Source organism: Burkholderia mycopellens, assembly GCF_964265025.1.
In the GTDB taxonomy this organism is placed as follows: domain Bacteria; phylum Pseudomonadota; class Gammaproteobacteria; order Burkholderiales; family Burkholderiaceae; genus Burkholderia.
On sequence record NZ_OZ183802.1, the window covers coordinates 3126224 to 3183406 of the forward strand.

At 66.5% G+C, this 57183-nt stretch carries 53 protein-coding genes (2 of these 53 only partly in view); 24 read left to right on the forward strand and 29 right to left on the reverse strand.

The genetic code is table 11. The annotated features are described in order from the left end of the window. The 8 genes from ACPTTC_RS14555 to ACPTTC_RS14590 form a co-directional block, all read right to left on the reverse strand. Positions 1–337, reverse strand: partial view of an ABC transporter ATP-binding protein gene (locus ACPTTC_RS14555; RefSeq protein ID WP_175971225.1) — the 5' portion only. It extends 380 nt beyond the left edge of the window; the window shows 337 of its 717 coding nt (coding positions 1–337); the start codon lies at positions 335–337; the stop codon falls past the left edge of the window. After that, positions 337–1113 carry an ABC transporter ATP-binding protein gene (locus ACPTTC_RS14560; protein WP_011352945.1) on the reverse strand — a complete coding sequence of 259 codons (777 nt, stop codon included), beginning with the start codon at positions 1111–1113 and terminating at the stop codon, positions 337–339. Before ACPTTC_RS14560 ends, ACPTTC_RS14555 begins: the two co-directional genes overlap by 1 nt. A gap of 24 nt (positions 1114–1137) precedes the next feature. Beyond that, the gene (locus ACPTTC_RS14565) at positions 1138–2307 is read right to left on the reverse strand and encodes an ABC transporter permease subunit (protein ID WP_226198719.1); all 1170 of its coding nucleotides are present in this window, start codon (positions 2305–2307) and stop codon (positions 1138–1140) included. Positions 2308–2325: 18 nt separating this feature from the next. Continuing rightward, on the reverse strand, positions 2326–3276 hold the full coding sequence (locus ACPTTC_RS14570) for a branched-chain amino acid ABC transporter permease (protein ID WP_011352947.1): 951 nt from the start codon (positions 3274–3276) through the stop codon (positions 2326–2328). Positions 3277–3487: 211 nt separating this feature from the next. Beyond that, entirely contained in the window at positions 3488–4231 is a 744-nt protein-coding gene (locus tag ACPTTC_RS14575) for an amino acid-binding protein (protein ID WP_423392882.1), read from the reverse strand. 203 nt (positions 4232–4434) lie between these two features. Continuing rightward, on the reverse strand, positions 4435–5415 hold the full coding sequence (gene ispH, locus ACPTTC_RS14580; protein ID WP_011352949.1) for a 4-hydroxy-3-methylbut-2-enyl diphosphate reductase: 981 nt from the start codon (positions 5413–5415) through the stop codon (positions 4435–4437). 2 nt (positions 5416–5417) lie between these two features. After that, complete coding sequence (locus ACPTTC_RS14585) at positions 5418–5873, reverse strand: FKBP-type peptidyl-prolyl cis-trans isomerase (RefSeq protein WP_423392883.1); 456 nt, start codon at positions 5871–5873, stop codon at positions 5418–5420. Positions 5874–5884: 11 nt separating this feature from the next. Continuing rightward, positions 5885–6010 carry a hypothetical protein gene (locus tag ACPTTC_RS14590; protein ID WP_256093565.1) on the reverse strand — a complete coding sequence of 42 codons (126 nt, stop codon included), beginning with the start codon at positions 6008–6010 and terminating at the stop codon, positions 5885–5887. Between ACPTTC_RS14590 and radC the strand changes: the two genes are divergently transcribed. The 4 genes from radC (at position 6009) to nadB (ending at position 9183) form a co-directional block, all read left to right on the forward strand. After that, positions 6009–6782, forward strand: a complete 774-nt coding sequence (gene radC / locus ACPTTC_RS14595) for a RadC family protein (RefSeq protein WP_226198716.1) — start codon at positions 6009–6011, stop codon at positions 6780–6782. The genes ACPTTC_RS14590 and radC overlap by 2 nt on opposite strands. Positions 6783–7019: 237 nt before the next feature. Further along, positions 7020–7253: a 50S ribosomal protein L28 gene (gene rpmB / locus ACPTTC_RS14600; protein WP_004186391.1), complete on the forward strand. Its 234-nt coding sequence runs from the start codon at positions 7020–7022 to the stop codon at positions 7251–7253. Positions 7254–7270: 17 nt separating this feature from the next. Beyond that, positions 7271–7438 carry a 50S ribosomal protein L33 gene (rpmG, locus tag ACPTTC_RS14605; RefSeq protein ID WP_006478046.1) on the forward strand — a complete coding sequence of 56 codons (168 nt, stop codon included), beginning with the start codon at positions 7271–7273 and terminating at the stop codon, positions 7436–7438. Between the two features lie 158 nt (positions 7439–7596). After that, positions 7597–9183, forward strand: coding sequence for an L-aspartate oxidase (gene nadB / locus ACPTTC_RS14610; protein WP_175971220.1), 1587 nt, complete (start codon positions 7597–7599; stop codon positions 9181–9183). Positions 9184–9271: 88 nt separating this feature from the next. Here nadB and nadC read toward each other — a convergent pair whose 3' ends face one another. The 6 genes from nadC to purN all read right to left on the reverse strand — a co-directional run bounded on the left by nadC (position 9272) and on the right by purN (position 16267). Continuing rightward, positions 9272–10156 carry a carboxylating nicotinate-nucleotide diphosphorylase gene (gene nadC / locus ACPTTC_RS14615; protein ID WP_423392884.1) on the reverse strand — a complete coding sequence of 295 codons (885 nt, stop codon included), beginning with the start codon at positions 10154–10156 and terminating at the stop codon, positions 9272–9274. After that, positions 10153–11289 carry a quinolinate synthase NadA gene (gene nadA / locus ACPTTC_RS14620; RefSeq protein ID WP_423392885.1) on the reverse strand — a complete coding sequence of 379 codons (1137 nt, stop codon included), beginning with the start codon at positions 11287–11289 and terminating at the stop codon, positions 10153–10155. Before nadA ends, nadC begins: the two co-directional genes overlap by 4 nt. Positions 11290–11544: 255 nt before the next feature. Next, the gene (locus ACPTTC_RS14625; protein ID WP_175950961.1) at positions 11545–12738 is read right to left on the reverse strand and encodes a DesA family fatty acid desaturase; all 1194 of its coding nucleotides are present in this window, start codon (positions 12736–12738) and stop codon (positions 11545–11547) included. 221 nt (positions 12739–12959) lie between these two features. After that, complete coding sequence (locus ACPTTC_RS14630) at positions 12960–14324, reverse strand: mechanosensitive ion channel family protein (RefSeq protein ID WP_423392886.1); 1365 nt, start codon at positions 14322–14324, stop codon at positions 12960–12962. A gap of 18 nt (positions 14325–14342) precedes the next feature. Next, positions 14343–15608: an RsmB/NOP family class I SAM-dependent RNA methyltransferase gene (locus ACPTTC_RS14635; RefSeq protein WP_423392887.1), complete on the reverse strand. Its 1266-nt coding sequence runs from the start codon at positions 15606–15608 to the stop codon at positions 14343–14345. Beyond that, entirely contained in the window at positions 15605–16267 is a 663-nt protein-coding gene (gene purN, locus ACPTTC_RS14640) for a phosphoribosylglycinamide formyltransferase (RefSeq protein ID WP_423392888.1), read from the reverse strand. Before purN ends, ACPTTC_RS14635 begins: the two co-directional genes overlap by 4 nt. Before the next feature lie 122 nt (positions 16268–16389). On the opposite strand from purN, the gene ACPTTC_RS14645 reads away from it, so the two are divergent. From ACPTTC_RS14645 to dut, 5 genes are all read left to right on the forward strand, one after another. Further along, a complete protein-coding gene (locus tag ACPTTC_RS14645) occupies positions 16390–17382 on the forward strand; it encodes a bifunctional riboflavin kinase/FAD synthetase (protein ID WP_175950958.1) in 993 nt (330 codons plus the stop codon). Between the two features lie 105 nt (positions 17383–17487). Then, positions 17488–20325, forward strand: coding sequence for an isoleucine--tRNA ligase (ileS, locus tag ACPTTC_RS14650; protein ID WP_423392889.1), 2838 nt, complete (start codon positions 17488–17490; stop codon positions 20323–20325). Positions 20326–20327: 2 nt separating this feature from the next. Further along, the gene (gene lspA, locus ACPTTC_RS14655) at positions 20328–20828 is read left to right on the forward strand and encodes a signal peptidase II (RefSeq protein ID WP_175950956.1); all 501 of its coding nucleotides are present in this window, start codon (positions 20328–20330) and stop codon (positions 20826–20828) included. A gap of 67 nt (positions 20829–20895) precedes the next feature. Continuing rightward, positions 20896–22107 carry a bifunctional phosphopantothenoylcysteine decarboxylase/phosphopantothenate--cysteine ligase CoaBC gene (gene coaBC / locus ACPTTC_RS14660; protein WP_423392890.1) on the forward strand — a complete coding sequence of 404 codons (1212 nt, stop codon included), beginning with the start codon at positions 20896–20898 and terminating at the stop codon, positions 22105–22107. Between the two features lie 54 nt (positions 22108–22161). Beyond that, positions 22162–22608, forward strand: a complete 447-nt coding sequence (dut, locus tag ACPTTC_RS14665; RefSeq protein ID WP_175950954.1) for a dUTP diphosphatase — start codon at positions 22162–22164, stop codon at positions 22606–22608. A 46-nt stretch (positions 22609–22654) separates the two neighbouring features. Here dut and ACPTTC_RS14670 read toward each other — a convergent pair whose 3' ends face one another. From ACPTTC_RS14670 to clpS, 4 genes are all read right to left on the reverse strand, one after another. After that, entirely contained in the window at positions 22655–23425 is a 771-nt protein-coding gene (locus tag ACPTTC_RS14670; RefSeq protein ID WP_423392891.1) for a hypothetical protein, read from the reverse strand. A 139-nt stretch (positions 23426–23564) separates the two neighbouring features. Then, positions 23565–24944, reverse strand: coding sequence for an amino acid permease (locus ACPTTC_RS14675; protein ID WP_423392892.1), 1380 nt, complete (start codon positions 24942–24944; stop codon positions 23565–23567). A gap of 104 nt (positions 24945–25048) precedes the next feature. After that, positions 25049–27349: an ATP-dependent Clp protease ATP-binding subunit ClpA gene (gene clpA / locus ACPTTC_RS14680; RefSeq protein ID WP_226198710.1), complete on the reverse strand. Its 2301-nt coding sequence runs from the start codon at positions 27347–27349 to the stop codon at positions 25049–25051. Beyond that, complete coding sequence (gene clpS / locus ACPTTC_RS14685; protein WP_006398529.1) at positions 27346–27660, reverse strand: ATP-dependent Clp protease adapter ClpS; 315 nt, start codon at positions 27658–27660, stop codon at positions 27346–27348. The genes clpA and clpS overlap by 4 nt, the downstream gene beginning before the upstream one ends. Before the next feature lie 545 nt (positions 27661–28205). On the opposite strand from clpS, the gene ACPTTC_RS14690 reads away from it, so the two are divergent. After that, positions 28206–28409, forward strand: a complete 204-nt coding sequence (locus ACPTTC_RS14690; protein ID WP_006488945.1) for a cold-shock protein — start codon at positions 28206–28208, stop codon at positions 28407–28409. A gap of 182 nt (positions 28410–28591) precedes the next feature. On the opposite strand, the gene ACPTTC_RS14695 is transcribed toward ACPTTC_RS14690, so the two are convergent. Next, entirely contained in the window at positions 28592–30199 is a 1608-nt protein-coding gene (locus ACPTTC_RS14695; RefSeq protein ID WP_423392893.1) for a multicopper oxidase family protein, read from the reverse strand. 672 nt (positions 30200–30871) lie between these two features. Between ACPTTC_RS14695 and ACPTTC_RS14700 the strand changes: the two genes are divergently transcribed. Further along, complete coding sequence (locus ACPTTC_RS14700; RefSeq protein WP_006490888.1) at positions 30872–31096, forward strand: hypothetical protein; 225 nt, start codon at positions 30872–30874, stop codon at positions 31094–31096. Positions 31097–31219: 123 nt separating this feature from the next. On the opposite strand, the gene ACPTTC_RS14705 is transcribed toward ACPTTC_RS14700, so the two are convergent. Then, positions 31220–33448, reverse strand: coding sequence for an NADP-dependent isocitrate dehydrogenase (locus ACPTTC_RS14705; protein ID WP_423392894.1), 2229 nt, complete (start codon positions 33446–33448; stop codon positions 31220–31222). A gap of 280 nt (positions 33449–33728) precedes the next feature. Further along, entirely contained in the window at positions 33729–34985 is a 1257-nt protein-coding gene (gene icd / locus ACPTTC_RS14710) for an NADP-dependent isocitrate dehydrogenase (protein WP_006754594.1), read from the reverse strand. A 277-nt stretch (positions 34986–35262) separates the two neighbouring features. Here icd and ACPTTC_RS14715 point away from each other — a divergent pair, with 277 nt between their 5' ends. The 5 genes from ACPTTC_RS14715 to ACPTTC_RS14735 all read left to right on the forward strand — a co-directional run bounded on the left by ACPTTC_RS14715 (position 35263) and on the right by ACPTTC_RS14735 (position 40500). Further along, complete coding sequence (locus ACPTTC_RS14715; protein WP_423392895.1) at positions 35263–35841, forward strand: pseudouridine synthase; 579 nt, start codon at positions 35263–35265, stop codon at positions 35839–35841. A gap of 280 nt (positions 35842–36121) precedes the next feature. Continuing rightward, positions 36122–36337: a hypothetical protein gene (locus ACPTTC_RS14720; RefSeq protein WP_011352970.1), complete on the forward strand. Its 216-nt coding sequence runs from the start codon at positions 36122–36124 to the stop codon at positions 36335–36337. A gap of 159 nt (positions 36338–36496) precedes the next feature. Next, the gene (locus ACPTTC_RS14725) at positions 36497–36997 is read left to right on the forward strand and encodes a DUF192 domain-containing protein (RefSeq protein ID WP_175950946.1); all 501 of its coding nucleotides are present in this window, start codon (positions 36497–36499) and stop codon (positions 36995–36997) included. 217 nt (positions 36998–37214) lie between these two features. After that, positions 37215–39326, forward strand: coding sequence for an elongation factor G (gene fusA, locus ACPTTC_RS14730; protein ID WP_175950945.1), 2112 nt, complete (start codon positions 37215–37217; stop codon positions 39324–39326). A gap of 163 nt (positions 39327–39489) precedes the next feature. Continuing rightward, positions 39490–40500 (forward strand): HoxN/HupN/NixA family nickel/cobalt transporter, encoded by a 1011-nt coding sequence (locus ACPTTC_RS14735; protein WP_423392896.1) that lies wholly within the window; start codon positions 39490–39492, stop codon positions 40498–40500. A gap of 644 nt (positions 40501–41144) precedes the next feature. On the opposite strand, the gene ACPTTC_RS14740 is transcribed toward ACPTTC_RS14735, so the two are convergent. Further along, positions 41145–41990 carry an aldo/keto reductase gene (locus ACPTTC_RS14740; protein WP_423392897.1) on the reverse strand — a complete coding sequence of 282 codons (846 nt, stop codon included), beginning with the start codon at positions 41988–41990 and terminating at the stop codon, positions 41145–41147. 166 nt (positions 41991–42156) lie between these two features. Here ACPTTC_RS14740 and ACPTTC_RS14745 point away from each other — a divergent pair, with 166 nt between their 5' ends. Further along, entirely contained in the window at positions 42157–42903 is a 747-nt protein-coding gene (locus tag ACPTTC_RS14745) for a GntR family transcriptional regulator (protein WP_011352976.1), read from the forward strand. Positions 42904–42924: 21 nt separating this feature from the next. Here the strand turns inward: ACPTTC_RS14745 and ACPTTC_RS14750 are convergent, their stop codons facing one another. Both ACPTTC_RS14750 and ACPTTC_RS14755 read right to left on the reverse strand, forming a co-directional pair. Beyond that, on the reverse strand, positions 42925–44316 hold the full coding sequence (locus ACPTTC_RS14750; protein WP_423392898.1) for a CoA transferase: 1392 nt from the start codon (positions 44314–44316) through the stop codon (positions 42925–42927). 441 nt (positions 44317–44757) lie between these two features. Continuing rightward, positions 44758–45081 carry a DUF2917 domain-containing protein gene (locus ACPTTC_RS14755; RefSeq protein WP_423392899.1) on the reverse strand — a complete coding sequence of 108 codons (324 nt, stop codon included), beginning with the start codon at positions 45079–45081 and terminating at the stop codon, positions 44758–44760. Between the two features lie 207 nt (positions 45082–45288). Here ACPTTC_RS14755 and mdtD point away from each other — a divergent pair, with 207 nt between their 5' ends. Next, positions 45289–46725 (forward strand): multidrug transporter subunit MdtD, encoded by a 1437-nt coding sequence (gene mdtD / locus ACPTTC_RS14760; protein WP_423392900.1) that lies wholly within the window; start codon positions 45289–45291, stop codon positions 46723–46725. A 190-nt stretch (positions 46726–46915) separates the two neighbouring features. After that, positions 46916–48190, forward strand: coding sequence for an EAL domain-containing protein (locus ACPTTC_RS14765; RefSeq protein WP_423392901.1), 1275 nt, complete (start codon positions 46916–46918; stop codon positions 48188–48190). 22 nt (positions 48191–48212) lie between these two features. Here the strand turns inward: ACPTTC_RS14765 and ACPTTC_RS14770 are convergent, their stop codons facing one another. The 3 genes from ACPTTC_RS14770 to ACPTTC_RS14780 all read right to left on the reverse strand — a co-directional run bounded on the left by ACPTTC_RS14770 (position 48213) and on the right by ACPTTC_RS14780 (position 50473). Further along, positions 48213–48815 carry a class I SAM-dependent methyltransferase gene (locus ACPTTC_RS14770; protein ID WP_423392902.1) on the reverse strand — a complete coding sequence of 201 codons (603 nt, stop codon included), beginning with the start codon at positions 48813–48815 and terminating at the stop codon, positions 48213–48215. Positions 48816–48909: 94 nt separating this feature from the next. Further along, entirely contained in the window at positions 48910–49956 is a 1047-nt protein-coding gene (locus ACPTTC_RS14775; RefSeq protein WP_423392903.1) for a 2-dehydropantoate 2-reductase, read from the reverse strand. Next, positions 49949–50473: a DUF962 domain-containing protein gene (locus tag ACPTTC_RS14780; protein ID WP_423392904.1), complete on the reverse strand. Its 525-nt coding sequence runs from the start codon at positions 50471–50473 to the stop codon at positions 49949–49951. Before ACPTTC_RS14780 ends, ACPTTC_RS14775 begins: the two co-directional genes overlap by 8 nt. Positions 50474–50554: 81 nt before the next feature. On the opposite strand from ACPTTC_RS14780, the gene ACPTTC_RS14785 reads away from it, so the two are divergent. Beyond that, complete coding sequence (locus tag ACPTTC_RS14785; protein WP_027789289.1) at positions 50555–51262, forward strand: Crp/Fnr family transcriptional regulator; 708 nt, start codon at positions 50555–50557, stop codon at positions 51260–51262. Between the two features lie 85 nt (positions 51263–51347). Then, a complete protein-coding gene (gene chrA / locus ACPTTC_RS14790; RefSeq protein WP_423392905.1) occupies positions 51348–52559 on the forward strand; it encodes a chromate efflux transporter in 1212 nt (403 codons plus the stop codon). Positions 52560–52666: 107 nt separating this feature from the next. Here chrA and sodB read toward each other — a convergent pair whose 3' ends face one another. Together sodB and xseA are read right to left on the reverse strand one after the other, a co-directional pair. Next, positions 52667–53245, reverse strand: coding sequence for a superoxide dismutase [Fe] (sodB, locus tag ACPTTC_RS14795; RefSeq protein WP_011352986.1), 579 nt, complete (start codon positions 53243–53245; stop codon positions 52667–52669). A 223-nt stretch (positions 53246–53468) separates the two neighbouring features. Further along, a complete protein-coding gene (xseA, locus tag ACPTTC_RS14800; RefSeq protein ID WP_423392906.1) occupies positions 53469–54851 on the reverse strand; it encodes an exodeoxyribonuclease VII large subunit in 1383 nt (460 codons plus the stop codon). Positions 54852–55301: 450 nt separating this feature from the next. Here xseA and lpxK point away from each other — a divergent pair, with 450 nt between their 5' ends. The 3 genes from lpxK to kdsB form a co-directional block, all read left to right on the forward strand. Beyond that, positions 55302–56330, forward strand: coding sequence for a tetraacyldisaccharide 4'-kinase (gene lpxK, locus ACPTTC_RS14805; RefSeq protein WP_423392907.1), 1029 nt, complete (start codon positions 55302–55304; stop codon positions 56328–56330). Then, complete coding sequence (locus tag ACPTTC_RS14810) at positions 56311–56505, forward strand: Trm112 family protein (RefSeq protein WP_010090898.1); 195 nt, start codon at positions 56311–56313, stop codon at positions 56503–56505. Before lpxK ends, ACPTTC_RS14810 begins: the two co-directional genes overlap by 20 nt. 111 nt (positions 56506–56616) lie before the next feature. Further along, on the forward strand, positions 56617–57183 hold the 5' portion of the coding sequence (gene kdsB / locus ACPTTC_RS14815) for a 3-deoxy-manno-octulosonate cytidylyltransferase (RefSeq protein WP_423392908.1). The gene runs 219 nt beyond the window's last position; only the first 567 of its 786 coding nucleotides appear in the window; it begins with the start codon at positions 56617–56619; its stop codon lies off the right edge, out of view.

Below are 57183 nucleotides of genomic sequence, written 5' to 3' on the forward strand. Positions count from 1 at the left end.
GCTCGGTGTCGTTGCGCAGGTACGCGCCCATCTGCATATTCTCGATGATCGACATCCGCGCGAAGATCCCGCGACCTTCCGGCACCATCGCGAGGCCTCGCTTGAGCAGCTCGTGCGTCGGAATGCCCCTGATCGACTTGCCGTCGTACTCGATGTCGCCTGCCGAATACGCCTTGAGACCCGTGATCGCCTTCATCGTCGTGGTCTTGCCTGCGCCGTTCGCGCCGATCAGCGTCACGAGCTCGCCCTGACGAACTTCCATGTCAACGCCCTTGACGGCCTGGATGCCGCCGTAGTTGACCTGCAAGCCCTTGATTTTCAACATTGCCGCTGCCATCAGTGCACCCCTGCGCCGAGATATGCCTCAATCACCTTCGGATTCTTCTGCACGTCCTGCGGCAGACCCTCGGCGATCACCTTGCCGTAATCGAGCACCGTCATCCGGTTGCACAGCCCCATCACGAGCTTCACGTCGTGCTCGATCAGGAGAATCGTGCGGCCGTCCGAGCGGATCTTGTCGAGCAGGCGCGTGAGTTCGACCTTCTCGGTCGCGTTCATCCCGGCCGCCGGCTCGTCGAGCGCGAGCAGCTTCGGATCGGTCGCCAGCGCGCGCGCGATCTCGAGACGGCGCTGGTGGCCATACGACAGGTTGCGCGACGTGTAGTCCGCGTACTGCAGCACGCCGACGTATTCGAGCAGTTCGATCGCGCGTTCCTTGATCTCGCGCTCTTCCTGACGTTCGGCCGGCGTCTGGAACACCGCGCCGAGCAGCCCGTGCTTGGTGCGCACGTGGCGGCCCACCATCACGTTCTCGAGGGCCGTCATCCCGCCGAACAGGCGGATGTTCTGGAACGTGCGCGCGATACCCGTCTTCGCGACCTGATGCACCGCGGTCGGCTTGTATTCCGTGCCGTCGAGCTTGAACTCGCCGGAGTCCGGCGTGTAGAGGCCCGTGATCACGTTGAAGAACGTCGTCTTGCCGGCGCCGTTCGGGCCGATCAGCCCGTAGATCTCGCCTTCCTTGATCTCGAGGCCGACGTCGGACAGCGCCTGCAGGCCACCGAAGCGCTTGTTCACGCCTTTGACGGACAGTCGGATTTGTTTGTCGCTCATGTGTGTGTCCCCAGTGTCCGTAGGTTAAGCGCGCACCGGCTTCTTGCTGTTGCGCTTCGCCAGTTTCGCGATCCTGTCCTCATGCTTCGGCGCGGGCCACAGGCCTTCCGAGCGGTACAGCATGATGACCACCATCGCGAGGCCGTACAGCGCCTGACGGATCACTTCCGTATCGACGACGTCGTGGCCGAACAGCGCATGCTGCAGCGGGCTCATCGTCGAGCGCAGGAATTCCGGGAAGATCGCGAGCAGCACCGCACCCAGGATCACGCCCGGGATGTGGCCCATGCCGCCGAGCACCACGCAGGCCAGCACGACGATCGATTCCCAGAACGTGAACGATTCCGGCGACACGAAGCCCTGGAACGAACCGAACATCGCACCCGACAGGCCGCCGAACGACGCGCCCATCGCGAATGCGAGCAGCTTCACGTTGCGGGTGTTGATGCCCATCGCTTTCGCCGCGATCTCGTCTTCGCGGATCGCCGCCCATGCGCGGCCGATACGCGAGTGCTGCAGGCGCGTACACACCCAGATCACCAGCAGCGAGCACAGCACGAACAGGTAGTAATACATGTAGACCGACGGCAACTGGATCCCGAACAGCGAGTGCGTCTGCGCGAGGCTGAAGTCGCCGATGTGCACCGGATCGATGCCCGTGATCCCCTTCGGGCCGTTGGTGATGTTCACCGGACGGTCGAGGTTGTTCATGAAGATCCGGACGATTTCACCGAAGCCGAGCGTCACGATCGCCAGGTAGTCGCCGCGCAGGCGCAGGGTCGGCGCGCCGAGCAGGATCCCGAAGGTCGCCGCCAGCGCCATCGCGATCGGCACGATGATCAGGAACGGGATGTGCAGGCCGTTCGGCGCGAGCGCCGCGATCCATTCGAATTGCGAGGTCAGGTGCGGCGAACTCAGCAGTGCCGCCGTGTAAGCGCCCACCGCGTAGAACGCGATGTAGCCGAGGTCGAGCAGGCCGGCGAAGCCGACCACCACGTTCAGGCCCAGCGCGAGCATCACGTACAGCATCGCGAAATCAAGCACGCGGACCCAGTAGTTGCCGCCGGCCGAGCCGATGACGATCGGCGCCGCGATCACGAGGACCGCGGTCAGGAGGCCGATGATGACGGTCTTGGCGGTGTTGCGCTCTTCGACGAGCGACGTCGAGGATTCGATCGGTTGAATGGATGTCATGTTGTTTGCTCCCTTCCGTTACGCGCGATCCGCGACACGTTCGCCCAGCAGGCCGGACGGACGGAACACCAGCACGATGATCAGCACGATGAAGGCGAACACGTCCTGGTAGTTACTGCCGAATACGCCACCCGTGAGGTTGCCGATGTAGCCCGCCCCGAGCTGCTCGATCAGGCCGAGCAGCACGCCGCCGACCATCGCGCCGCCGAGGTTGCCGATCCCGCCCAGCACCGCGGCCGTGAATGCCTTCATGCCGGGGATGAAGCCCATGTAGAAGTGCACGTTGCCGTATTCGGACGCGATCATCACGCCGGCCAGCGCGGCGAGCGCGGAGCCGATCATGAACGTCGCGGAGATCACGAAGTTCGGGTTCACGCCCATCAGGCTCGCGGTGTTCGGGCTTTCGGCGATCGCGCGCATCGCACGGCCGAGCTTGGTCTTGTGCACGAGCAGCAGCAGGCCGGCCATCACGATGAACGCCACCGCGATGATCACGATTTCAGTCACCGAGATCACGGCGCCGGGCGTCGTGTCGGTCGCCTTGATCACGTTGATCGGATCGGTCGGCAGCAATTGCGGGAACGGCAGCGGGTTGCGCGACCAGATGATCATCGCGGCGGTCTGCAGCAGGATCGACACGCCGATCGCGGTGATCAGCGGGGCGAGGCGCGGTGCGCGACGCAGCGGCCGGTATGCGACCCGTTCGATCGTGAAGCCGACGAATGCACAGACGACTGCGGCGATGCCCAGGCCGATCGTCAGCGTCGCGACGTTGCCGAGTCCGGGGAAATGGTTCTGCAGCACGGTGATGGCAGACAGGGCGACCATCGCGCCGATCATCAGCACGTCGCCATGCGCGAAGTTGATGATGCCGAGAATGCCGTACACCATCGTATAGCCCAACGCGATGATGGCGTAGACACTGCCGAGCACCAGCCCGTTGAGAACCTGCTGGACGAAAATATCCATTTAAAGCTCCTTGGCCCGTGCTGCCGGAGGACGTTGCGCCCCGCGGGTAAGCGAGGAATCGCGCCTTCTCGGCGACACTGCGGGTACTAGTCGATACCGGTAAGGGTGGATCGTCCCGGCGCGCGCCGCCCGGCCTGTACGGCCGGACCTGCCGCCGGAGCGGATACAAAAACGGCACCGCACTGTTCCGGTGCCGTCATGAGTCCCGTCGCTAAATCGTCACGACGTCGAGGACGGTGTTCGTGGCCTCCTTGAAGTCGTAGGGCAGCATGCCGAGACGGCCATCGTCCGGTTGCCCGGCATCCGTGCCTTTTCCCGTCCGGTGCGAGGCAAGCCCCGCACGCGGGCAGATCGGATTCCGTGCCGCGCCACCTTGCAAGGCAGCGTGAACGCCGCGCCCGACATTCGTCAGGACTGCGTCGGAATCCATCGTACGAACCAGACCGCACGCCGCGACATCACTGCTCGCGGCAACGCGCTGTTTCGTCGAATCGAAATGAAAGGGGGCCGGCGACATCGGCACGCGGCCCGCAGCGCCGGGCGCCATGGCCGGCCTGCGTCGAGCGGCGCGGACGGTCGCTGTCACGCGACGACCGGCGGCCTGCGGTGCTGCAACCTGCGTGCCCGCAACCTGGCCGTTCGCCAGGCCAAGCGCGTTGATTTCCTCGATCGCCAAACGTGCCCCGTTTTCCTTATCCTTGCCCAATTGCGCGATGCAGCACGCGAACGGTGCCGCACGACCGGTTCCGGCGGCGCGCACGCCGCGGGTCGGCGGTGCCGCGAATATCGCAGCCTCCCTCCCCGCCCCGTCGTCGCTCTTTTCGCTGCAGCCGGCAAGCATTGCAACCGGTGCGGCGACGGACACGGCGTAAGCCGACTTCACATGCATTGAGTGGTCTCCCGCGCCTTGCCAAAACCCGATTTCAAAGCCATTCAGGCCTGAAAACGGGCGCATTGTAACTCCATTTATAGGACGCCAATAATCCTGATTCGATGGGGTTTTCCTGCATTGCAACCAATTTTGAGAGACGCTTGAAAGCGCGCAGAGCAACCTGGTTGCACCATTAATCCGAATAATGGTTGCGATTGGCATTTCGACAGGCAAAAAAAAGCGCGCCGTAAGGCGCGCTCCGGTGTTCCGCAGGTGCGATGCGTCAATCAGGCAGCGGGCGGCAGGTTCAACCCGCGCGGCAGCGGAAACGACACGTTTTCCTCGATGCCGTCGAGCGCGCGCACATTGCGCACACCGAGCTCGCGCAGCCGCGCGATCACGGCCTGGGCGAGCACTTCGGGGGCCGACGCGCCGGCCGTCACGCCGATACGGCGCTTGCCCGCGACCCATGCCGGATCGATCTGGTCAGGCGCATCGACCATGTACGCGTCCACGCCGCGCTTCTCGGCCACTTCGCGCAGGCGGCTCGAATTCGAGCTGTTCGGGCTGCCGACGACGATCACGACATCGCACTGCGGCGCCATGAACTTCACGGCGTCCTGGCGGTTCTGCGTCGCATAGCAGATGTCCTGCTTCTTCGGCTCGCGGATCTTCGGATACTTGGCCTTCAACGCCCCGATGATCTCGGCTGCGTCGTCGACGGACAGCGTCGTCTGCGTGACGAGCGCGATGCGCTCGGGATCGGCGAGCTCGAGTTTCTGCACGTCCTCGACGCTCTCGACGAGATGCATGCCGCGCTCGACCTGCCCCATCGTGCCCTCGACTTCCGGATGGCCCTTGTGCCCGATCATGACGATGTCGACGCCGTCCTGGCGCATCTTCGCCACTTCGACGTGCACCTTCGTGACGAGCGGGCAGGTTGCGTCGTAAATGCGCAACCCGCGCACGTCGGCCTCGTCGCGCACGGCTTTCGACACGCCGTGCGCGCTGAAGATCACGGTATTGCCGGCCGGCACTTCCTCGAGTTCCTCGACGAAGATCGCGCCTTTCTTCTTCAGATCCTCGACCACGTACTTGTTGTGGACGATCTCGTGACGAACGTAGATCGGCGCACCGTGCATCGCGATGGCGCGCTCGACGATCTCGATCGCACGATCGACGCCCGCGCAGAAACCGCGCGGCTGGGCCAGCAGGATTTCGGCATCGGCGGCGACGGTCTGCCCGGACAGCGTATCGGTGGTGCTCATGATTACAGGATTCCGATGATTTTCACTTCGAACGTGAGCGCTTGGCCCGCGAGCGGATGATTGAAGTCGAACAGTGCCGAGGTTTCGCCGACTTCCTTCAGCACCCCCGCGTATCGGCCGCCGTCCGGCGCGTTGAACTCGATCAGTTCGCCCGGCGTGAAATCGTCGCCGACCATCCCGTTCTCGCGCAGCGTCGACAGCGTGACGCGCTGGAGCATGTCGGGATTGCGGGGGCCGAACCCCTGTTCGGGCGTTAGCTGAAAAGTCGAATGGTCGCCGATCCTGAGGCCGATCAGAATCTGTTCCAGCGACGGCGCCAGTTGCCCCGCGCCCAGCAGCAGCGTGGCCGGCTTGTCGGTAAAGGTGTTGACGATATCGGCGCCGTCGGCCAATGCCAGCCGGTAATGCAACGTGACGTGGGAACCGGGCTTCACTTCGGATAGATCGATGAGGCTCATGAATTACTCGTTCAGTCGGCGCCCGATACGGCCGAAAGGCCCGGCGCAAAGCCAATATTGTAAGTCACCTGAGCGCGCAAGGCGGAAAGTGCGACGACGTCGCGCACACTGCCCGCCGCCAACGGAGTTTCGAGCATGCTGTCACCCTGCCTAGCCTTGCCGCCCGTCGAATGCCGCGACAGCACCGACCTGCCGGCCGATCCGCCCGGCCGCGTCCTCCCGATCCACCGCCGCAAGCGCCGCCCGCGCGGCTGGCGGCCCGAGCTGCCGCGCGAGCGATTGCTGGAGCGCGGGCCGGCCGCGCTGACCGACGACGAACTGATCGCACTACTGCTCGGCACGGGCAAGCCCGGACACGATGTGTTCGTCACTGCCCGCGCACTGGTCACGCAGTTCAAGTCGTTGCACGGGCTGCTCGAGGCGACCACCGACGATTTCGAGGCACACCCCGGCATCGGCCCCGCGCGCTCCGCGCGGCTGGTTGCGGTCACCGAGATCGCGCGTCGCATGCTGAGGGAGAAAGCGCACGAGAAGAGGCAGATCGATTCGCCGGGCGCGCTCGAGGACTACCTGCGGCTGAAGATCGGCACGCGCCCGTACGAAGTGTTCGCCGCGGTATACCTCGACGCGCGCCACGGCCTGATCGACATGGAGGAAATCACGCGCGGCTCGCTGACGCGCATGGCCGTCTACCCGCGCGAGATCGTGCGCCGCGCGATGGTGCACAATGCCGCGGCGCTGATCGTCGCGCACAACCATCCGTCGGGCGCGGTGCAGCCGAGCGCGGAAGATCGCCGCCTGACCCGCGTGCTGCACGACGCGCTCGCGCTCGTCGATGTCAGGCTGCTCGATCACGTCGTGATCGGCACCAGTGATACTTTTTCGTTCGCACGGGCCGGTTGGCTGTAGACTGTGTGGTTGCGGCCCACCCAAGGGCGCCGCAACGGCGATGCGAAATTAGGTTTGATTTTTCTGAACTTTTTCTGCTAGAATCGCCGTCTGTCTTTTTTCCAACCAGTTCTAGCCATCGAAGGGCCTTGTCTGTATGGGCTTCGGCGTTCTGAGTGCAGCCATGGATCACGTGGCGGTACGATGGAACCTTCATCGGCGATCGAACCCCGAATTTAGCGTATTAGGAGTGCTCTCATGGCACGCGTATGCCAAGTAACTGGGAAAGCGCCGATGAGCGGCAACAACGTTTCCCACGCAAACAACAAGACGAAGCGCCGCTTCCTGCCGAACCTGCAAAACCGCCGGTTCTGGGTAGAGAGCGAAAACCGCTGGGTGCGCCTGCGCGTATCGAACGCCGGCCTGCGCCTGATCGACAAGAACGGCATCGATTCCGTGCTCGCTGACCTGCGCGCACGCGGCGAAGCCTAAGCCCAAGGAGCACAATCATGGCAAAAGGCGCACGCGACAAGATCAAGCTCGAGTCGACCGCTGGTACGGGTCACTTCTACACGACCACGAAGAACAAGCGCAACATGCCGGAAAAGATGGCGATCAAGAAGTTCGATCCCGTCGTCCGCAAGCATGTGGAATACAAAGAAACCAAGATCAAGTAATCTCCGGTTTCTGCCAGCCTGACGGCGACCGAAAAGCCCCGCACATGCGGGGCTTTTTGTTTTGCGCGCACGCTCGGGCCCGACGCGGTATGCTCTCCCCTTTCCGCGGCCACGGCCGCCGGAACGCACAATTAAAAGCGCAACGATGGAGATGCAGCATGAAATTCGACGTGGCGATCGTCGGCAGCGGCCTGGCAGGGCTGTCGGTCGCACTCAATCTGGCCAGCACGCGACGTGTCGCGCTGATCGCGAAACGGTCGATGATGGAGGGCGCGAGCGATAACGCGCAAGGCGGCATCGCGGCTGTCCTCGATTCGGCAGACAGTATCGAGAACCACGTCGACGACACGCTGGTCGCCGGTGGCGGCCTGTGCGACGAAGGCGCGACGCGCTATATCGTCGAGCACGGACGCGAAGCGATCGAATGGCTGATCTCGCAGGGCGTGCCGTTCACGAAGGACGACGCGGCCGAGCTCGGCTTCCACCTCACACGCGAAGGCGGCCACAGCCACCGCCGGATCATTCACGCGGCCGACGCGACCGGCCATGCGGTGCTCGCAACGCTGTCGGCGCGTGCGCGCCAGCATCCGAACATCACGTTCTTCGAAAACCACCACGCGATCGACCTGATCACGTCGGACCGACTCGGCCTGCCCGGCCGCCGCTGTCACGGCCTGTACGTGCTCGACGTCGACAACGACCGCACGATCACGATCGAGGCGCCGCATACGGTGCTCGCGACGGGCGGCGCCGGCAAGGTTTACCTGTACACGACGAACCCCGACACCGCGACCGGCGATGGCATCGCGATGGCGTGGCGCGCGGGCTGCCGCGTGTCGAACATGGAGTTCATCCAGTTCCATCCGACCTGCCTGTTCCATCCGTACGCGAAATCATTCCTGATTTCGGAAGCCGTACGCGGCGAAGGCGGCCTGTTGAAGCTGCCCGACGGCACGCGCTTCATGCCCGCGCACGATCCGCGCGCCGAACTCGCGCCGCGCGACATCGTCGCGCGCGCGATCGACTTCGAGATCAAGAAGCGCGGGATCGACTGCGTGTATCTCGACATCAGCCACCAGCCGGAAGCGTTCCTGCGCGAACACTTCCCGACGATCCACGCGCGCTGCCTCGAATTCGGCATCGACATCGCGAAAGAGCCGATTCCCGTTGTGCCGGCCGCGCACTACACGTGCGGCGGCGTGGTCACCGACCTCGCCGGGCGCACCGATCTCGCGGGCCTGTATGCGGTCGGAGAAACGTCGTACACGGGGCTCCACGGCGCGAATCGGCTCGCCAGCAACTCGCTGCTCGAATGCCTCGTGATCGGCCGCGCAGCGGCCGAGGCGATCGAGGCAGCCGGCTTCGATACCGAAACGCCGGCCACGCTGCCCGCTTGGGACGAAAGCCGCGTGTCGGATGCGGATGAGGAAGTCGTCGTTGCGCACAACTGGGACGAGTTGCGCCGCCTGATGTGGAACTACGTCGGCATCGTGCGCACCGACAAGCGCCTCGAGCGCGCAAAGCACCGGCTGTCGCTGCTGCGCGACGAGATCCAGGAGTACTACGCGAACTTCCGCGTGACGCGCGACCTGCTCGAACTGCGCAACCTCGTCGACGTGGCGACGCTGATCGTGAAAAGCGCGCACTCGCGCCGCGAAAGCCGCGGGCTGCACTACAGCCGAGACTGGCCCAACTCGCTGCCGAAGGCGCTGCCGAGCGTGCTCACGCCGCGCGCGCGTCGCTGAGCGGTACGCTCTCCCCGGCTGTGGCCGCACAAAAAAAGCCGTTGGCGTTTGCGCGCCAACGGCTTTTTGTCTGATCGACTACGTTCGATCAGTCGACGATCCGCATCGAATAATCCGTCGCGCGCACGTCCTTCGTCAGCGCGCCGATCGAGATACGGTCGACACCCGTCTCCGCGAACGCACGCACCGTATCCAAATTGACGCCGCCCGACACTTCGAGCACGGCCTTGCCGTTCGCCACGCGCACCGCTTCACGCATCATGTCGAGCGTGAAGTTGTCGAGCAGCACCGACTGCGCGCGATGCGCGAGCGCCGTATCGAGTTGCGCAAGCGTCTCGACTTCGACCTGCACGGGCACGCCCGATTCCAGCGCGAACGCCGCGTCGAGCGCCTCGCCGACCCCGCCTGCCGCCGCGATGTGGTTCTCCTTGATCAGGATGCCGTCATACAGCGCGAGACGCTGGTTCTCGCCGCCGCCGACGCGCACCGCATACTTCTGCGCAAGCCGCAGGCCCGGCAGCGTCTTGCGTGTATCGAGGATCTTCGTGCACGTGCCTTCGACACGATCGACGTAACGACGCGTGGCGGTCGCAACGCCCGACAGCAATTGCAGGAAGTTCAGCCCGTTACGCTCGGCCGTCAGCAGCGCGCGCGCCGGCCCGTCGAGTTCGCAGACGGTCGAATCGGGCGCCATCCGGTCGCCTTCGCGATAGCGCCATTGCACGGCGATCGCCGGATCGATCCGGGCGATCACGGCCTCGAACCACGGCACGCCGCACAGCACGGCTTCCTCGCGCACGATGATGCGAGCATGGCGACGCTCGCCGGCCGGTACGAGCCGCCCGGTCTGGTCGCCGGTGCCGACGTCTTCCGCGATCGCATCGGCCACGTTGCGCGCGATCGCGTCGTCGAATGCCGCGCCGTATTGCTCGCGGACGATGTTGAACAGCGGGGATACGGCCGAACTCGTCATGCAGCCCCCACGTTCGCAAACAGTTGCTGATCGCGTTGCAGATCGCCGCTCGCCTGCACGCGCTTCTTGTGCGCGGCTGCGAAATCGAGCATCCGGTCGATCGGCAGGCGTGCGCGCTCGCCGATCGTCGGATCGACGAAAATCTCGTTGTGACCGCGCTCAAGCACGTCGGCAAGGTTCGCGAGGCCGTTCATCGCCATCCACGGGCAGTGCGCGCAGCTCTTGCAGGTGGCGCTGTTGCCGGCCGTCGGCGCGGCGATGAAGGTCTTGCCGGGCGCCGCAAGCTGCATCTTGTGCAGGATGCCGAGATCGGTCGCGACGATGAAATGCGTGGCGTCGAACTTGACCGCCGCGTCGATCAGCTGCGTGGTCGAGCCGACCACATCGGCCTGCGCGACGACGTTTTCCGGCGATTCGGGGTGGACGAGCACCTTCGCGTCCGGATACTCGGCGCGCAGCAGGTCGAGCTCGATGCCCTTGAACTCGTCGTGCACCAGGCAAGAGCCTTGCCACAGCAGCATGTCCGCGCCGGTTTTCTTCTGGATGTAGCTACCGAGATGGCGATCCGGTGCCCAGATGATCTTCTCGCCGCGCGCGTGCAGGTCGGCCACGATCTCGAGGCCGATCGACGACGTGACCATCCAGTCCGCGCGCGCCTTCACGGCGGCACTCGTATTCGCGTAGACGACGACGGTGCGGTCCGGATGCGCATCGCAGAACGCCGAGAATTCGTCGACCGGGCAGCCGAGGTCGAGCGAGCAGGTCGCGTCGAGATCGGGCATCAGGATTCGTTTGTTGGGGCTCAGGATCTTCGCGGTTTCGCCCATGAAGCGCACGCCGGCGACGATCAGCGTCTGCGCGTCGTGGTCACGGCCGAAGCGGGCCATTTCAAGCGAATCGGCGACACAACCGCCGGTTTCGTCGGCGAGCTCCTGCAACTCTGCGTCGACGTAGTAATGCGCGACCAGCACGGCCTTTTCACGCACGAGCAATGCCTTGATGCGCTCCTTCAGCGCAGCCCGCTCTTCGGCGGACGGTGCATCGGGCACCTTGGCCCATGCCTGCCCCACGCCGCACACGGTCCCTGCTGCAACGGGCCGGTCATACTCGACGGGTTTGATCGTCGATTGCATCTCCATATCTCCTGTCGATCAGAGTTAGCGCTTTAGCGCTTACTCTGATCCCATGCTTCGCGGTCGATCCGAGTCAGCGCTTTAGCGCCAACGCCGACCCCATCCCCTGATCTCGCCCCGGAACAACACTTCCACGCTGCCCCAAGCCTCATACCAATCCGGCCCTGCCGATCACCCTTCAAAAACCGGCGGACCAAATAAAAAACCCCGCCAACGCGGGGTTTTTGACGTCCTTAGATTCTAATCGATTTCGAATCAGGCGTAGCGGCGCAGGCGCGTCGCAAATTCCTGCAGCGCCTTGATGCCGCTTTGTTCTGCGCGATGGCACCAATCCTGCAATTGCGCGAGAAGCTGTTCGCGCGATGCGGTCGAACGATCCCAGATCGCGGCGAGATCCTGGCGCAGCTGGAAGTACGTGTGCAGCTTCTGGCTGTTCGCGAAGATTTCCGGCAGCAGCTTCTTCTGCGGCTCGTCGAGGCCGTCGGCGTCCTTGTGGAACCACTTGCGCGCGCCACGCATCATCTGGTACTTCTCGCCGCCGATTTCCTTCAGGTGGGCGAGCTCCTGACGGTACGCACGCTTCACGGCCTTGCCGTAGCGCGCCATCACTTCGTAGCGGTTCGACAGCACGGCCTGCAGCGTTTCCTGGTCGAGCACCGTCTTCGGCTTGTTCAGGCGCGGCGTCGGCGCGACCTTCTTCACCTTTGCAAGACCGAACGCCGACATGATGCGGATGTACATCCAGCCGATGTCGAACTCGTACCACTTGTTCGACAGCTTCGCCGAGGTCGCGAACGTGTGGTGGTTGTTGTGCAGCTCTTCGCCGCCAATCACGATGCCCCACGGGAACAGGTTCGTGCTCGCGTCGGCCGAGTTGAAGTTGCGATAGCCCCAGAAGTGACCGAAGCCGTTGACGACGCCAGCCGCCCAGAACGGAATCCAGACCATCTGCACGGCCCACACGGTGAGGCCGAGCACGCCGAACAGCGCGACGTCGATCACCATCATCAGGCTCACGCCGAGGATCGGGTACTTCGAGTAGATATTGCGCTCGATCCAGTCGTTCGGCGTGCCGTGGCTGAACTTGCGCATCGTCTCTTCGTTCTTCGCTTCCGCGCGATACAACTCCGCGCCTTCGAGGAACACCTTCCAGATGCCGCGCGTCTGCGGGCTGTGCGGATCTTCCTCGGTCTCGCACTTCGCGTGGTGCTTGCGGTGAATCGCGGCCCACTGGCCGGTCAGCATGCCGGTCGTCATCCACAGCCAGAGCCGGAAAAAGTGGCTCGCGATCGGATGCAGTTCAAGCGCGCGGTGCGCCTGGCAGCGGTGCAGGTAGACCGTCACGCCGATGATCGTGACGTGCGTGACGGCAAGCGCGAACAGCGCGACCTGCCACCACGAAAAATGCAGGAGCCCGTGGGAAAGAAAATCGAGCAGGGAATTCAACAAGGCAGTTACCTGTGATGAGAGCGACGCCGGCCCGCGCCAGACGTCAGAAAAATGAAAGCATACCGCGTGTAGACCAGAATTTTACTTCAACCGTTCCAAGTCTTTGTAAAAAATGAACATTTTCTTGCCCTGACGCAACAAACCCAGTCCATGGGCGGACTTGGAAAGGCCCGCGATCCGGTTCCGGCCGCGGGGTCGATACGATTGGCGACCGGCGCCCGTCATGCAGCCGGCGCGTGCCCGTCCACGGCGCCGTTGCCGACCACCGCGCCCGCGGCGGACAAGCCGTCGGGCAACCCGACGACGCGCACTTCGCGCTGCGGGAACGGAATCGAAATCCCGTGCTCGCTGAACAGGCGCCAAATGTTGCGGTTCACGGTCGAACGCACGCCGGACGTGCCTTTCGCCGAATCCTCGATCCAGAAACCGAGCTCCAGGTCGATCCCGTCCGCACCGAAACCCACCAGATACGGGGTCGGAGCGGGCTCCGCCAGCACGCGCGGCACGCCCTTGGCTGCATCGGCGAGCAGCGTGAGCGCGTGCTCGACATCGCTCGTGTACGCGACCTGCACCGCGACCTTCGCGTAGCCGCGCGTCAGGTACGACGACTGGTTCTGCACGACGTCGGTGATCAGCTTTTCGTTCGGGATCAGCGTCTCGTTGCCATCGAGGCCGCGCACGACCGTATAGCGCGTGCGGATCTGCGTGACGACGCCCTGCAGCCCGCCGACGCTGATCGCGTCGCCGAGCCGCAGCGAGCGGTCGAGCAGGATGATGAAGCCCGACACGTAGTTGCTGGCGATCTTCTGCAGCCCGAAACCGAGGCCGACACCCACCGCGCCGCCGAACACGCCGAGCACCGTCACGTCGATGCCGACCAGCGACAGCCCGATCAGGATCGCCGCGAACACGAGCAGCGCGCGGCCGACCCGCGACAGCACGACCTTCAGGTTCGCGTCGAGCGTGGTCGCCCGCGTAAGACGATCCTCGAGCACCGAGCCGAGCCACATCGCGACCATCAGCGTCACGCACACCCACAGCGCGCCGGAAATCACCGACAGCAGCGTGAGGTGCGCATTGGCGACCCGGAACTGCACGCTGTCGAGCCAGCCGAGCACGTCGCGCTGGATCCCGAGAACGGTCAGCACCATTGCGGCCCACACGACGGTCGACACGATCTTCTCGACGATCGACAGCCACGCATGCGTGTGGCCATCACGCGCGAACACGCGCCGCGCAAAGAAGAACAGCACGTAGATCAGCCCGATGCCGAACAGCGGCACAAGCGCGAGCGACAGCAGCGACGTCGACATGAACGGGTCGAACGCGAGCTGCGCGCCGCCCACGAACAGGCTGCCGAACAACGGGAACAACGCGCGCTTCAGGCTTTGCGCGCCCGCCCCGGGCGCACGTCCGGCCGCCCGGCGGCGCGCGTCGATCCGGCCGTGCACGAAGCGCGCGGCCACCCATGCGAAACACAGCGCGCCGATGAGGATCGCCGCCTGCCAGATCATCACCGGCTGGTGGAAATCGCGGATGACCGATGCCAGCCGGTGCGACAGCAGGCGGCTCTGCAGATTCTCCATCGTCCGTCCGGCCTGCCGTTATTGCGCCGCGCGCCGTTCGAGCACCGCGGCGAAGAAACCGTCGGTCGCGTGACGGTGCGGCCACAGCGACAGGTAGTCACCCGTCTCCAGCTCGATGCGCTGGTCTTCCAGCACCTTCTGCGCCGGCACCAGCACGAACTCGGGATGGTCGGCCAGGAACTGTTCGACGATGCGTTCGTTCTCCGCGTCGAGCACGCTGCAGGTCGCGTAGACGAGCCGGCCGCCCTTCTTCACCAGGCGCGCGGCGCTCGCGAGGATCGACGCCTGCTTCGGCGTCAGCTCGTCGATTGCCGTGCGCGTCTGGCGCCACTTCAGATCCGGGTTGCGGCGCAGCGTGCCAAGGCCGCTGCACGGCGCATCGACCAGCACGCGGTCGATCTTGCCGGCGAGCCGCTTGATCTTCGCGTCATGCTCGCTGTCGATCAGCACGGGGTTCACGTTCGACAAGCCGCTGCGCGCGAGGCGCGGCTTCAGCTTCGCCAGGCGCTTTTCCGATACGTCGAACGCATAGAGGCGCCCGGTCGAGCGCATCATCGCGCCCAGCGCGAGCGTCTTGCCGCCCGCACCGGCGCAGAAATCGACGACCATCTCGCCGCGGCGCGGCGCGACCAGCGAGCACAGCAGCTGGCTGCCTTCGTCCTGCACCTCGATCGCGCCTTCCTCGAACAGCTTCAGGCGCGTCAGCGCCGGCTTGCCGACCACGCGCACGCCGAACGGCGCGAACGGCGTCGCGCCCGCATCGATGCCGCTCACGCGCAGCGCTTCGATCACCTGGTCGCGCGTCGCCTTCTGCGCGTTTGCGCGCAGGTCGAGCGGCGCCGGGTAGTTCAGCGCGGCGGCAAGCTGCGCGAGCTCCTCGCCGTCGAAACGGGCCAACAGCGCCTGGTAAATCCAGTCGGGCAGGTTCGTGCGAATGCGCACGGGCAGGCTCGCCGGATCGATTTTCGACACGTGTTCGAGCCACGCGGACTCGGTGTCCGACAGGAACGGCTTCAGCGCATTGCGGCCGGCCGTCTGCATCAGGCCGAGCAGCGTGAGGCGCCGCGCGGGCGTGCCGGTACCGCTCTCGGCGAGGTGCGAAAACTCCATCTTCCGGCGCAGCACCGCGAACACGGCCTCGGCGATCACGCCGCGCTCGGCGTGCCCGAGCTTCGGATGCGCGCGGAAGAACCGGCTCGTCGTCGCATCGGCGGGGCCGGCGAACTTCAGCACCTCGGCCAGCAAAGTCTCGGTCTGGCCGATCAGGAATCCGTGCAGTTTCATACGCCCTCACTCGTTTCGGTATGCGGTTGATCCGCGAAAATCCAGCGCGCCTCCTCCGGCGCGACCACTGCACGGCCGTTCTCGAGGCGCAGACGGCCTTCGATGAACCAGCGCACCGCGCGCGGATACAGCACATGCTCGACCGTCAGCACGCGCTGCGCGAGCGCGGCTGCGTCGTCGCCCGCCCGCACCGGCACCGCGCCCTGCGCGACGATCGCGCCGCTGTCGAGCTCGGGAATCACGAAGTGCACGCTCGCGCCATGCAGCGCGACACCCGCATCCAGCGCCTGCTGGTGCGTGTGGATGCCCTTGAAGCTCGGCAGCAGTGACGGGTGGATGTTCAGCAGCCGGCCTTCGTATCGTCTGACGAATGCGGGCGTGAGGATGCGCATGAAGCCGGCGAGAACCACGAGATCGGGCGAGAATCGGTCGATCTCGGCGGCGAGCGCCGCGTCGAAGCTGTCGCGGCTATCGAACGACCGGTGGTCGACCACCGCGGTCGCCACCCCGTGCGACGCGGCAAATGCCAGGCCGGCCGCGTCGGGCCGGTTGGCGATCACGGCAGCAATCTCGGCCGGCCAGCGTTCCTGCGCGCACGCGCGGACGATGGCCTCCATGTTGCTGCCGCGACCGGAAATCAGGATCACGAGTTTTTTCATCCGCGAATTTTACCATTCGCCCCCGCGTTTCCCGCCTTCTCGGCCGCCGGCCCGCCCGAACGTTTATAATCTTCTGCTTTGCGGCACCCCACCGCCCATTCCCCGACGCTGCATCCGCTATCGTGAAAGTCTTCCGCGGCCTGCCCAACGCCGAGAGCCGCGCCCCGTGCGCGCTGACGATCGGCAACTTCGACGGTGTCCATCGCGGCCACCAGGCCCTGCTCGCGCGCGTGCGCGCGGCAGCGGACGCGCGCGGCCTGCCCGTGTGCGTGATGACGTTCGAGCCGCACCCGCGCGAATTCTTCAACCCGGCCGGTGCGCCGCCGCGCATCGCGATGCTGCGCGACAAGCTCGAGGCGCTGCGCGATCACGGCGTCGACCGCGTGGTCGTCGAGCACTTCAACCACACGTTCGCGAGCCAGTCGCCGCAGGCGTTCGTCGAACGCACGCTGGTGAACGGATTGCACACGCGCTGGATGATGGTCGGCGACGATTTCTGCTACGGCGCGAAGCGCGCGGGCACCTTCGACACGCTGAAGGCGGCCGGCGAGCAATACGGCTTCGAGGTCGAGCAGATGGGCACGGTGGCCGGCAGCGACGGCACGCGCATCTCGAGCTCGGGCGTGCGCGCCGCGCTCGCGGCCGGCGATCTCGATGCGGCCGCGCAGGCGCTCGGCCACGGCTACGCGATCAGCGGCCACGTCGCGCACGGGCTGAAGCTCGGCCGCGACCTCGGCTTCCCGACGCTGAACCTGCCGATCGCACACAAGCGGCCGGCGCTCGCGGGCATCTTCGTCGTGCAGGTGCACGGCCTCGGCCCCGCCCCGCTGCCGGGCGTCGCGAGCCTCGGCCTGCGCCCGACCGTCGACGATTCGGGCCGCGTGCTGCTCGAAGTCCACCTGCTCGACTGGCACGGCGACGCGTACGGCAAGCTCATCCGCGTCGAATTCCTGAAGAAGCTGCGCGACGAGGCGAAATTCGACGATCTCGAGGCGCTGTCGCGCGCGATCGCACTGGACGTCGCGAATGCGCGCGCGTATTTCATCGAGCGCGACCGTGCGCCGGGCAGCCGCGCCACGGGCTTCTCGACGTCGGCCACCGACCGAATTAGCTGATCCGGATGGCGGCGCCTTCGCGCCGCACCCTCGCGCCGCTCACTCGCGCGCATACCCGATTCACGACGCTCGCGCGTCCCCCGAGATTTAGATAGCGATCCCATCATGAGCAACAAGAAAGCCGATTCGAAACCGCAGGCCAAGTATCCGGTCAACCTGCTCGACACGCCGTTCCCGATGCGCGGCGACCTGCCCAAGCGCGAGCCGCAGTGGGTCAAGGAATGGGAAGAGCGCGGCATCTACGAGAAGATCCGCGCGGCCAGCGCCGGCCGTCCGAAGTTCATCCTGCATGACGGCCCGCCGTATGCGAACGGTGACATCCACCTCGGCCACGCCGTCAACAAGATCCTGAAGGACATCGTCGTCAAGTCGCGCAACATGGCCGGCTTCGACGCACCGTACGTGCCGGGCTGGGATTGCCACGGGATGCCGATCGAGATCCAGATCGAGAAGCAGTTCGGCAAGTCGCTGCCGGCCGCCGAAGTGATGAGCAAGGCGCGCGCGTACGCGACCGAGCAGATCGAGAAGCAGAAGGTTGGCTTCAAGCGTCTGGGCGTACTCGGCGACTGGGCCAACCCGTACAAGACGATGGACTTCGTCAACGAGGCGGAAGAGATTCGCGCGCTCGGCAAGATCATCGAGAAGGGCTACGTGTATCGCGGGCTGAAGCCGGTGAACTGGTGCTTCGACTGCGGCTCGGCGCTCGCGGAGGCGGAAGTCGAGTACAAGGACCGCACCGACCCGACGATCGACGTGATGTTCGCGTTCGCGGAACCGGAAAAGACCGCGCAGGCGTTCGGCCTGCCGGCCCTGCCCCGCGCCGAGGGCGGCATCGTGATCTGGACCACCACGCCGTGGACGATTCCCGCCAACCAGGCGCTGAACCTCCATCCGGAAATCGTCTACGCGCTGGTCGACACCGAGCGCGGGCTGCTGATCATCGCGCAAGAGCGCGTCGAAGCATGCATGACCGACTTCAAGCTGACCGGCCGCGTCGTCGCGACCACGCCGGGCGTGAAGCTCGCGAACCTGCGCTTCCACCACCCGCTCGCATCGGCCCACCCCGGCTACAAGCGCACCGCGCCCGTCTACCTCGGCGACTACGTGACGACCGACACCGGCACCGGCGTCGTGCACTCGTCGCCCGCATACGGCATCGAGGACTTCATGTCCTGCAAGGCGCACGGGATGACCGACTCGGACTTCATCAACCCGGTGATGGGCGACGGCCGCTATATCGAATCGCTGCCGTTGTTCGGCGGCCTGTCGATCTGGGACGCGAACCCGAAGATCGTCGAGGCGCTGAACGCGGCCGGCTCGCTGCTGCGCAGCGAGAAGTACACGCACAGCTACATGCACTGCTGGCGCCACAAGACGCCGATCATCTACCGTGCGACGTCGCAGTGGTTTGCGGGCATGGACGTGACGCCGCGCGACGGCGGCAAGACACTGCGCGAAACGGCGCTCGAAGGCGTCGACGCGACCGCGTTCTACCCGTCGTGGGGCAAGCAGCGCCTGTTCAGCATGATCGCGAACCGTCCCGACTGGACGCTGTCGCGCCAACGCCAGTGGGGCGTGCCGATGGCGTTCTTCGTGCACAAGGAAACCGGCGAGCTGCATCCGCGCACGCTCGAGCTGCTCGAGGAAGTCGCGAAGCGCGTCGAGCAGTCGGGCATCGAGGCGTGGCAGACGCTCGACCCGCGCGAGCTGATCGGCGACGACGCGAACCTGTACGAAAAGAACCGCGACACGCTCGACGTGTGGTTCGATTCGGGCACGACGCACTGGCACGTGCTGCGCGGCTCGCACAAGGATCAGCTGCAGTTCCCGGCCGACCTCTACCTCGAAGGCTCGGACCAGCACCGCGGCTGGTTTCACTCGTCGCTGCTCACGGCATCGATGATCGACGGCCGCGCGCCGTACAAGGGCCTGCTCACGCACGGCTTCACGGTCGACGGCGAAGGCCGCAAGATGAGCAAGTCGCTCGGCAACGGCATCGACCCGCATGAAGTCGCGAACCGCCTCGGCGCGGAAATCATCCGCCTGTGGATCGCCTCGACCGACTATTCGGGCGAGCTCGCGATCTCCGAGGAAATCCTGAAGCGCGTGACCGAAGGCTATCGCCGCATCCGCAACACGCTGCGCTTCCTGCTCGCGAACCTGTCGGACTTCGACTTCGCGCAGCACGCGGTGCCGGTTGAGGAATGGCTCGAGATCGACCGCTATGCGGTCGCGTTCTCGCAGCAACTGCAGACGGAACTGCTCGGCCACTACGAGAAGTACGAATTCCACCCGGTCGTCGCGAAACTGCAGACGTACTGCTCGGAAGATCTCGGCGGCTTCTACCTCGACGTGCTGAAGGATCGCCTGTACACGAGCGCGGCCGATTCGCGCGCACGCCGCTCCGCGCAGACGGCGCTGTACCACCTGACGCACGGCCTGCTGCGCGTGCTCGCGCCGTTCCTGTCGTTCACGGCAGAGGAAGCGTGGAAGGTGTTCCAGCCGGCCAGCGACACGATCTTCACGGAAACCTACTACGCGTATCCGGAAGTCGACGGCTCGGCCGCGCTGATCGAGAAGTGGGCGCTGCTGCGTGATGTGCGCGGCAACGTGACGAAGGCGCTCGAGGAAGCGCGCACCGCGAACCGCATCGGTTCGTCGCTGCAGGCCGAAGTCGCCGTGCATGCGAGCGGCGCACGCTACGACGCGCTCACGAGCCTCGGCGAGGATCTCAAGTTCGTGCTGATCACGTCGGCGGCGACGGTCGTCAAGGTCGACGACGAAGCGCAGGAAAGCGTCGACGTGGCCGCGTCGACGTACCAGAAGTGTGAGCGCTGCTGGCACTACCGTGAAGATGTCGGCGCGCACGCCGATCATCCGACGCTGTGCGGCCGCTGCTTCTCCAACCTGTTCGAAAACGGCGAAATCCGGAGCGCTGCTTAAATATGGCGAAAACCCTGTCGAAACCGGCCAGCGGCGCGCTTGCGCCCTGGCTCGGCATTTCGCTGATCGTGATCCTGTTCGACCAGTTGTCGAAGATCGCGATCCTGAAAACGTTCGTGTACGGCGCGCAGCACGAGCTGACGTCGTTCTTCAACCTCGTGCTGGTGTACAACCGCGGTGCTGCGTTCGGCTTCCTGTCGACCGCAGGCGGCTGGCAACGCTGGGCGTTCACCGCGCTCGGCATCGGCGCGACGCTCGTGATCTGCTTCCTGCTGAAGCGTCACGGCCAGCAGCGGCTGTTCAGCCTGTCGCTGGCAATGATCCTCGGCGGCGCCCTCGGCAACGTGATCGACCGGCTCGTCTACGGCCACGTGATCGACTTCCTCGATTTCCATCTCGGCGCCTGGCATTTCCCGGCGTTCAACCTCGCCGATTCCGCGATCACGGTTGGCGCAGTGCTGCTGATCTACGACGAACTGCGTCGCGTGCGCGGCTCGCGCTAAGCGCGCATACTCGGCGTCGACGGCCGGCCTCGCGCCGGCCGTTCCGTTCGACCCTTGGAGGCCTGAGTTGGCACACGCAGAACTCGCAGGAAAACACCTCGTTCTCGGCCTGACGGGCGGCATCGCCTGCTACAAGATCGCCGAGCTCACCCGGCTGCTCACGAAAGCCGGCGCGACCGTACAGGTCGCGATGACCGAAGCCGCCACCCAGTTCATCACGCCCGTCACGATGCAGGCGCTGTCGGGCCGGCCCGTCTACACGAGCCAGTGGGACGCGCGCGTCGACAACAACATGGCGCACATCGACCTGTCGCGCGAAGCCGATGCGATCGTGATCGCGCCCGCGTCGACGGACTTCCTCGCAAAGCTCGCGCATGGATTCGCGGACGACCTGCTGTCGACGCTGTGCGTCGCGCGCGATTGCCCGCTGCTCGTCGTCCCCGCAATGAACCGCCAGATGTGGCAGAACCCGGCCACGCAGCGCAACGTCGCGCAACTGCGCGCGGACGGCGTGTCGGTGCTCGGCCCGGATTCGGGCGCGCAAGCGTGCGGTGAAGTCGGTGACGGCCGCATGCTCGAACCCGAGGCGATCTATGAAGCGATCGTCGCGCACTTCGCGCCGAAGGTGCTCGCGCACCGGCGCGTGCTGATCACGGCCGGCCCGACGTTCGAACCGCTCGACCCGGTGCGCGGCCTCACGAACCGCTCGAGCGGCAAGATGGGCTTCGCGCTCGCGCGGGCCGCACAGCAGGCCGGCGCCGACGTGCATCTCGTCGCGGGGCCGGTGGCGCTGGACACGCCGTGGGGCGTCTACCGCCAGGACGTGCAGACGGCCCAGCAGATGCATGACGCGGTCATGCATGCCGTCGCCGATGCCGACATCTTCATCGCGGTGGCCGCCGTGGCCGACTGGCGCGTCGCCCAGCCGGCCGAGCACAAGATGAAGAAGACGGCCGACCACAAGGTGCCCGCACTCGCGTTCGTCGAGAATCCCGACATCCTCGCGTCGGTCGCGGCACTGCCCGATCCGCCGTTCTGCGTCGGGTTCGCGGCCGAAAGCGGCGATCTCGACGTGCACGGCGACGAGAAGCGCAAACGCAAGAACGTGCCGCTACTCGTCGGCAACCTCGGCCCGCTGACGTTCGGTCGCGACGACAACGAAGTCGTGCTGTTCGAGGCCGCCGGCCTCACGCGCCTGCCGCGTGCACCGAAGGACGAACTCGCGCACACGCTCGTCGCGGAAATCGCGAAGCGCCTGCCCGACAACCGCTTGATCTGATCTCGCGCGCGGCAGCGTTGCTGCCGCGCCCTTCCCGCCCCATCCGACGACCGCATGAAACTCGACCTGAAGATTCTCGACGCGCGCATGCGCGACTACCTGCCCGCCTACGCGACTACCGGCAGCGCGGGCCTCGACCTGCGTGCGTGCCTCGATGCGCCGCTGACGCTGAAGCCGGGCGAAACGACGCTCGTGCCGACTGGCCTCGCGATCCACCTCGCCGATCCCGGCTACGCAGCGCTGATCCTGCCGCGCTCGGGCCTCGGCCACAAGCACGGCATCGTGCTCGGCAACCTCGTCGGCCTGATCGATTCCGACTACCAGGGCCAGCTGATGATCTCGACTTGGAATCGCGGCCAGACCGAGTTCGTGCTGAATCCGTTCGAGCGGCTCGCCCAGCTCGTGATCGTGCCGGTCGTGCAGGCGCAGTTCAACATCGTCGACGATTTCGCGGAAAGCGATCGTGGCGAGGGTGGGTTCGGCAGCACTGGCCGCCACTGAACGACACAACGAAAAAAGGGCCTCGCGGCCCTTTTTTCTTCGCCCATCATTCCTCGACGGGTTGCGCGATCCGTGCGGGCGTCAGGTCGCGCTGCCGCGATTGAGTCGCGATCGCGTAGATCACCATCGCGACCAGCACGCCGAGCAGCACGGACGACGAACCGATCGTGCCGAGCGCGAGGCCGCCCTTCGCGACCGGCTTCGTCAGCAGATCGCCGACCGTCGCGCCGAACGGGCGCGTCAGCACGAACGCGGCCCAGAACAGCAGCACGCCCGAGATCCGCGTGAAATAGTGCGCCAGCACGATCACCGCGAGCAGCCCGCCGATCAACAGCGCGCCGCCGCCAAAGCCGAGCCCGGAGCTGTCTGCCAGGAAGTCGCCGAGCGCGGTGCCGAGCGTGTTCGAGAACAGGATCGCGATCCAGTACAGCAACTCAACCTTGCGCGTGCGGATCAGGTCGACCGACAGCGATTCGCCGCTGAGGCGCCACACCGCGAAGATGGCCAGCAGGATCGCGACCAGGATCGACGAGCCGGCCGCATAGCCGAGGCCCAACGTGCGGTCCATGAAGTCGGACATCGTCGTGCCGGCGGTGCTCGTCGCGACGATCACCGCCCAGTAGATTGCCGGACGATAGCGTGTCGTCCTGAGCTGCGCGCCCAGCGTCACGAGAAAGAAACCAAACAGCAGGATGGAGCTCACCGCGTAGCCGACGTTCAGCGTCATCGACAGCAGGTCGCCGCCGGTTTCGCCGAGCGTCGTCGCGCAGATCTTCATGATCCAGAACGCGAGCGTGATTTCGGGAAGTTTGTTCATTCGAACCCCTTTTTGCAGGAAAGCGACAGGCCGGCGCGGGCCGGCCTGCCTTGCAGACAGGATCGAATGTAGTCGCCGCGGGCTTAACGGAACCTTAGCGAGCGGGAAAACGCAGTGAGCGGCCGCGCCGCGACCACCGTCAACGCGCGTGTTGGTGCCGGTAATGCAGCGCGTACGCGAGCGTCAGCAGCACGACGAACACGACGCCAACCACCATCGTCATCCGGAATTCGCGCGTGAACGCGGTCGTGATCAGGATCGCCGCGACGAGCCCCGCACCAAGCAGGCTGCCGAACGGGTGCCCCCACATCCGGAACGCGAGCGCGGGGCCGCGATACCGCGCACGAAAGCGCAGGTGCGTGACGAAGATCATCAGCCACGTGAACAGCGCGCCGAACATCGCGATTGCCATCATCACGGTAAACGCCGTGTCGGGCGCCAGCGCGACCAGCACGGCCGCGACGGCGACGCCGCTCGTCGAGATCCACAGCGCCGCGCGCGGCACGCCGTTCGTGCCGAGCCGGCCGAACACCGCGGGCGCGAGCCGTGCGCGCGACAGGCTGAACATCATCCGCGTCGTCACGTAAAGCTGGCTATTCATCGCCGATAGCGCCGCGATCAGCAGCACGAAATTGATCACGCCCGCCGCGTAAGGCACGTGGGTCGCGGCCATCACCTTCACGAACGGGCTTTCGTCGGTGCCGGCCTGCGTCCACGGCACGATCGCGAGCATCAGCGACAGCGTCAACAGATAGAACAGCACGAGCCGGAACACGGTCGAGCGGAACGCGCGCGTGACCGCGTGCTGCGGATCGCGCGCCTCGCCTGCCGCGATCGCGACGGCTTCGATGCTCATGTAGCTGAAGATCGCGACGATCACCGCGACCCACGTGCCCCACGGCCCCTTCGGCATGAAGCCGCCGTGCGCGGTGTAGTTCGCGAAACCGATGCCCGATGCAGCCGGCGCCGACCACACGAGATATGCGCCGAGCACGATGAACACGACGATTGCAGCGATCTTCAGCAGCGAGAACGCGTATTCGACCGTGCCGTACAGCGTGACGCTCGCGAGGTTCACGGCGATCAGCAGCGCGGAGAAGCCGATCACCCAGTACCAGCCGGGCACGGCCGGGAACCAGTACTTCATGAACACGGCGATCGCGCTGATCTCGGTGCCGATCGCGAACACGACCGCGAACCAGTACGCATAGCGCACCAGGAATCCCGCGAGCGGGCCGACATAGTGCTCGGCATAGGCGCCGAACGAGCCGGCCGTCGGATGCGCGACCGTCATTTCCGCGAGCGCGCCCATCAGCAGCAGCGCGATCAGCGCGCCGATCGCGTACGAGACCAGCACGCTCGGGCCGGCGAGCCCGATCGCGAACCCGCTGCCGAGGAACAGCCCCGTGCCGATCGCGCCGCCGATCGCGATCATCGCCATCTGCCCCGACGTCAGCGCATGGCGCAAACCCTGTTCGCGCGCGACGATGTCGTCGAACGTCCGTTGTTGTTGTGTCACTGCGTTGCCACTCCCCTGCACCACCATCGCGCCGCCGGCGCCAGATAAAACGAAACGGCGCGGAAAACATCCCGCGCCGTTCGCATGAACTACCCGATTATCGCTTACTCGACTTCGACAGCCTCTTCGTTCGGCTTGTGCGGCGGATTCGCCAGCTTGTCGAACGACAACTGCACCTTGTCGTTTTCGTCGACATCGACCGTCACGTGGCCGCCGTTGACGAGCTTGCCGAACAGCAGCTCGTCGGCCAGCGCGCGACGGATCGTGTCCTGGATCAGCCGCTGCATCGGCCGCGCGCCCATCAGCGGGTCGAAGCCGTGTTTCGCGAGATGCTTGCGCAACGCGTCGGTGAAGAGCGCGTCGACCTTCTTCTCGTGCAGCTGTTCCTCGAGCTGGATCAGGAACTTGTCGACCACGCGCATGATGATTTCCTCATCGAGCGAGCGGAAGCTGATGATCGAATCGAGGCGGTTGCGGAACTCCGGCGTGAACAGGCGCTTGATGTCGGTCATCTCGTCGCCCGTCTCGCGGCGCGTCGTGAAGCCGATCGTCGCCTTCTGCATCGACTCGGCGCCCGCGTTCGTCGTCATGATGATGATGACGTTGCGGAAATCCGCCTTGCGGCCGTTGTTGTCCGTCAGCGTGCCGTGGTCCATCACCTGCAGCAGCACGTTGAAGATGTCCGGATGCGCCTTCTCGATTTCGTCGAGCAGCAGCACGCAGTGCGGCTTCTTCGTGACGGCTTCGGTCAGCAAGCCACCCTGGTCGAACCCGACGTAGCCCGGCGGCGCGCCGATCAGGCGGCTCACCGCGTGACGCTCCATGTATTCCGACATGTCGAAACGGATCAGCTCGATGCCGAGCGTGAACGCGAGCTGGCGCGCCACTTCGGTCTTGCCGACGCCCGTCGGGCCGGAGAACAGGAACGCGCCGATCGGCTTGTCCATCTTGCCGAGGCCCGCACGCGCCATCTTGATCGAGGCAGCCAGCGCGTCGATCGCCGGATCCTGGCCGAACACGACGCTCTTCAGGTCGCGGTCGAGCGTCTGCAGCTTGCTGCGATCGTCCTGCGACACGCTCTGGGCCGGCACACGCGCGATCTTCGAGATGATTTCCTCGATCTCGCTCTTGCCGATCGTCTTCTTCTGCTTCGACTTCGGCAGGATGCGCTGGGCGGCGCCCGCTTCGTCGATCACGTCGATCGCCTTGTCCGGCAGGTGACGGTCGGTGATGAAGCGCGCCGACAGTTCGGCCGCGGCCGACAGCGCACCCGACGAATACTTGACGCCGTGATGCTCCTCGAAGCGCGACTTCAGCCCGCGCAGGATCGCGACCGTCTGCTCGACGGTCGGCTCCGTCACGTCGACCTTCTGGAAGCGCCGCGACAGCGCCGCGTCCTTCTCGAAGATGCCGCGATACTCGGTGAACGTGGTCGCGCCGATGCACTTGAGCGTGCCCGACGACAACGCCGGCTTCAGCAGGTTCGATGCATCGAGCGTGCCGCCCGATGCGGCGCCCGCGCCGATCAGCGTGTGGATTTCGTCGATGAACAGGATCGCGTGCGGACGCTCCTTCAGTTCCTTCAACACCGTCTTCAGACGTTGCTCGAAATCGCCGCGGTACTTGGTGCCCGCAAGCAGCGCGCCCATGTCGAGCGAGTAGACCTGCGCGTTCGCGAGGATGTCCGGCACTTCGCCGCGCGTGATGCGATAGGCGAGCCCTTCCGCGATCGCGGTCTTGCCGACGCCGGCCTCGCCGACGAGCAGCGGATTGTTCTTGCGGCGACGGCACAGCACCTGGACCACGCGCTCGACCTCGGGCTCGCGACCGATCAGCGGATCGATGCGGCCGTCCTTCGCCATCTGGTTCAGGTTCTGCGTGAATTGCGCGAGCGGCGTTTCCTTCTGCGCATTCGCGTCTTCGCTTTCCGCGTTCGCATCGGACGACTTCGCGGCTTCGCCGTTGTTCGTCTTCGCGATGCCGTGCGAAATGAAGTTCACGACGTCGAGGCGCGTGACGCCCTGCTGCTGCAGGTAGTACACGGCATGCGAATCCTTCTCGCCGAAGATCGCGACCAGCACGTTCGCGCCGGTGACTTCCTTCTTGCCGTTCGACGTCGACTGGACGTGCATGATCGCGCGCTGGATCACGCGCTGGAAACCGAGCGTCGGCTGGGTATCGACATCGTCGGTGCCCGGGACGGTAGGTGTGTTGTCGTGGATGAAATTGCGCAGGTTCTGACGCAAGTCCTCGATGTTTGCCGCGCACGCGCGCAACACCTCGGCTGCCGTCGGATTATCCAGCAGGGCCAGCAGCAAATGCTCGACCGTAATGAACTCATGGCGCGCCTGGCGTGCTTCCATGAACGCCATGTGCAGGCTGACTTCCAATTCCTGGGCAATCATGCTTCCTCCATCACGCACTGCAGCGGATGCCCGGCCTGCCGCGCATGGGTAACGACTTGCTCAACCTTGGTCGACGCGATGTCCCGCGTATAGACCCCACAAACTCCTCGCCCTTCGCGATGAACCTTCAGCATGATCTGCGTGGCCGTCTCGCGATCCTTCTTGAAATACTCCTGGACCACCATCACGACGAATTCCATCGGCGTGAAGTCGTCGTTCAGCAGCACCACCTTGTACATCGAAGGCGGCTTGAGCTTCTGCTGCTTGCGTTCCAGGACGGTGCTGTCCTGCTTGTCCGGGATAATCGCCATACACCCATTCTAAACAACTCGGACAGGCCCGCAATCCTGCCATTACCCGACCGACCGGCCGGCGCCCTCCCCGGAATCCCGGAACACGCGATCTTCTTCGCGCCATACGAAAGCCGGCTGCGGTGCCGGCTTTCACGCGTGGCGCGGAACACGAACCGTCTGGGGGAACAGCACCGGAACGTCGTATCCGCATCCAGTATCCCACAAGCCGGGACGGCTCGAACGCGCGTCACTCGAGCCTGGTATATGAGCCGATTATGCGGCTTTTCAAGACCTCGCGCTTGGCCGCCTGCTGCTAAGCAAAGCCGGAAAAACCCTGAAAATGGGTTCTTTACAACGTCCCTCTAAACGTCTAAAAATTCCACTTGACACTCCAATAAAGAGCGCCAACAATCAAGCTGGCACTTTTTTCAATTTGCCGGTTGGCAAAATGAAAGAGGCCGAGGTGAGCTTGTGAGGGGGGAACGGCTGCATTTTCCGGTCGTTTAGCTTTTCGAGCGTGCTCGTGGTAAGTAGCAGCGACTGTGTGACAGGGGAAGTAGGAAATGGCAACTGGTATCGTTAAGTGGTTCAACGACGCGAAGGGCTTCGGTTTCATCACTCCCGATGAGGGCGGTGAGGATCTGTTTGCGCACTTCTCGGCTATCACCATGAATGGCTTCAAGACGCTGAAGGAAGGCCAGAAGGTGAGCTTTGACGTCGTCCAAGGGCCGAAGGGCAAGCAAGCGTCGAACATCCAGGCCGTATAAGGCACCGGATATCAGACGAAGAAACCCGGCGCATTGCGCCGGGTTTCTTTTTATTCGAGGCTGGCCAATCGATTATCGATTGGCCAGCCTTTTCGTTCAATCCCGATAATTGAACACACATTGTCTTGTCTCGCGTGCAAATCGGATACTCGTCCGGCACGTGAAACATAATCGCCACTTCGTTACACGACCTTCAGCGTGCCCATCATGCCGAGATCCTCGTGTTCGAGAATGTGGCAATGAAACATGCGCTCGCCGGACATGTCTTGCGTGACGAGAATCGTCACGGTTTCGCCGCTGCGCACGTTCACGGTGTCGCGCCATGCGCGGAACGGTTCGCTTGTACGCGAGCCGCCCGACGCGCGCTCGATTACCTGGAACTGCGTACCGTGCAGGTGGAACGGGTGATCCATGTCGGTGCCGTTGCGGATCGTCCAGCGTTCGACGTCGCCACGACGGCTCGTCAGCGTCGCGCGATGCGGCGCGTAGGTGTCACCGTTGATCGTGAAGCGCATGCCCGCCGGGCGGCCGTGCGCCGCGCCCTTCATCATCGCGTCCATGTCCATCTCTTCGCCGAACGCGACCTCCTTGTGCGCGACCGGCTCGCCCAGCGGCGGCACCGCGCGCAGGGTCTCCGGCAGCGCACGTGCGGCGGCCGGCGCGAATACGACGTCAGCCAGGGCCAGCGCCGGATCGGGCGGCAGGCTGCCGTGTCCGTCATCGTGCGACATCGACATCTTGCGGCGGTCGTATTCGGCCGCCTGCAGCACCGCGCGCAACGCACGATCGCCGGCGCGCACCAGCAGCTCCGCACGTTCGCCCGGCGCGATCAGCAGCGACGTGACGCGGCGCGGCGCGTCGAACAGCCCGCCGTCGGTGCCCACGTGCTCGAACGCGCGGCCGTCGTCGAACGCGACGCGCAGGTAGCGCGCGCTGCACGCGTTCCACACGCGCCAGCGCTCGTCGCCCGCGACGTCGATCCGCGGCCGGCGTGCGCCGTTGACCAGCACGAACTGGCCCTCGCGGCCGTTCATCCAGTCCATCATGTCGTTCGGTGCAATCGTGCCGTCGCGCGCAAGCTTCAGGTCCGACACGAACAGGTTGCGCTCGGGCCAGCCCGCCAGCGGATCGTCCGCGGCGCGCACGACGAACGGGCCGGCCAGCCCGCGGAAGACCTGCTCGGCCGTCATCATGTGCGGATGCGGGTGGTACCAATAGGTGCCGGCACTCCCCTTCGGCAACGTGAAGCGGTACATGCGCGACGCGCCGGGCGCGACGGGATCGGAAGGGTTGCCGTCCTGGTCAGGCGGCACGGGCAGGCCGTGCCAGTGGATCGTCGACGGCTGCGGCAGCTTGTTCACGAACCTGATCTCGACCGTGTCGCCCTCGCGCACGTCGATCAGCGGACCGACGACGGGGCCCTGCGCGCCCGCACCGAACTGCCAGAACGTGGTCGGCCGTGCGCCGTGCAGCATCGGGCGCGCCACCGGCTGCGCCACCAGCGTGGCCCGGAACGTGCCGGGCTCGCGGCTTTCGTTCGCGAGCGTGCGCAGCGCCGCGAGTGGCGCGCCGGCCGGCAGCGCATCGGCAGCCGCGAGCGCGGCCGGTGCGGATTTACCGTGCTGCCCGTGACCCGCCATCCCTGACATGTCCGACATGCCAGGCATGTCGTCCATCGAATCCATGCCGGCCATGCCAGCGTGACCTGTATGCTGCGCCCATGCGGTGCGCGCGAACAGCGACGCGGCCACGACACCGATGGCGCGCGACAGGAAGGTTCTCCGTATCATCAATCGTTCCTCGTTATTCATGCTCTGGGTCGCGCGGCCGCCACGACGCCCGTGCCAGCCCACTGAAGCGCCGATGCGCGACGCAAATCCTGATGCCCGCGTCATCATAACCGCAGGCCCAAATCGAGAAACGCCGCGGCCGGCCGGGCGGCGATACGCCGCAGGGCTCGACGACGCCGCACCGGATTCAGGACGCCTCGACCCGCATCGTCGATCGACGACGTACGGCCTTTCACTCGCGGCCGAAGCGCCACTCAACCCTGCCCCGGGCAGTGCCCAAGCGGTCGCCTCGCGCCTGCCGTCCGGCCCCGCCACGGCGCCTAGTGCTTCACCGATCCGCAAACCCACCAATATTTCACGATGCGGAACAAGTCTCTGCGTTGTAAAAATTCGTGGTGCAGGGCACAAAATCCCCGTTTCGCGATGCCAAAAAACGTTCCGCAATACAAAATGAAGAAAATAATTCTTTGTTTTTAAAAGAGAATTTTTGTTTAGTGAAGCCGTTCTACATGCACCATCCGAGCGAGTCGCGGACGTAGACTTTGTCCCATGCACTGACGCTTCGCCACGACGTTCAAGACGGAAGCCGGCGCAAGCAGCCAGTCGGGCCACAGCCGGCCGAACCGGCAGGGGCACAACAGAATCGCGTGTGATCAGAAAGGGAGAACGGAAATGAAGGGATTTCGCTTTGGTTCAGCGCTCGGGTCGTTCTACATCCTGCCGGGTAACGGCGGCTGGGAAGCGACGTTCGGCAACGCCCTGCTCGGCGCATTCTCGTGCCCCGAAGTGGCTGCCGACCACATCTCCCGCGGCGACTGCGAGCAACTGTCCGAACTGGACACGGCAACGCTCGAAGTGCCGCACGAAATCGCCGAATGGGAAATCGTTCACGTCTGAATAGCAAGCCCGCAACGAACAACGCCCCGGGCGACCGGGGCGTTGTTCTTTTGTGGCCGGCGGCAGGCAGCATTGCCCGCCACGCCGGCACCCGCATCGATCCGCGCAATCGCGCGGCCTGCGTCAGGCGACCGCGTCGACGATGGCGTTCAGCGTCGCGCTCGGGCGCATTGCCTGGCTCGTCAGGTCAACGTTCGGACGGTAGTAGCCGCCGATGGCTTGCGCCTTGCCTTGCGCAGCAGCCAGCTCTTCCAGAATGCGCGCTTCGCTGTCGGACAGCGCCTTCGCCACGCCGTCGAACTGCGCCTTCAGCGCCGCGTCGTCGGTCTGCTCGGCCAGCGCCTGCGCCCAATACAGGCACAGGTAGAAATGGCTGCCGCGGTTGTCGAGGCCGCCGACCTTGCGCGCGGGCGACTTGTTCTCGTCCAGGAACTTGCCGGTCGCCTGGTCGAGCGTCTTCGCGAGCACGACCGCCTTCGGGTTCTGGTATGCGTTGCCGAGGTGTTCGAGCGAAGCAGCCAGCGCGAGGAATTCGCCGAGCGAATCCCAGCGCAGGAAACCTTCCTCGACGAACTGCTGCACGTGCTTCGGCGCGGAACCGCCCGCACCCGTTTCGAACATCCCGCCGCCGGCCATCAGCGGCACGATCGACAGCATCTTCGCGCTGGTGCCGAGTTCCATGATCGGGAACAGGTCGGTCAGGTAGTCGCGCAGCACGTTGCCGGTGACCGAGATCGTGTCCTTGCCCGCGCGGATGCGCTCGAGCGAGAAACGCGTCGCGTCGACCGGCGTCATGATGCGGATGTCGAGGCCGTTCGTGTCGTGATCCTTCAGGTAGCGTTCGACCTTCGCGATGATCTGCGCGTCGTGCGCACGCGCCGGGTCGAGCCAGAACACGGCCGGCGCGCCGGTCGCGCGGGCGCGGTTCACCGCGAGCTTGACCCAATCCTGCACCGGCGCGTCCTTGGTCTGGCACATGCGCCAGATGTCGCCCGACTCGACCGCGTGCTCGAGCAGCACGTTGCCCGCTTCGTCGATCACGCGCACGACGCCGTCCGCCGGGATCTGGAACGTCTTGTCGTGCGAACCGTATTCTTCAGCCGCCTGCGCCATCAGGCCGACGTTCGGCACGCTGCCCATCGTGACCGGGTCAAACGCACCGTGCTGCTTGCAATCCTCGATCACGGCCTGGTAGACGCCCGCGTAGCAGCGGTCCGGAATCACGGCCTTCGCGTCGTACAGCTCACCGTCCGGGCCCCACATGCAGCCCGATTCGCGGATCATCGCCGGCATCGACGCGTCGACGATCACGTCGCTCGGCACGTGCAGGTTCGTGATGCCCTTGTCCGAGTTGACCATCGCGAGACGCGGGCGCACCGCGTATTCGGCCTTGACGTCGGCTTCGATCGCTTCGCGCGTGTCGGCCGGCAGGTCCTTCAGGCGCGCGTACAGATCGCCGATCCCGTTGTTCGGGTTGAAACCGACCTGCGCCAGCACGTCCGCGTGCTTCGCGAGTGCGTCGCGGTAGAACACCGATACGAAATGACCGAACAGGATCGGATCGGAGACCTTCATCATGGTCGCCTTCAGGTGCACCGAGAACAGCACGTCCTGCGCCTTCGCATCGGCGATCTGCGCGTCGATGAAGTTGCGCAGCGCATTGCGGCTCATCACCGATGCGTCGATCACTTCACCGGCCTTCACGGCCGTCTTTTCCTTCAGCACCTTCTTCGCGCCGTCGGTTGTCGTGAGTTCGATCTTCACGCTGCCGGCCTCGGCGATCAGCGCCGATTTCTCGCTGCCGTAGAAGTCGCCTTCGCTCATGTGCGCGACGTGCGCCTTCGACGTGGCCTGCCACGCGCCCATCTTGTGCGGATGCTTGCGTGCGTAATTCTTGACCGACAGCGGCGCGCGGCGGTCGGAGTTGCCTTCGCGCAGCACCGGGTTCACCGCGCTGCCCTTGATCTTGTCGTAGCGGGCCTTGACCGCCTTCTCTTCGTCCGTCGACGGATCTTCCGGGTAGGCCGGCAGCTGGTAGCCCTGCGCCTGCAGTTCGGCGATCGCGGCCTTGAGCTGCGGCACCGATGCGCTGATGTTCGGCAGCTTGATGATGTTCGCTTCCGGCTTCAGCGTGAGCTGGCCCAGTTCGGCCAGATCGTCGGAACCCTTCTGCTCGGGCGGCAGGGCGTCTGCGAATGCCGCGATGATGCGGCCGGCGAGCGAGATGTCGCGCGTCTCGACGGCGACGCCGGACGAGCGCGTGAAGGCCTTGACGATCGGCAGCAGCGAATAGGTCGCGAGCGCGGGCGCTTCGTCAGTGAGGGTGTAGATGATCTTGGGCGAAGTGGACATGGTGGTCAAAGCATTGCTACGTGATTGTTGGACTGAGACGCCGGCGGTAACCGGCGGGGAGCGACCGGGTCGGTCGCGAAAGGGGCGCGCCGGCTCAGCCGGGCGGTGGTGTTGCGAGGGCCGTCATGTTCTACCTTGCAGGGGCTCCGGACCGCATCGCGGCGCCGCGGCCCGCATGCCGGACCGCCCTGCCAACAAACCTGCCATCCACGAAACGCTCCGGCGCCGGCAGTAGGCGCCGGGGCGGCCGGACACGCGCCGGCCCACCCCGGAAGGGGACTTACATGTTCTCGATCAGCACTTCACCGAAGCCCGAGCACGACACCTGCGTCGCACCTTCCATCAGGCGCGCGAAGTCGTACGTGACGCGCTTCTGCAGGATCGACTTCTCCATCGCGGCGATGATCGTGTCGGCGGCTTCCGTCCAGCCCAGGTGGCGCAGCATCATTTCCGCCGACAGGATCTCGGAACCGGGGTTCACGTAATCCTTGCCCGCGTACTTCGGCGCGGTGCCGTGCGTCGCTTCGAACATCGCGACCGAATCCGACAGGTTCGCACCCGGCGCGATCCCGATGCCGCCGACCTGCGCGGCCAGCGCGTCGGAGATGTAGTCGCCGTTCAGGTTCAGCGTGGCGATCACGTCGTATTCGGCCGGGCGCAGCAGGATCTGCTGCAGGAACGCATCGGCGATCGAATCCTTGATCACGATCTCGTTGCCCGTCTTCGGGTTCTTCACGCGCATCCACGGGCCGCCGTCGATCAGCTCGCCGCCGAATTCCTTCTGTGCAAGCGCGTAGCCGGCATCACGGAACAGGCCTTCCGTGAACTTCATGATGTTGCCCTTGTGCACCAGCGTGACCGACTTGCGATCGTTGTCGATCGCGTACTGGATCGCCTTGCGCACGAGACGCTCGGTGCCTTCGGTCGACACCGGCTTGACACCGATCCCCGAGGTTTCCGGGAAGCGGATCTTCTTCACGCCCATCTCGTCCTGCAGGAACTTGATCACCTTCTTCGCCTGCTCGGAGCCCGCGGCCCATTCGATGCCCGCGTAGATGTCTTCCGAGTTCTCGCGGAAGATCACCATGTCGATCTTTTGCGGCTCGCGCACCGGCGACGGCACGCCCTTGAAGTACTGCACCGGGCGCAGGCACACGTACAGGTCGAGTTCCTGGCGCAGCGCGACGTTCAGCGAACGGATGCCGCCGCCGACCGGGGTCGTGAGCGGCCCCTTGATCGACACCACGTATTCCTTGAGCACCTGCAGCGTTTCGTCCGGGAGCCACACGTCCGGACCGTACACCTTCGTCGCCTTCTCGCCCGCGAAAATCTCCATCCAGTGGATCTTGCGCTTGCCCTTGTAGGCATGCGCGACCGCCGCGTCGACGACCTTGATCATGACCGGGGTGATATCGAAGCCCGTACCGTCGCCTTCGATATAGGGAATGATCGGCTGATCGGAAACGTTGAGCGAGTAGTCCTTGTTGACGGTGATCTTGTCACCGCCTTCCGGAACCTTGATGTGCTGATACGGCATGATCGACTCCAGTGACGTGGCTGAGCAGGTGATGCTGGTCGAAGCTGCGCGCGCGGCGGGGGCGCGGCATGGCCACCCCGTGACGGCAACAGCGAGCCGCTATTCTAGCGCCCCAACCGGGCACTTCGGCACGAAGCGCGGCACCGCGTATCAAGACCCCACTTATGTCTTATATAAGACAGAGGACTTGCCGTTCCGTATTATGCATTAAGATTCCGCCATTTGCCATAGACTGCCCGCCGCCGCGTCCCGCTGCGCGCCGGACGGACGCCCCGCCATGAACCTGATCGCCCTCAACAAGCCGTTCGGCACGATTTGCCAGTTTTCCGCGCACGAGACGCGCCCATCGCTCGGCGACTGGGTAAAAACGCCCGGCGTCTACGCGGCCGGCCGGCTGGACGCGGACAGCGAGGGGCTGCTGCTGCTCACCGACGACGGCGCGCTGCAGGCGCGTATCGCCGAGCCCCGCCACAAGCTCGTCAAGCGCTACTGGGCGCAGGTCGAGGGCGCGCCCGGGCCCGCGGACCTGAAGGCGCTCGCGCGCGGCGTCGACCTCGGCGACTATGTGACGCGCCCGTGCCGCGCCGAATTCATCGAACCGCCCGACACGCTGTGGCCGCGCAATCCGCCGATCCGCTACCGCGCCGCGATCCCGACGACGTGGATCGAGCTTGCGATCACCGAGGGCAAGAACCGGCAGGTGCGCAGAATGACGGCGGCCGTCGGCTTCCCGACGTTGCGCCTGGTGCGCGTCGGCGTCGGCGCGCTGGATATATTCACACTCGGCATTGCACCGGGAGAAACAATCGCGCTGCCGCCGCGCGCGCCGTGGGACGGTTTCGCGACCGCCGGATGACGAATTCGGGACGGGCAAATTTTCGTCATCTTTTTCGTCAACCGCCTGCGAAGATCGCGCGTTAAACCACGCAGATGCCAACCTTAGCTATCCGGCATTGGCAGCCGAAGCCGTGTTTGCGTCACGAAAGCGACGTTTTTATCGAATACGATTCGGCGCCCGCAGCGCAATGAGAAATTTCTCGAAGCGTCTGTCAACCGAAAGGTGGATGGCACCGTTAGACGACATGACTCCTATTGCCGGGTCATTTGGTTAATTAACTAAAGCTGAGGAACACAACATGAACAAACTGATCGCCGCTCTGGTCGCTGGCCTCTTCGCAACGGCTGCTTTCGCACAAGCATCGGCTCCGGAAGCTGCTCCGGCTGCTGCTGAAGCTGCTTCGGCACCGGCTAAGCACGCTGCTAAGAAGCACCACGCAGCTAAGAAGCACCACAAGGCATCGAAGAAGGCTGCAGCAAGCGACGCAGCAGCACCGGCAGCTGCTTCGAACTAAGTAAGCTTGCTGTAATAACGCAGTCAAGAACACGCAGTCTTGCCGTTCTTACGGCGTTGAAAGGCAGATCACCGCAAGGCGATCTGCCTTTTTCTTTTTGTGCCCGCCGGCGCGCATCGCGTACCATGCGGGTCTTGTTTTCCAGATAGGAGCCTTGCTGTGCAATTCTCCCTGCGTTCGTCGCTCGGCCGCCTTGCGCGCGCCGCCGTGTTTCCCGCCGCGCTCGCCGTCATGGCGCTCGGCATGCAGGCCGCCAGCGCGCAAATGCCGCCCGGCGCCAAGCAGCCGAGCGAATTCCCGCGCGTGAAGCTGCGCGCCGGCATGTACGTGATCGACGCGGCCGTCGCTGCAAACGACCCCGATCGGGAACAAGGGCTGATGTACCGATCGCAACTCGCGCCGAACGAAGGCATGCTGTTCGTGTTCAACGAGAACGCGGTGCACTGCTTCTGGATGAAGAACACGCTGATCCCTCTGTCGATCGCGTTCATCCGCGCGGACGGCACGATCACCGACATCGACGAGATGAAGGCCGAGACGACCGACAACCACTGCCCGCGCAACAACGGCGTCTATGCGCTCGAAATGAGCAAGGGCTGGTTCGCGGCAAAGGGCATCAAGCCCGGCATGAAGCTCGAAGGCCTGCCGCAGGCCCAGTAACGGCCATCGCCGCGGCGTCGCGCCGCGCACCGACCGAAGCCGGCCGCCCGTTGCGCGCCGGCTTTTTTTTCGACCGCCGGCGGTGGCACCCGGCTTGATTCCGCCATTGCCGGCCGCATCTGCAAAAGCCACGCGCAAGCGCTATGCTTTAAGTCTCGCTTGTCCACCCGGGCCGGCACCGCCGGCCCGCTTACGATCCGAACCCAAGGAGGTTCACGTGCCCCGCAAAACCCCCATCGAGCGCTATCGCAATATCGGGATCAGCGCTCACATCGATGCCGGCAAAACCACGACGACCGAGCGCATCCTGTTTTACACCGGTGTGAGCCACAAGATCGGTGAAGTGCACGACGGCGCGGCCACGATGGACTGGATGGAGCAAGAGCAGGAACGCGGCATCACGATCACGTCAGCGGCGACCACGGCTTTCTGGAAGGGCATGGCCGGCAACTATCCGGAGCACCGGATCAACATCATCGACACGCCCGGGCACGTCGACTTCACGATTGAAGTCGAGCGCTCGATGCGCGTGCTCGACGGCGCGTGCATGGTCTACGACTCGGTCGGCGGCGTGCAGCCGCAGTCCGAAACCGTCTGGCGCCAGGCCAACAAGTACAAGGTGCCGCGTATCGCGTTCGTCAACAAGATGGACCGCGTCGGCGCCGATTTCTTCCGCGTGCAGCGGCAGATCGGCGAGCGCCTGAAGGGCGTCGCCGTGCCGATCCAGATTCCGGTCGGCGCGGAAGATCATTTCCAGGGCGTCGTCGATCTCGTGAAGATGAAGGCGATCGTGTGGGACGACGAAAGCCAGGGCGTGAAGTTCTCGTACGAGGAGATTCCCGCGAATCTCGTCGAGCTCGCGCACGAATGGCGCGAGAAGATGGTCGAGGCCGCGGCGGAAGCGAGCGAGGAACTGCTCGAGAAGTACCTGCACGACCATGAATCGCTGACCGAGGACGAGATCAAGGCCGCGCTGCGCAAACGCACGATCGCGAACGAGATCGTGCCGATGCTGTGCGGCAGCGCGTTCAAGAACAAGGGCGTGCAGGCGATGCTCGACGCGGTGATCGACTACCTGCCGTCGCCCGTCGACGTGCCGGCCATCCTTGGCCACGACTTCGCCGATCCGGAAAAGCCGGCGGAACGCCATCCGAGCGACGACGAGCCGTTCTCGTCGCTCGCGTTCAAGATCATGACCGACCCGTTCGTCGGCCAGCTGATCTTCTTCCGCGTGTATTCGGGCGTCGTCGAATCGGGCGACACGGTGCTCAACGCGACCAAGGACAAGAAGGAACGGCTCGGCCGGATCCTGCAGATGCACGCGAACGAGCGCAAGGAAATCAAGGAAGTGCGCGCGGGCGACATCGCGGCGGCCGTCGGCCTGAAGGAAGCGACCACCGGCGACACGCTGTGCGATCCGACCAAGCCGATCATCCTCGAGAAGATGGAATTCCCGGAGCCGGTGATCTCGCAGGCCGTCGAGCCGAAGACGAAGGCCGACCAGGAGAAGATGGGCCTCGCGCTGAACCGCCTTGCACAGGAAGACCCGTCGTTCCGCGTGCAGACCGACGAAGAGTCCGGCCAGACGATCATTTCGGGGATGGGCGAGCTTCACCTCGAAATCCTGGTCGACCGGATGAAGCGCGAATTCGGCGTCGAAGCGACGGTCGGCAAGCCGCAGGTCGCATATCGCGAGACGGTGCGCACGACGGCGTCCGACGTCGAGGGCAAGTTTGTCAAGCAGTCGGGCGGTCGCGGCCAGTACGGCCACGCGGTGATCACGCTCGAGCCGAACCCGGGCAAGGGCTACGAGTTCCTCGACGAGATCAAGGGCGGCGTGATTCCGCGCGAATTCATCCCGGCCGTCGACAAGGGCATCACCGAAACGCTGAAGAGCGGCGTGCTCGCGGGCTACCCGGTCGTCGACGTGAAGGTGCACCTGACGTTCGGCTCGTACCACGACGTCGACTCGAACGAAAACGCGTTCCGGATGGCCGGCTCGATGGCGTTCAAGGAAGCGATGCGCCGCGCGAAACCCGTGCTGCTCGAGCCGATGATGGCCGTCGAGGTCGAGACGCCCGAGGACTTCATGGGCAACGTGATGGGCGACCTGTCGAGCCGGCGCGGCATCGTGCAGGGGATGGAGGACATCGCGGGCGGCGGCGGCAAGCTCGTGCGCGCCGAAGTGCCGCTCGCGGAAATGTTCGGCTATTCGACGTCGCTGCGTTCGGCCACGCAGGGCCGCGCGACCTACACGATGGAGTTCAAGCACTACGCGGAAACGCCGGCCAACGTATCGGAAGGCGTGATCAACGCGAAAGTGAAGTAAGCGCGGCGCGCTCGCGCTGCCGCATGCAGGCAAGGCCCGTCCGATCCCGGACGGGCCTTTTTTCATCCGCGCGCGCCGTGCACGCGGCTTTTTTGATCGGCACACCCTGCAACTTTTTTCGCGTGCCACAATGCATGGCGATTCGTCAGATGGAACCATCCCGATGCCGCCCACCCCTGCCCTGCGCCGCCTGCTGACCCTCTATGCCGGCCTGATCGCCGCGAATGCCGCCGTCTGGCTGTGGGCGCTCGCCGTGTTGCGCGATCATCCGCTGCTGCTCGGCACCGCGGCGATCGCTTACGGTCTCGGGCTGCGTCATGCGGTCGACGCCGATCACATCGCCGCGATCGACGTGGCGACGCGCAAGCTGATGCAGGAAGGCCAGCGTCCGGTGAGCGTCGGCCTGTTCTTCTCGCTCGGCCATTCGACGATCGTGATCGCCGCGACGCTCGGCATCGCGCTGACCGCGTTCGCGCTGCGCGACCGGTTCGATGCATTCCGCGAGATCGGCGGCACGATCGGCACGGCGGTGTCGGCCATCTTCCTGCTCGTGCTCGCGTGCGTGAACCTGGTGATCCTGCGCGACGTGTGGCGGCGCTATCGCGGCACGCACGGGCACAGGCACGACGCCGCGCATGTGCACCGTCCTGCCGGGCTCGTGTCCCGGCTGCTGCGTCCGCTGTTCCGGTTCGTGTCGAAGAGCTGGCACATGTATCCGGTCGGCGTGCTGTTCGGGCTGGGTTTCGATACCGCAACCGAAATCGGCCTGCTCGCGATCGCCGCCGCGCAGGCGAGCCAGGGGCTGCCGGTCTATACGGTCATGCTGTTTCCCGCGCTGTTCACCGCCGGCATGACGCTGATCGACTCGACCGACAACGTGCTGATGATCCACGCGTACGGCTGGGCAATGGACGATCCGCAGCGCAAGCTGCTCTACAACGCGAGCATCACGTTCGTGTCGGCGGCCGTCGCGCTGGCAATCGGCGGGATCGAGGCAGCCGGCCTGCTGGCCGACAAGCTGTCGCTGACGGGCCCCGTGCGCGACACGCTCGATGCGCTCGGCGAACGCTTCGGCTCGATCGGCTACGGCATCGTTGCACTGTTCCTCGTCTGCTGGATCGTGTCGATCCTGTTCCACCGCTGGCAGCGCGCGGCCGATGCGCCTGCGCGCTGAACTTGGCTCGGACGTTTCGTTCCGGGAACAAAGCTGACGGTGCATGCGGCGACGCGCACTTGTGTGCGCGTTGCGCGGCGGACACCAGCGGCCGGCGGCACGGATCTCGCGGATAGGGATTCGCACGGCGGGCCCACATGCCGTTCCCCTCCTCGCGGCTGGCGTCCGGCGCCCGCCCGAAGGCGAAGCGGATGCCGACAGGACTACGAATCTTTACCACCCCTCCTGCATCACACGTCGATGGCCGCGCGGCGACGAGGCATCGCGCGCAGGGGGAGGCCATGACGCTCAAGACGAAGCAACCGTTCCGCACGACGGGACGGCGTTATCGCGCAACCTTGCTCGCCGCGTTCGCGTGCTGATGCTCGTATGCCGTCGCACGAGATGCGACATCGGACGCCGCGACCGATGCAGTTGCCAGCGCGGCCCTCATCATGACGCTGGTCGACGACCTTGCGCCGTGCGCCGCCAATCCGGCTGCGTGCGCGGTGCACGTCTTCGCCGGCGGGCGCGTTGGTGGCCATGGCGCCGGTGCGAGCGGCAGTGGCAGCAGCAGCCCCGGTAGCGGAAATGGCAGCGGTCACGGCAACGGCGGGCCGTCCGGAGGCAGCCGCTGAACTGCTGCGTTGCCCGGCCGGTTGTCGTCAGAGCATCTCGAGCGCACGCTTGCTGCGTGGCGGACGGAAGTACGCATCAAGCTGCGCGCGCTCGTCATCGCTGAACACGAGGTCGAGCGCGGCCCGGTTGTCGCGCACGTGTTCGAGCCGCGACGCCTTCGGGATCGCGAAAACCCCCGGCTGCGCGAGCACCCACGCGAGCGCGACACGCATCACCGACACCCCGCGCTGCCGCGCGATCTCGTCGAGCGGAGAGCGCTTCGGCAGCCGCCCATGATCGACCGGGCTGTACGCCATCGCCGGCATCCGGTGCTCGGCGAGCCACGGCAGCAGGTCGAATTCCGGGCCGCGCCGCGCGACGTTGTAGAGGATCTGGTTGGTCACGCACGCGCCGCCACCGGCTTCATCGACGAGTTCGGCCATGTCGGCCGTATCGAAGTTGCTGACGCCCCAGTGACGAATCTTGCCCGCGCGCCGCAGCGCTTCGAAGCCTTCGACCGTCTCCTCGAGCGGCACCGAGCCACGCCAATGCAGCAGATACAGGTCGAGGCGATCGGTACGCAGGCGCTTGAGGCTCGCCTCGCATGCGGCGACGACATCGCGCCGGCCCGCGTGGTGCGGATAGACCTTGCTGACGAGGAACACGTCGTCGCGCAGGCCCGCGAGCGCCTCGCCGACCAGTTCCTCGGTCGCGCCGTCGCCGTACATCTCGGCCGTATCGACCAGCGTCATCCCGAGCGCGACGCCTTCGCGCAGCGCGGCGATCTCGTCTGCGCGCCGGGCCGGCCGCTCGCCCATTTCCCACGTGCCCAGGCCAAGCTTGGGAATCGTCTCGCCGTCGGGCAGGACAACCGTGGCGATCGTGTCTGTCATGCGCTCCTCGTTGCGGATGCGTGGCCGCGCACCGCGGCCCAGGCATGGAATACGACGCATCAGTGTAGTCAATCCGCGCGCAATTCACCTATTGCACGGCAAAAACCGGCTATAACGGCGCCACGCGATGACTTAGAATGGCCGCAATCAGATCGATACCCACTCCATGAAGGCATCCACGGACGACCGCTGGCAGGACCTGCGCCCCGACCCCGACAACGACACGCCGCTCTACCTGCAGCTCGCCCGCAAGCTCGGCGACGCGATCCACGACAATCGCTGGACAGCCGGCGAGGCGTTGCCCTCCGAGCGCGTGCTGTCCGATGCGCTCGGCGTATCGCGCATCACCGCGCGCAAGGCGATCGCGCTGCTCGTCGAGCAAGGCCTGATTCGCCGCACGCAGGGCGCAGGCAACTTCATTCAGCCGCGTTACGAGGATCCGCTGTCGCGGCTGTCGAGCTTCAGCGAAATGCTCGAACGGCGCGGCTTCAAGCCGAGCTCGCAATGGCTCGCGCGCGAGATCCAGCCGGCGAACCGCGACGAAGTGATCCAGCTCGGGCTGTCGCCGGCCGCATCGGTCACGCGCCTGAAGCGCCTGCGCCTCGCCGACGGCATCGTGATGGCCGTCGAGAATTCGACGTTTCCCGCCACGCTGATCCCCGATCCGCAGGCGATCGGCGGTTCGCTGTACAGCTATCTCGAGGCACGCGGCACGCCGATCGTGCGCGCGCTGCAGCATTTCCGCGCGGTCAATGCGACCGACGAGATCGCCGAGCAGATGGGCATCGCACCGCACGACGCGCTGCTGCTGATCACACGAATCGGCTATACGTCTGACCAGCGCGCGATCGAACTGACCGACACCTACTGCCGCAACGACTACTACGACTTCGTCGTCGAGCTGCGCAAGTAACGCCGGCCGCACCGCGGGCGCTCACAGCCAGCACGCATCGTCGGTGCCGAGCGGCACGGGCGGGCGCGCTAGCGACGGCGGTGTCGCCGACAACCGCTCGGCTGGCCGCACCGCGGCGAGCGTGCCGAACGGCGACGCGATGCGCTCGATCCGGTCGCGCACGTCGGTGCGCGCGAAATCGGGTGCCTGCAGGCCGTCCGGCACGATGCCGAACGACTGCAGCCAGCGTCCCGTCTGCGCGAGCGACAGCCGCACGTGCCAGCTTCCCCCTTCTCGCGCCCGGCGCGCGAGCGCGATCATCGCACCGAACGCCGCGAGATAACCCGTTGCGTGATCGAGCGCCTGGCACGGCAGGTGGCGCGGCCCGTCCGCGTGCGCAGCCTGTTGCTCCTGCCACGCGATCCCGCTCGCCGACTGCACGAGGCTGTCAAAGCCGCGCCGCTGCGCCCACGGCCCCGCGTGCCCGTACGCGGATATCGACACGTACACGATGCCGGGCCGCCGCGCCGCCAGCGCTTGCGGCCCGAAGCCGCGCGCCGCAAGCGCGCCGGGCCGGTACGACTGCAGGAACACATCCGCGCCGCGTGCGAGCGCGTGCAGCGCATCGACGTCCGCCGCATCGCGCAGGTCGATCCACGTCGAACGCTTGCCGCGCCCGTTGTCGATCACGAGCGGCGCGATGTTCGGCAGGTGCGGGCCGTTGACGAGCAGCGTCTGCGCGCCGTGCGACGCCAGCGTGCGGCCCGCGACCGGCCCCGCGATGATGCGCGTGAGATCGAGCACACGCACACCCGCGAGCGGCTGGCCGGCTTCGCCGCGGCCGATCGGCTCGGCCGGTGCGTCGCCGATCCGCTCGATCTCGAACAGCGGCAGCGATGCAATCGCGCGCGCCTGCTCGAGTGACGCCCACTCGTCAGGCGTTCTGATCAATGCGGCGCACAGCCCTGCCTCGGCCAGCACGGTATCGAGTGCTGCGCCCTCCCGCGCGCGGATCGCCGTGGCGACATCGTCCCGCTGCGCGCCGCAGCCGAGTACGTCGAGAATGCCGTTCAGGTGATGCGGAAAGTTCGCGTGCAGCTGGATCCAGCGTCCGTCGCCCGTCTCGAAGAAGCCCGTCACCGGATGACGCAACTCCGGCGGCGGGCCATCGTCCACGCGCAGGTAGCGTTCGCTGCGGAACGCGATGAGTGCGTCGCGAACCGTCACGCCGACGGTTTGCGCGACGCCGGTGCGAATCCGGTGGCATTCGGCCGCCGCGAGCCCGGCTGCCGCGATCGTCGCCACAGCCAGCGTGCCGACCCGGAAGGTCGACGGCAACGTCGGGTCCTGTCCGGTCACGGTCGCACGGGCCAGCGCGTCGGGGTCGCCGTGTGCCAGCTGCCACAGATGCGCCAACGCGAGTTCGGGTGTCATGGCGGAATGGGCGGTGAGGAAGACAAGATCGAGTCTAGGATTCGCGACAGTCGCGAGCAATCCTGATTGCGCGAATCGGCGCATCACGCATGGTCGTACCCCCTGCGCTCCGGCAGAAGCGGCCGACGTCACATCCGCCAGCGCGCGGGAACCCTGCCAGCATCCTCGGGACCGGCGTGAGCCGCTGCACATCTGCACCGCGAGTTGCTGCCCTCACGACCGAATCGCGCAAGCAGGCACCGCTGCCATCACGCGGACAAGGTGCGACTGCTCGCACGCTGCCGTGCCGACGCGAAACGCTCGCGCGGCGGCGTCGAACGTTCGCTCGACCGGCACGTACCAAAGCCGGACTCGCGGATCTCTGCACGACTGCACGGCCCGCTGGATCACGCATGCGCTCGAACAATGCATGGACGGAACGCTGATCCTGCCCCGGGCGTGCTACGTCGGCAACGACGCGGGCGCATGACGCCGGCCGTCGCGCCGCGCGACGAGCGGCCTCCACCAGGCCTGCGCGGCGCGCCCCGCCGACACCTCGGGCGGACCGAACGCGAACGTCGCACGTTGCGACCCCGCGCTGACCCATACGCGCATGCCGGGCGAAAGCATCAGCGAATCCCCGGCGCCGAGCCAGTGATCGTCGGGCCGGCCCTCGATCGTCAGCCAGACCTCGCCGTCGGCCACCTCCAGTGCGGTGCGATCGACGATCCGCCACCGACCGGCCGGCTCGTCGCCATCGATCACATAAAGTCGCAGTTCGCGCATGGCGGCCTCCTGGTCGCACGGGTTCGATGGCACCAGTATTTCGGACAGCGACAGCACACGGACAGATACGGCTGCAGACACTTTTGGCTGAACTGTATTGGTCAATCGACGGGGACGGGCACCCGCCGCGCGGACTTCGCGCCGAACCTGCACGGCGCGACGGCTTTCCCTACAATGTCGGCTGTCCTGCGCCACCACCCGCCCCCCATGTTCCAGCGTCCGCCTGCCGCCGCTCCCGGCGAAAAGAACCTCACCGTGATGCTCTGGCTCGTCGCAACGGGCTTCTTCATGCAGACGCTCGACTCGACGATCGTCAACACGGCGCTGCCGTCGATGGCCGCGAGCCTCGGCGAATCGCCGCTGCGCATGCAGTCGGTCGTGATCGCGTACTCGCTGACGATGGCGGTGATGATCCCCGTGTCGGGCTGGCTCGCCGATACCTTCGGCACGCGGCGGGTGTTCTTCAGCGCGATCCTGGTGTTCTCGCTCGGCTCGCTGCTGTGCGCAAACGCGCATACGCTGACGCAGTTGGTCGCGTTCCGCGTCGTGCAAGGGATCGGTGGCGCGATGCTGCTGCCGGTCGGGCGGCTCGCGGTGCTGCGCACGTTCCCGGCCGAACGCTATCTGCCCGCGCTGTCGTTCGTCGCGATTCCCGGCCTGATCGGCCCGCTGATCGGGCCGACGCTCGGCGGCTGGCTCGTGAAGATCGCGTCGTGGCACTGGATCTTCCTGATCAACGTGCCGGTCGGCGTCGTGGGCTGCATCGCGACCTTCTATTCGATGCCCGATTCGCGCAACCCGGCCGTCGGCCGCTTCGACCTGAAGGGCTATCTGCTGCTGACGATCGGCATGGTCGCGATCTCGCTGTCGCTCGACGGGCTCGCCGATCTCGGGATGCAGCACGCGGCCGTGCTCGTCCTGCTGATCCTCAGCCTCGCATGCTTCGTCGCGTACGGGCTCTACGCGGTGCGCGCGCCGCAGCCGATCTTCTCGCTCGAACTGTTCAAGATCCATACGTTCAGCGTCGGGCTGCTCGGCAACCTGTTCGCGCGGATCGGCAGCGGCGCGATGCCATACCTGATCCCGCTGCTGCTGCAGGTGAGCCTCGGCTACTCGGCGTTCGAGGCCGGGCTGATGATGCTGCCGGTGGCGGCGGCCGGGATGTTCTCGAAGCGGATCATCACGCGCCTGATCACGCGGCACGGCTACCGCAAGGTGCTCCTCGCGAACACGATCATGGTCGGCGTGATGATGGCGAGCTTCGCGCTGATGCGCGACACGGTGCCCGTCTGGGTGAAGGTCGTGCATCTCGCGCTGTTCGGCGGCTTCAACTCGATGCAGTTCACCGCGATGAACACGCTGACGCTGAAGGATCTCGGCACGGGCGGCGCGAGCAGCGGCAACAGCCTGTTCTCGCTCGTGCAGATGCTGTCGATGAGCCTCGGCGTCACGGTGGCGGGCGCGCTGCTCGCAACGTTCACGGGCATGCTGCGCACCGTCACGCCGAGCAACACGCTGCCGGCGTTCCATGCGACCTTCGTCTGCGTCGGGATCATCACGGCCGCGTCCGCGTGGATCTTCGCGCAGCTCGCGCCCGAGATCCGCAGCACCGCGCGCAAGACCGACCCGTCCGAGCGCGCATGATGCGTGGCGCGCGCCGAACCGGGTCGGCGCGCACCATCACGGTGCGGCGCGGCCCCGCGATACGCATTTGAAACGCCTGCAATGCCCGGCGGCTCGTCCGCGACGCGCCGCCGCACGGGGTACGATGCCGTGCACGCTTCTTGCTGGCCTATTCTCTAGGTAAACTCGCAGTCTTCCTTCGGCCGACATCATGAGCATGATCGAAATCGATCCCCCCGGCTTTCAGCCGCCCCGCCCCGTCGCCGGCGACGACGGGAACCGGCGCACCGTGCTGTACGGCGGCTACACCGTGTTCAGCGTGTTCCAGCCCGTTTTTTCGGTGTCGCACCGCCGCGCGATCGGCTATCACGCGTCGCTGCGTGCGCACGACGAGGAAAGCCGCCAGGTGGCGTCGCACGAGGTGTTCACGCAGGCGGCGCGGCGCGGCGACCTGCTCGAGCTCGGCCGGCTCGCCGAATCGCTGCATCTCGGCAACTTCCACGCATTCGACAGCCATGACGAATGGCTCTTCCTGAGCCTGCACCCGGCCGCGCTGATGGACACCGTCTACAGCGACGCGATGCTCGCGAACCTCAAGGCGCTCGGGCTGCCGCCGCATCGCGTGGTGCTCGAGGTACCCGAGCAGGCGGGCGGCGAGACGCCGCGCTACGCGGCGATCGTCGACGGGCTGCGCAAGGCCGGCTTCCTGATCGCACTCGTCGGGTTCGGCGCGAAGCATTCGAACATCGATCGCGTGTGGCACCTGCATCCCGACATCGTCACGCTCGACCGCGGCATTCTCGCGCAGGCGAGCGAGCACTCACATCTCGAACGCGTGCTGCCGGGGCTCGTCTCGCTGCTGCACGAATCCGGGCAGCTCGTGCTGATGGGCGGACTCGCGACCGAGCGCGACGCGCTGATCGCACTGGAGTGCGACGTCGATTTCGTGCAGGGCCAGTACTTCGCGGGGCCGAGCGTCGAACCGGTGCAGCCGCAGGCTGCCGCCGGCTGCATGGATACGCTGTCGGCCGCATTGCGGCTGCGCGTCGCGGAACGCGAGCGCACCCAGGCGGAGCGGCTCGCGCCGTACGTCACGGCGCTCGAGGCAGCGAGCCGCAAGCTCGTCGCCGGAGAATCGCTGACCGACGCGGCCGCGGCCGTACTCGGGCTGCCCGAGACCGCGCGCTGCTTCCTGCTCGACGCATCGGGGCGCCAGATCGGCGACAACGTGCTCGCGCGCGGCAGCGTATCGCAGCGCGCCAAGCGCTTCCGGCCGCTGCTGCATTCCGAAGGGGCAAGCTGGGAACGCCGTCCGTACTTCATCGACGCGATGCGCGCACCGGGCCGCGTGCACCTGACGGCACCCTACCTGTCGATCAACGAGGCGCACCTGTGCGTGACCGCGTCGATCGCCGCGCCGGCCGCGACCGGCATGCAGGTGCTCTGCGTCGACATCAACTGGGAAGCGGCACTCAACCGCGAATGAGCGGGGAGCCGCCGCGTCGCGCTCACGCGGCGGCGGTCTTGCGCGCGATCAGCCGGTGCACGCGCTTGCCGGACGATGCGCTGACGACCTCGTGCTCGTCGATCACCTGCGTGCCGGCGCCGAGCGCCGCCCGCATCCGCGCCGAATCGAGCAGCGTGTAGAGGCGGCCGCGCTCGTCGCGCAACGTGCCGTTTCCGGCCACCCGCCAGCTCATGTACAACGTGCCGCCCGGCATCAGGAGTTCGGCCAGCCGCGTGGCGGCGGCCGCCGCGTCCGCCTGTTCGAGATGCATGACGACCGTTTCGCACAGCACGTTGCGAAACGCGCCGGACGGCACGCCGGCCAGCGCCGGCAGCGTGGCCAGCTCGAAGATGAGATCCGGATGGCGCCGCCGCGCCTCGTCGAGCAGCGCGGCGCTTGCGTCGTAGCCGCGCACGTCGAAGCCGCGCGACGCGAGCCAGGCCGTATCGCGCCCGGCTCCGCAGCCGACGTCCGCGGTCGGCCCCGGCGAGAAATGCTGCTCCAGCAGCGCGTACATGTCGTCGGGCGCGGCCTGGTCGAGCCAGTCCTGCGCATACTGCGCGGCATGGGCGTCGTAGGCATCGAGAGTCGGGCGATCCACCATGGTGACGGCTCCGCATAGGCGTCGAATGACGCACCCCGCATCTTAGCCGTTGCGCCCCGCGTGCGGCACCTCGCGCGACGGGTTGCGCAGCCCCCTACGCGGCCCGCACATCGCCCGCGCGCGGCGCCTGCGCGGTCAGATCGGCCCACAGCTCGGCGGCACGCCAGGCCGGGCGCGCCGCTGCGCGTTCCGCGTCGTGCACGAGCGCGCACAGTCGGGCATTGACGGGCGCCTGCCCGCCAAAGCGCGCGGCCAGCCGCACGACCTCGCCGTTGATCCACTCGACTTCCGTCGCCCGCCCCGCCGCGAGATCGTCGGACATCGACGAACGCGCGAGTGGATCGATCGCGAGCATCCGGCCACCGAGCACGCGAAACGCCGGATCGGGCAAGTCGAGCACGTCCGGGATCCACCCGGCCGGCAACGGCGTCAGCCGCGCGGGCCGGATCGCGGCCCGCGCCAGCCAGTGCAGGGCTTCGCGCTGCGCGAGCGCAACACAGCGACGGTACGCGCGTTGCGCGAGTTCGTCGCGCAGCGGCAGGTTCGCGAGCGCGTTGACCGCGTTGTTCAGGTTGAGCAGCAACTTCGCCCATTGGACGGCCGGCATGTCGCGATGCAGCACGAGCGGCAGTCCGGCACGCGAGAACACACCCGCGAACGGCGCGAGCGCGGGGGACGCGTCGGCCGCCAGCGCACCGGCCGAGCCCTGGTGAAACGCACCCGGCTCGCGCTCGATCACGTTGAACGGCACCATGCCGGCGAGCACGGTGGCTTGCGGCAGCGATGCGCGCAGCACGTCGGCGTTGTGCAGGCCGTTCTGGAAGCCGATCAAGACCGTGCCGGGCCGCAACACGCCGGCAAGCTGCGCCGCGGCCTCACGCGTCGCCGCCGATTTCACCGCCACGAGCACGAGCCGCGCGGCCGCCGCGGCCGCCGGATCGGTCGCGAACGCGACATCGGCCGGCGCGAGCGTCGCGCGATAGCCGCGCTGGTCGGTCAGCGTCAGCCCGTGCCGATGAATCGCGTCGCCGATCCGCGCGCGGCCGACGAGCGTCACATTCGCGCCGGCCGCCGCGAGCCGTCCGCCGAGATAGCAGCCGACAGCGCCCGCGCCGAACACGCAGACCGGTGCGTCAGACATGCGAATGCGCGCCGCCGTGCACGGGGCCGGCCCGCCGCTCGACTTCGCGGCGCACGTCGCCGCGCAGCCCCGCGAAGAACGCGATCTCGGCGACGACGAACAGCGGCCCGACCATCAGGCCGACCAGATCGTCGACGAATGCAGGCTTGCGCCCTTCGAACCAGTGCCCGACGAACTGCACGATCCAGCCGACGACGAACGCGCCGATGCCGATCGCGAGCCATTGCGCGGTCGGCAGCAGCGCAAGCGCCTGCGCGGCCCACAGGCCCAGCGCGAACAGCGCGGTCATCACGATCCCGAATCGCAGATCGAGGCGCAGGTAGAACACCGAGAACGCGACGGCGAGCAGCAGCGCCGGCGACAGCGCGATGCCGGCCAGCATCCCGATGGCCGGCCGCGAGAGCAGCACCTCGACCGCGAACACGATCATCGGGATGCCGACCAGGTGCGTCGCGATATTGCGCGCGTCGCGATGGTAGGCCGCATACTGGGCAAGATGGTCTTCGAGCGTCTTCATCGCGTCTCCTGGTCGGTTGTCGAGCGCTATGATGCGCGTCACGCCCGAGAACCTCTGTCAGCTACCCGACATCGCGTGTCCATGCCCTCTTCGCTCGCTCCATACCTGCCGCAGATCGAAGCGAACCCGTGGTTCGCCGCGCTGCCGCCCGCGTTGCGTGCGGATCTGCTCGCCCGCGCGGCGCTGCGCCGGCTGCCGGCCGGTCATGCGCTGTTCCGGCGCGGCGACCCGCCGTGCGGGCTGTACGCGGTACTGGCCGGTTCACTCACGATAGGTGCGGTCGACCCGCAGGGCAAGGAAGCGCTGCTGACTGTCGCCGAGCCCGTCACCTGGTTCGGCGAAATCGCGCTGTTCGACGGCCAGCCGCGCACGCACGACGCGATCGCACTCGACGATGCGCTGCTTCTGCACGTCCCGCAGGCCGCGCTGCTCGCGATCCTCGACGCGACGCCGCAATACTGGCGACAATTCGCGCTGCTGATGGCGCAGAAGCTGCGCCTGAGCTTCCTGACCGTCGAATCGATGAGCGTGATGCCAGCCGCGCAGCGGCTCGCCGCCCGGCTGCTGATGATCGCCGACGGCTACGGCGGGATCAGCGCCGGCCGCACTCGTATCCGGCTGTCGCAGGAAAAGCTCGCGGCGATGCTGTCGCTGACGCGGCAGACCACCAACCAGTTGCTGAAGGCGCTACAGGCCGACGGCGTCGTGCGGCTGCACGTCGGCGAGATCGAACTCGTCGACGTCGATGCGCTGCGGCGGGCGAGCGGGTTGCCCGACGGCATGCGCTGAGCCCGGCACAGCTGTCGCGCAGCCTCCCCGCCGTCACCGCGTTGCGCTATCGTGGCGGCTCGTCCGTTCACCCGCTAGCACCGCCTTGAGCACGTCGACCGCCTCCGCTCCCTCCCGCCATCCCTGGCCGGTGTTCGTCGCATTTCTGCGGCTTGGCCTCACGTCGTTCGGCGGCCCGGTCGCGCACCTCGGCTACTTCCGCACCGAGTTCGTCACGCGGCGCGGCTGGCTCACCGAGCGCACGTACGCGGATCTCGTCGGGCTGTGCCAGTTCCTGCCGGGGCCAGCGAGCAGCCAGGTCGGGATGGCGATCGGCCTCGCGCGCGCCGGCTACGCGGGCATGTTCGCCGCGTGGCTCGGCTTCACGCTGCCGTCGGCGCTGCTGATGATGCTGTTCGCGCTCGGCGTGCACGCGACGGGCGCACCGATCGAAGCCGGCGCGCTGCACGGGCTGCGCATCGTGTCGGTCGCGGTGATCGCGCAAGCGGTATGGGGCATGGCGCGCACGCTGTGCCCGGATGGGCGGCGCGTCACGCTGATGGCCGCGGCCGCATGCGTCGCACTGCTCGCACCGGCGGCGTGGACGCAGGTCGCGGTGATCGTCGCGGCCGGTGCCGCCGGTCTCGTCCTGCTGCCGCAACCGGCGCGCGACGCCCACGAGCCGTTGCCGCTGCACGTATCGCACCGCGCGGCTGTGCTGTGGCTCGCGCTGTTCGCGGCGCTCCTCGTCGCACTGCCGTTCGCGGCCCGCGTGCTCCGTTCCGATACGCTTGCCGTCGTCGATGCGTTCTTCCGCACGGGCGCGCTCGTGTTCGGCGGCGGGCACGTGGTGCTGCCGCTGCTGCAGGCGGCCGTGGTCGCGCCCGGGTGGGTCGGCGATTCGGCGTTCCTCGCCGGCTACGGGCTCGCGCAGGCCGTGCCGGGGCCGCTGTTCACGTTCTCGGCATTCCTCGGCGCATCGCTGCGCACCGCGCCGAACGGCTGGCTCGGCGGCACGATCGCGCTCGTGTCGATCTTCGCGCCGTCGTTCCTGCTGATAGCCGGCACCGCGCCGTTCTGGGAACGGCTGCGCCGCAGCACGCGGATGCAGGCCGCGCTCGCAGGCGTGAATGCGGCCGTCGTCGGGCTGCTGCTCGCCGCGCTCTATCACCCGGTCTGGACCGACACGATCGTGGCGCCGCGCGATCTGGCCGCCGCGCTCGTCGCATTCGTCGCGCTGGTGTTCTGGCGCGTGCCGCCGTGGGCCGTCGTGATGGCGAGCGCGGCGCTCGGCTGGGGGTTCGGCGTCCCGGCCTGACCGGACACGCACGGCACGTTCCACCTCGACGGAAAACAAAAAAGCCCTCGAAACGAGGGCTTTCTTGCTGGATGCCGCGCGCCGTAGCGGCGCGCAGGCGCCGGACCTTACGCGAAGTTCTTCGCTGCGAAGTCCCAGTTCACGATGTTCCAGAACGCTTCGACGAACTTCGGACGTGCGTTGCGGTAGTCGATGTAGTACGCGTGTTCCCACACGTCGATCGTCAGCAGTGCCTTGTCGGCGGTCGTCAGCGGCGTCGCTGCGTTGCTCGTCGACACGATGTCGAGCGAACCGTCAGCCTTCTTCACGAGCCATGCCCAGCCCGAACCGAACGTGCCGACTGCGGCCTTCGTGAACGCTTCCTTGAATGCGTCGTACGAACCCCACTTCGCGTTGATCGCGTCGCCCAGCGCGCCCGTCGGCGCGCCGCCGCCGTTCGGCGACAGGCTGTTCCAGAAGAACGTGTGGTTCCAGATTTGCGCGGCGTTGTTGAAGATGCCGCCCGACGACTTCTTCACGATCTCTTCCAGCGACAGGTTTTCGAATTCCGTGCCCGGGATCAGATTGTTCAGATTCGTCACATAAGCCTGATGATGCTTGCCGTAGTGGTACTGGATCGTCTCGAGCGAGATGGTCGGCGCGAGTGCGTCTTCAGCGTACGGGAGCGGCGGGAGCGTATGAGCCATGGCGATTCCTTCGTTGAGTATGTAGGGAGGCTGTGTTGAATGCTGCCGAGCGTCCGATTGTAGGCGAGGACGAATAACCCCGCAAACTCACGGGCCATTTATCCGCGGTATGCGGAAAAGCGATGTTGGCGCAACGTCCGGCAGCACGACCCGGCGTTGCGCAACAACCGTTCCCGTGCGATTTGGCCGTTGCGCGCGCTGCGCTGCGCTCGCGCAGGTTACGTCAGATCGTATCGGTCAGCCGCGGCTGCACATCGGCGAGCGACACGTCGGCCGAACCTTCCGCGAGATGCACGGTCAGGCGGCGCTGCGGCTTCAGCGCGTTCGGCGAGCGCACCGCGCGGCCCGTCTGTGCATCGATCAGCGCCGCATAGCCGCGCTCGAGCGTGCGCTGCGGGCTCAGCACCTCGAGCCTTGCCGCACAGGCTGACACGCGAGCCGTGTCGCGTTCGTGACGGCGCTGCAAGGCCAGCGCGAGACGCTGCGACAGCCCCGCGAGCGCCTGGCGCGCCTGCGACGGATCGGGTCGTGCGCGCTGCCAGCGCAGCTGTGCGAGCGCGAACCGCGCGCGCGCGTCGCGCACCGGCCGCGACGCCGCCGACGCCAGCCGCACCGCGAGCTGCTCGACGTGCGTGCGCTGCCGCTGCAGCCGCTCGGCCGGGCTCACCAGCCGACGCGCGAGCCAGTCGAGCTGCTGCGCGCGCTGTTCGAGCCGGCGTTCCATCCCGCGCGCGAGCGCACGCTGGCGCTCGCCGACCTCGCGCAGCAGCAGCGCGCGCTGCGGGCTGGCGAGCTCGGCCGCGCCGGTCGGCGTCGGCGCACGCACGTCGGCCGCGAAGTCCGCGATCGTGAAATCGGTTTCGTGCCCGACGCCGCTGACGACCGGTAGTTCGCTCGCCGCGATCGCGCGCGCCAGCGCCTCGTCGTTGAACGACCACAGATCCTCGATCGAGCCGCCGCCGCGACAGACCAGCAGCACGTCGACCTCGCGGCGCGCATTCGCGGTCTCGACGGCCGCGACGAGCTTTTCGGCGGAACCGGCGCCCTGCACGGGCGCCGGATAGACGATCACCGGAATGTGCGGCGCGCGGCGGGCGAGCGTGGTCAGCACGTCGCGCAGCGCAGCCGCCTGCAGCGACGTGACGATGCCGATCGCGCGCGGATGAGCCGGCAGCGGCCGCTTGCGCTCGGGCGCGAACAGGCCCTCGCTCTCGAGCTGCGCCTTCAGCCGCAGGAACGCCTCGTACAGTCGCCCCTGCCCGGTGCGCCGCACGGCCTCGACGTTGAGCTGCACTTCGCCGCGCGGCTCGTACATCGTGACGACCGCGCGCACCTCGATCCGGTCGCCTTCGCGCGGCGTGAACTCCGCATATTGCGCGCGGCCGCGGAACATCACGCAGCGCATCTGCGCCTGCTGGTCCTTGATCGAGAAATACCAGTGGCCGCTCGCGGCGCGCGTGAAGTTCGACACTTCGCCCGAAATCCACAGCAGCGGAAACGAGCGCTCGAGCATCGTCGAAATCGCGCGATTGAGCGCCGAAACGGGAATCACTTCGTCGGCGCCGCGGGTCGCGCCCGGTGCGGCAAATGGGGAGTCGGAAGGCATGGACGGTCGGATGAATGCTGGCGGCGACACGATAGTCCGACACACGCGCGACGTCCAGCGCCGGACGCAAGCGCCGTGACGTTCGCCAGGTGTCCACACTTTGACAATCATCGGCCTAAAACGCGTGAAACCCATCGAAAAAACCAGACGATTCGTCGCAACGCATTGATTTTTATACATTTTTAAATCTTTCGGAACGATTCTCATCCGATTCGAGGCCCGCCCGGCGGGCGTTTGACGCCATCGAGCGGGGAGTTCTTCACAGAGTTATCCACAAGCCGCCGCGATCCGGCCCCGCAGACTGCGGCGGCCGGTCGCGCTTGCCGCGCCCGCCTGCGGCGCGCTAGAGTGCCGCCTTCCGCAGACCCCGCGGCATGCGCCGCCCAACGGAGAATCCGCCTTGACGAATCCGTCCCACGCCGCGGTGCACCCCATGCCGCGCCCGGCCCGATGAGCGCGCCCAACGGCCCGCTCGCCCGGCTCGAAGCCCGCCTGACGCGCGAATGGCAGCGCCGCGGCGCGCTCGCGTGGGCGCTCACGCCGTTCGCGTGCGTGTTCGGCCTGTGCGCGGCGCTGCGGCGCACCGTCTATGCACAGGGCTGGAAGCAGCCGGTCGACGTCGGCGTGCCCGTCGTCGTGGTCGGCAACGTGACCGTCGGCGGCACCGGCAAGACGCCGACCGTCATCGCACTCGTCGACGCGTTGCGGGCGGCCGGCTTCACGCCTGGCATCGTGTCGCGCGGCTACGGGGCGAACGTGAAGGCGCCGACCGCCGTCACGCCCGCGTCGCGCGCCAGCGTGGGCGGCGACGAACCGCTCCTGATCGCACGCCGCACCGGCGCGCCCGTCTGGGTCTGCCCCGATCGCGTCGCGGCCGCGCAGGCGCTGCGCGCCGCGCATCCGGACGTCGACGTGATCGTCAGCGACGACGGCCTGCAGCACTACCGCCTCGCGCGCACGGTCGAGCTCGTCGTGTTCGACCACCGGCTCGGCGGCAACGGCTTCCTGCTGCCGGCCGGGCCGTTGCGCGAGCCGCTGTCGCGGCACCGCGACGCCACGCTCGTCAACGATCCGTACAGCGGCGCGCTGCCGCCGTGGCCCGACACCTATTCGCTCGCGCTCACGCCGGGGGCCGCGTGGCACCTCGACCAGCCCGCGCTGCGCCGCCCGCTGTCGCAATTCGCGCACGAGCGCGTGCTCGCCGCGGCCGGCATCGGCGCGCCGGAACGCTTCTTCGCGACGCTGCGCGCGGCCGGCCTCGCGCCCGCGACGCGCGCGCTGCCCGACCACTACGCGTTCGCCGACAATCCGTTCGTCGACGACGCCGTCGATGCGATCCTGATCACCGAGAAGGATGCAGTAAAATTGGGCGCTTCCTGGCGCGACGCCCGACTGTGGGTTGTCCCTGTCGAAGCCGCGCTCGACCCTCGCCTCATTGCCCTCGTTGTGGAGAAACTCCGTGGACGCTCGCCTGCTTGAAATCCTTGTGTGCCCTATCTGCAAAGGCCCGCTCCACTATGACCGTGCCGCGCAGGAGCTGATCTGCAACGCGGACAAGCTCGCGTACCCGATCCGCGACGGCATCCCCGTGATGCTGGTCGACGAGGCGCGCCAGACCGTCGAAGGCACGCCGGTCGACCCGGCCGGCCGCTAAGCCGCCCGACCCGACCCTCGCCGCGGCCCGCCCGCCGCGAGGGCGCCGAACCCAGCCGGGTGACGCGCACCAGACGCGCCGCCCGCTCCGCTCTTCTCACCGCCCTCCCCGATGACTCAACCCTTCATCGCCGTCATTCCCGCCCGGCTCGCGTCGACGCGACTCCCGAACAAGCCGCTCGCCGATCTCGGCGGCAAGCCGATGGTCGTGCGCGTCGCCGAGCGCGCGCGCGAAGCAGGCGCGCAGCAGGTGCTGGTCGCGTCCGACGCCCAGAGCGTGCTCGATGCGGCACGCGATCACGGCTTCGAAGCGGTGCTGACGCGTGCCGACCATCCGTCCGGCACCGACCGGCTCGCGGAAGTCGCGGCGACCTTCGGGTGGAGCGACGACACCGTCGTCGTCAACGTGCAGGGCGACGAGCCGCTGATCGACCCCGTACTCGTGCGCGACGTAGCGTCGCACCTCGCCGCCCATCCGGCCTGCGCGATTGCGACGGCCGCCCACCCGATCCACGACGCGGCCGACGTGTTCAACCCGAACGTCGTGAAGGTCGCGCTCGATGCGCAGAGCGTCGCGCTGTACTTCTCGCGCGCGCCGATTCCGTGGAGCCGGGACGCGTACCAGCCGCACTGGCCCGACGTCGCGGCCATGCCTGCGCCTGCTTTCCCGGTCTTCCGG

Excerpts from the sequence above, each read along its gene's own strand:
- icd (WP_006754594.1), bottom strand. The coding sequence starts at position 34,985 with ATGCCGTATCAGCACATCAAGGTTCCGGAAGGCGGTGACAAGATCACC.
- mdtD (WP_423392900.1), top strand. The coding sequence starts at position 45,289 with ATGTTCCAGCGTCCGCCTGCCGCCGCTCCCGGCGAAAAGAACCTCACC.
- lspA (WP_175950956.1), top strand. The coding sequence starts at position 20,328 with ATGGCGAAAACCCTGTCGAAACCGGCCAGCGGCGCGCTTGCGCCCTGG.
- ACPTTC_RS14735 (WP_423392896.1), top strand. The coding sequence starts at position 39,490 with ATGCCGCCCACCCCTGCCCTGCGCCGCCTGCTGACCCTCTATGCCGGC.
- ACPTTC_RS14700 (WP_006490888.1), top strand. The coding sequence starts at position 30,872 with ATGAAGGGATTTCGCTTTGGTTCAGCGCTCGGGTCGTTCTACATCCTG.
- dut (WP_175950954.1), top strand. The coding sequence starts at position 22,162 with ATGAAACTCGACCTGAAGATTCTCGACGCGCGCATGCGCGACTACCTG.
- ACPTTC_RS14765 (WP_423392901.1), top strand. The coding sequence starts at position 46,916 with ATGAGCATGATCGAAATCGATCCCCCCGGCTTTCAGCCGCCCCGCCCC.
- ACPTTC_RS14635 (WP_423392887.1), bottom strand. The coding sequence starts at position 15,608 with ATGAAACTGCACGGATTCCTGATCGGCCAGACCGAGACTTTGCTGGCC.
- ACPTTC_RS14720 (WP_011352970.1), top strand. The coding sequence starts at position 36,122 with ATGAACAAACTGATCGCCGCTCTGGTCGCTGGCCTCTTCGCAACGGCT.
- clpA (WP_226198710.1), bottom strand. The coding sequence starts at position 27,349 with ATGATTGCCCAGGAATTGGAAGTCAGCCTGCACATGGCGTTCATGGAA.
- nadC (WP_423392884.1), bottom strand. The coding sequence starts at position 10,156 with ATGACGAGTTCGGCCGTATCCCCGCTGTTCAACATCGTCCGCGAGCAA.
- clpS (WP_006398529.1), bottom strand. The coding sequence starts at position 27,660 with ATGGCGATTATCCCGGACAAGCAGGACAGCACCGTCCTGGAACGCAAG.
- ACPTTC_RS14670 (WP_423392891.1), bottom strand. The coding sequence starts at position 23,425 with ATGAACAAACTTCCCGAAATCACGCTCGCGTTCTGGATCATGAAGATC.
- ispH (WP_011352949.1), bottom strand. The coding sequence starts at position 5,415 with ATGAGCACCACCGATACGCTGTCCGGGCAGACCGTCGCCGCCGATGCC.
- rpmB (WP_004186391.1), top strand. The coding sequence starts at position 7,020 with ATGGCACGCGTATGCCAAGTAACTGGGAAAGCGCCGATGAGCGGCAAC.
- ACPTTC_RS14565 (WP_226198719.1), bottom strand. The coding sequence starts at position 2,307 with ATGACATCCATTCAACCGATCGAATCCTCGACGTCGCTCGTCGAAGAG.
- ACPTTC_RS14755 (WP_423392899.1), bottom strand. The coding sequence starts at position 45,081 with ATGCGCGAACTGCGACTTTATGTGATCGATGGCGACGAGCCGGCCGGT.
- ACPTTC_RS14575 (WP_423392882.1), bottom strand. The coding sequence starts at position 4,231 with ATGCGCCCGTTTTCAGGCCTGAATGGCTTTGAAATCGGGTTTTGGCAA.
- ACPTTC_RS14570 (WP_011352947.1), bottom strand. The coding sequence starts at position 3,276 with ATGGATATTTTCGTCCAGCAGGTTCTCAACGGGCTGGTGCTCGGCAGT.
- ACPTTC_RS14630 (WP_423392886.1), bottom strand. The coding sequence starts at position 14,324 with ATGGAGAATCTGCAGAGCCGCCTGCTGTCGCACCGGCTGGCATCGGTC.
- ileS (WP_423392889.1), top strand. The coding sequence starts at position 17,488 with ATGAGCAACAAGAAAGCCGATTCGAAACCGCAGGCCAAGTATCCGGTC.
- purN (WP_423392888.1), bottom strand. The coding sequence starts at position 16,267 with ATGAAAAAACTCGTGATCCTGATTTCCGGTCGCGGCAGCAACATGGAG.
- ACPTTC_RS14695 (WP_423392893.1), bottom strand. The coding sequence starts at position 30,199 with ATGATACGGAGAACCTTCCTGTCGCGCGCCATCGGTGTCGTGGCCGCG.
- ACPTTC_RS14780 (WP_423392904.1), bottom strand. The coding sequence starts at position 50,473 with ATGAAGACGCTCGAAGACCATCTTGCCCAGTATGCGGCCTACCATCGC.
- ACPTTC_RS14750 (WP_423392898.1), bottom strand. The coding sequence starts at position 44,316 with ATGACACCCGAACTCGCGTTGGCGCATCTGTGGCAGCTGGCACACGGC.
- ACPTTC_RS14560 (WP_011352945.1), bottom strand. The coding sequence starts at position 1,113 with ATGAGCGACAAACAAATCCGACTGTCCGTCAAAGGCGTGAACAAGCGC.
- xseA (WP_423392906.1), bottom strand. The coding sequence starts at position 54,851 with ATGCCTTCCGACTCCCCATTTGCCGCACCGGGCGCGACCCGCGGCGCC.
- ACPTTC_RS14745 (WP_011352976.1), top strand. The coding sequence starts at position 42,157 with ATGAAGGCATCCACGGACGACCGCTGGCAGGACCTGCGCCCCGACCCC.
- ACPTTC_RS14585 (WP_423392883.1), bottom strand. The coding sequence starts at position 5,873 with ATGAGCCTCATCGATCTATCCGAAGTGAAGCCCGGTTCCCACGTCACG.
- ACPTTC_RS14770 (WP_423392902.1), bottom strand. The coding sequence starts at position 48,815 with ATGGTGGATCGCCCGACTCTCGATGCCTACGACGCCCATGCCGCGCAG.
- ACPTTC_RS14715 (WP_423392895.1), top strand. The coding sequence starts at position 35,263 with ATGAACCTGATCGCCCTCAACAAGCCGTTCGGCACGATTTGCCAGTTT.
- radC (WP_226198716.1), top strand. The coding sequence starts at position 6,009 with ATGCTGTCACCCTGCCTAGCCTTGCCGCCCGTCGAATGCCGCGACAGC.
- nadA (WP_423392885.1), bottom strand. The coding sequence starts at position 11,289 with ATGCAATCGACGATCAAACCCGTCGAGTATGACCGGCCCGTTGCAGCA.
- ACPTTC_RS14740 (WP_423392897.1), bottom strand. The coding sequence starts at position 41,990 with ATGACAGACACGATCGCCACGGTTGTCCTGCCCGACGGCGAGACGATT.
- lpxK (WP_423392907.1), top strand. The coding sequence starts at position 55,302 with ATGAGCGCGCCCAACGGCCCGCTCGCCCGGCTCGAAGCCCGCCTGACG.
- ACPTTC_RS14690 (WP_006488945.1), top strand. The coding sequence starts at position 28,206 with ATGGCAACTGGTATCGTTAAGTGGTTCAACGACGCGAAGGGCTTCGGT.
- sodB (WP_011352986.1), bottom strand. The coding sequence starts at position 53,245 with ATGGCTCATACGCTCCCGCCGCTCCCGTACGCTGAAGACGCACTCGCG.
- nadB (WP_175971220.1), top strand. The coding sequence starts at position 7,597 with ATGAAATTCGACGTGGCGATCGTCGGCAGCGGCCTGGCAGGGCTGTCG.
- rpmG (WP_006478046.1), top strand. The coding sequence starts at position 7,271 with ATGGCAAAAGGCGCACGCGACAAGATCAAGCTCGAGTCGACCGCTGGT.
- ACPTTC_RS14785 (WP_027789289.1), top strand. The coding sequence starts at position 50,555 with ATGCCCTCTTCGCTCGCTCCATACCTGCCGCAGATCGAAGCGAACCCG.
- ACPTTC_RS14705 (WP_423392894.1), bottom strand. The coding sequence starts at position 33,448 with ATGTCCACTTCGCCCAAGATCATCTACACCCTCACTGACGAAGCGCCC.
- ACPTTC_RS14775 (WP_423392903.1), bottom strand. The coding sequence starts at position 49,956 with ATGTCTGACGCACCGGTCTGCGTGTTCGGCGCGGGCGCTGTCGGCTGC.
- ACPTTC_RS14590 (WP_256093565.1), bottom strand. The coding sequence starts at position 6,010 with ATGCTCGAAACTCCGTTGGCGGCGGGCAGTGTGCGCGACGTCGTCGCA.